Source organism: Streptomyces sp. NPDC059850 (assembly GCF_042731515.1).
GTDB lineage: Bacteria > Actinomycetota > Actinomycetes > Streptomycetales > Streptomycetaceae > Streptomyces.
In genome coordinates this window covers 111,829-153,315 of record NZ_JBHWJI010000022.1, presented here as the reverse complement: position 1 = coordinate 153,315, position 41,487 = coordinate 111,829, and the positions used below count along the sequence as shown (strand labels likewise).

General features: G+C 72.9%; 33 protein-coding genes and 1 rRNA gene. 26 read left to right on the top strand and 8 right to left on the bottom strand.

Annotation, left to right across the window (positions count from 1 at the left end; all coding sequences use genetic code 11):
- Positions 1-183 precede the first annotated feature (183 nt).
- The 3 genes from rrf (at position 184) to ACFV9T_RS20495 (ending at position 2,100) form a co-directional block, all read left to right on the top strand.
- Positions 184-300 (top strand): 5S ribosomal RNA (rrf, locus tag ACFV9T_RS20505).
- Between the two features lie 256 nt (positions 301-556).
- The gene (locus ACFV9T_RS20500) at positions 557-1,342 is read left to right on the top strand and encodes a hypothetical protein (protein WP_385442248.1); all 786 of its coding nucleotides are present in this window, start codon (positions 557-559) and stop codon (positions 1,340-1,342) included.
- The gene (locus ACFV9T_RS20495; RefSeq protein WP_385442247.1) at positions 1,324-2,100 is read left to right on the top strand and encodes a hypothetical protein; all 777 of its coding nucleotides are present in this window, start codon (positions 1,324-1,326) and stop codon (positions 2,098-2,100) included. Before ACFV9T_RS20500 ends, ACFV9T_RS20495 begins: the two co-directional genes overlap by 19 nt.
- Before the next feature lie 88 nt (positions 2,101-2,188).
- Here the strand turns inward: ACFV9T_RS20495 and ACFV9T_RS20490 are convergent, their stop codons facing one another.
- Positions 2,189-3,481, bottom strand: coding sequence for a DUF1015 domain-containing protein (locus ACFV9T_RS20490; RefSeq protein ID WP_385442245.1), 1,293 nt, complete (start codon positions 3,479-3,481; stop codon positions 2,189-2,191).
- A 78-nt stretch (positions 3,482-3,559) separates the two neighbouring features.
- Here ACFV9T_RS20490 and ACFV9T_RS20485 point away from each other — a divergent pair, with 78 nt between their 5' ends.
- From ACFV9T_RS20485 to ACFV9T_RS20470, 4 genes are all read left to right on the top strand, one after another.
- Complete coding sequence (locus ACFV9T_RS20485; RefSeq protein ID WP_385442244.1) at positions 3,560-4,591, top strand: HAD-IIA family hydrolase; 1,032 nt, start codon at positions 3,560-3,562, stop codon at positions 4,589-4,591.
- A gap of 165 nt (positions 4,592-4,756) precedes the next feature.
- Complete coding sequence (locus ACFV9T_RS20480) at positions 4,757-5,818, top strand: FecCD family ABC transporter permease (protein WP_385442242.1); 1,062 nt, start codon at positions 4,757-4,759, stop codon at positions 5,816-5,818.
- Positions 5,815-6,879 carry a FecCD family ABC transporter permease gene (locus ACFV9T_RS20475; protein WP_385442239.1) on the top strand — a complete coding sequence of 355 codons (1,065 nt, stop codon included), beginning with the start codon at positions 5,815-5,817 and terminating at the stop codon, positions 6,877-6,879. Before ACFV9T_RS20480 ends, ACFV9T_RS20475 begins: the two co-directional genes overlap by 4 nt.
- On the top strand, positions 6,876-7,847 hold the full coding sequence (locus ACFV9T_RS20470; RefSeq protein ID WP_385442237.1) for an ABC transporter ATP-binding protein: 972 nt from the start codon (positions 6,876-6,878) through the stop codon (positions 7,845-7,847). Before ACFV9T_RS20475 ends, ACFV9T_RS20470 begins: the two co-directional genes overlap by 4 nt.
- Positions 7,848-7,907: 60 nt before the next feature.
- Here the strand turns inward: ACFV9T_RS20470 and ACFV9T_RS20465 are convergent, their stop codons facing one another.
- The gene (locus ACFV9T_RS20465) at positions 7,908-8,255 is read right to left on the bottom strand and encodes a sterol-binding protein (RefSeq protein ID WP_385442235.1); all 348 of its coding nucleotides are present in this window, start codon (positions 8,253-8,255) and stop codon (positions 7,908-7,910) included.
- Between the two features lie 66 nt (positions 8,256-8,321).
- On the opposite strand from ACFV9T_RS20465, the gene ACFV9T_RS20460 reads away from it, so the two are divergent.
- The 6 genes from ACFV9T_RS20460 (at position 8,322) to ACFV9T_RS20435 (ending at position 15,861) form a co-directional block, all read left to right on the top strand.
- Positions 8,322-8,636, top strand: coding sequence for a hypothetical protein (locus tag ACFV9T_RS20460; protein WP_385442232.1), 315 nt, complete (start codon positions 8,322-8,324; stop codon positions 8,634-8,636).
- A gap of 72 nt (positions 8,637-8,708) precedes the next feature.
- On the top strand, positions 8,709-9,578 hold the full coding sequence (locus ACFV9T_RS20455) for a TlyA family RNA methyltransferase (protein ID WP_385442271.1): 870 nt from the start codon (positions 8,709-8,711) through the stop codon (positions 9,576-9,578).
- Positions 9,575-10,540, top strand: coding sequence for an NAD kinase (locus ACFV9T_RS20450; protein ID WP_385442230.1), 966 nt, complete (start codon positions 9,575-9,577; stop codon positions 10,538-10,540). The genes ACFV9T_RS20455 and ACFV9T_RS20450 overlap by 4 nt, the downstream gene beginning before the upstream one ends.
- Positions 10,541-10,706: 166 nt before the next feature.
- Positions 10,707-12,458, top strand: coding sequence for a DNA repair protein RecN (recN, locus tag ACFV9T_RS20445; RefSeq protein WP_385442228.1), 1,752 nt, complete (start codon positions 10,707-10,709; stop codon positions 12,456-12,458).
- Positions 12,459-13,383: 925 nt separating this feature from the next.
- The gene (locus tag ACFV9T_RS20440) at positions 13,384-14,517 is read left to right on the top strand and encodes a glycosyltransferase family 4 protein (RefSeq protein ID WP_385442269.1); all 1,134 of its coding nucleotides are present in this window, start codon (positions 13,384-13,386) and stop codon (positions 14,515-14,517) included.
- Between the two features lie 171 nt (positions 14,518-14,688).
- Entirely contained in the window at positions 14,689-15,861 is a 1,173-nt protein-coding gene (locus tag ACFV9T_RS20435; protein WP_385442225.1) for a glycoside hydrolase family 64 protein, read from the top strand.
- 6 nt (positions 15,862-15,867) lie between these two features.
- Here ACFV9T_RS20435 and ACFV9T_RS20430 read toward each other — a convergent pair whose 3' ends face one another.
- From ACFV9T_RS20430 to ACFV9T_RS20405, 6 genes are all read right to left on the bottom strand, one after another.
- Positions 15,868-17,565, bottom strand: coding sequence for a PucR family transcriptional regulator (locus ACFV9T_RS20430; protein ID WP_385442223.1), 1,698 nt, complete (start codon positions 17,563-17,565; stop codon positions 15,868-15,870).
- A 67-nt stretch (positions 17,566-17,632) separates the two neighbouring features.
- Entirely contained in the window at positions 17,633-17,896 is a 264-nt protein-coding gene (locus tag ACFV9T_RS20425) for a hypothetical protein (RefSeq protein WP_385442220.1), read from the bottom strand.
- Positions 17,893-22,614 carry a putative T7SS-secreted protein gene (locus ACFV9T_RS20420; RefSeq protein WP_385442218.1) on the bottom strand — a complete coding sequence of 1,574 codons (4,722 nt, stop codon included), beginning with the start codon at positions 22,612-22,614 and terminating at the stop codon, positions 17,893-17,895. Before ACFV9T_RS20420 ends, ACFV9T_RS20425 begins: the two co-directional genes overlap by 4 nt.
- On the bottom strand, positions 22,614-23,279 hold the full coding sequence (locus ACFV9T_RS20415; RefSeq protein ID WP_385442216.1) for a hypothetical protein: 666 nt from the start codon (positions 23,277-23,279) through the stop codon (positions 22,614-22,616). Before ACFV9T_RS20415 ends, ACFV9T_RS20420 begins: the two co-directional genes overlap by 1 nt.
- Positions 23,276-23,731: a hypothetical protein gene (locus tag ACFV9T_RS20410; protein WP_385442214.1), complete on the bottom strand. Its 456-nt coding sequence runs from the start codon at positions 23,729-23,731 to the stop codon at positions 23,276-23,278. The genes ACFV9T_RS20415 and ACFV9T_RS20410 overlap by 4 nt, the downstream gene beginning before the upstream one ends.
- 85 nt (positions 23,732-23,816) lie before the next feature.
- Positions 23,817-25,619 carry a glycoside hydrolase family 15 protein gene (locus tag ACFV9T_RS20405; protein WP_385442267.1) on the bottom strand — a complete coding sequence of 601 codons (1,803 nt, stop codon included), beginning with the start codon at positions 25,617-25,619 and terminating at the stop codon, positions 23,817-23,819.
- Between the two features lie 451 nt (positions 25,620-26,070).
- Here ACFV9T_RS20405 and ACFV9T_RS20400 point away from each other — a divergent pair, with 451 nt between their 5' ends.
- From ACFV9T_RS20400 to ACFV9T_RS20340, 13 genes are all read left to right on the top strand, one after another.
- Positions 26,071-27,726, top strand: coding sequence for a CTP synthase (locus ACFV9T_RS20400; RefSeq protein WP_385442211.1), 1,656 nt, complete (start codon positions 26,071-26,073; stop codon positions 27,724-27,726).
- Positions 27,727-27,814: 88 nt separating this feature from the next.
- Positions 27,815-28,441 carry an NUDIX domain-containing protein gene (locus tag ACFV9T_RS20395; RefSeq protein ID WP_385442209.1) on the top strand — a complete coding sequence of 209 codons (627 nt, stop codon included), beginning with the start codon at positions 27,815-27,817 and terminating at the stop codon, positions 28,439-28,441.
- A gap of 682 nt (positions 28,442-29,123) precedes the next feature.
- A complete protein-coding gene (locus tag ACFV9T_RS20390) occupies positions 29,124-31,145 on the top strand; it encodes a tetratricopeptide repeat protein (RefSeq protein ID WP_385442207.1) in 2,022 nt (673 codons plus the stop codon).
- 263 nt (positions 31,146-31,408) lie between these two features.
- A complete protein-coding gene (ald, locus tag ACFV9T_RS20385; RefSeq protein ID WP_385442206.1) occupies positions 31,409-32,524 on the top strand; it encodes an alanine dehydrogenase in 1,116 nt (371 codons plus the stop codon).
- 543 nt (positions 32,525-33,067) lie between these two features.
- Entirely contained in the window at positions 33,068-34,084 is a 1,017-nt protein-coding gene (locus ACFV9T_RS20380) for a ParA family protein (RefSeq protein ID WP_385442265.1), read from the top strand.
- Positions 34,069-34,686: a hypothetical protein gene (locus ACFV9T_RS20375; protein WP_385442203.1), complete on the top strand. Its 618-nt coding sequence runs from the start codon at positions 34,069-34,071 to the stop codon at positions 34,684-34,686. Before ACFV9T_RS20380 ends, ACFV9T_RS20375 begins: the two co-directional genes overlap by 16 nt.
- Positions 34,687-35,322: 636 nt before the next feature.
- Positions 35,323-36,576, top strand: a complete 1,254-nt coding sequence (locus ACFV9T_RS20370; RefSeq protein WP_385442263.1) for a segregation/condensation protein A — start codon at positions 35,323-35,325, stop codon at positions 36,574-36,576.
- On the top strand, positions 36,573-37,241 hold the full coding sequence (scpB, locus tag ACFV9T_RS20365; protein ID WP_385442201.1) for an SMC-Scp complex subunit ScpB: 669 nt from the start codon (positions 36,573-36,575) through the stop codon (positions 37,239-37,241). The genes ACFV9T_RS20370 and scpB overlap by 4 nt, the downstream gene beginning before the upstream one ends.
- On the top strand, positions 37,241-38,311 hold the full coding sequence (locus ACFV9T_RS20360; protein WP_385442199.1) for a pseudouridine synthase: 1,071 nt from the start codon (positions 37,241-37,243) through the stop codon (positions 38,309-38,311). The genes scpB and ACFV9T_RS20360 overlap by 1 nt, the downstream gene beginning before the upstream one ends.
- Positions 38,312-38,440: 129 nt before the next feature.
- On the top strand, positions 38,441-38,803 hold the full coding sequence (aroH, locus tag ACFV9T_RS20355) for a chorismate mutase (protein ID WP_385442198.1): 363 nt from the start codon (positions 38,441-38,443) through the stop codon (positions 38,801-38,803).
- Entirely contained in the window at positions 38,800-39,885 is a 1,086-nt protein-coding gene (locus ACFV9T_RS20350) for a prephenate dehydrogenase (protein ID WP_385442197.1), read from the top strand. The genes aroH and ACFV9T_RS20350 overlap by 4 nt, the downstream gene beginning before the upstream one ends.
- A 118-nt stretch (positions 39,886-40,003) precedes the next feature.
- The gene (gene cmk, locus ACFV9T_RS20345; RefSeq protein WP_385442195.1) at positions 40,004-40,708 is read left to right on the top strand and encodes a (d)CMP kinase; all 705 of its coding nucleotides are present in this window, start codon (positions 40,004-40,006) and stop codon (positions 40,706-40,708) included.
- Positions 40,705-41,394: a lysophospholipid acyltransferase family protein gene (locus ACFV9T_RS20340; RefSeq protein WP_385442194.1), complete on the top strand. Its 690-nt coding sequence runs from the start codon at positions 40,705-40,707 to the stop codon at positions 41,392-41,394. The genes cmk and ACFV9T_RS20340 overlap by 4 nt, the downstream gene beginning before the upstream one ends.
- The last annotated feature ends 93 nt before the right edge of the window (positions 41,395-41,487 follow it).

Genomic DNA, 41,487 nt, shown 5'->3' with positions numbered 1-41,487 from the left:
GGTTGATAGGCCAGATATGGAAGCCGGGTAACCGGTGGAGTTGACTGGTACTAATAGGCCGAGGGCTTGTCCTCAGTTGCTCGCGTCCACTGTGTGGTTCCCGGGTTGCGAACAGTCGCACCGGTGAATCAGTTCCACTTACTTAATTGAAAAGTGTGCTTGTTCGCTAGAACCCGATAGGGTTTCGGTGGCCATTGCGTTAGGGAAACGCCCGGTTACATTTCGAACCCGGAAGCTAAGCCTTTCAGCGCCGATGGTACTGCAGGGGGGACCCTGTGGGAGAGTAGGACGCCGCCGAACAATCTTTGGAGGACCCTTGGTCCCAGCGTTCATGCTGGGACCAAGGGTCCTTTTTATTTTGACCTGAAGACAGGAGTCACGTAGATGTCCACCAACTCTTCCGACGACCGGGGAGACCGCGAGCCGCGGCGCCGGGACGGCGGCGACCGGAGGGACTTCCGCGACTCCGGACCGCGCCGCGACCGTGACGGTGGCTCCCGTCCGCAGGGTGGTTCCCGTCCGCAGCAGGGTGGGTTCCGTCGTGACGATCGCCGGGATGACCGTCGTGACGACCGGCGCGACGACCGTGGTGGCTTCCGCCGCGATGACCGCCGCGATGACCGGCCCCGTGGGCCGCGCCGTGACGACGACCGTGGCGGACGTCCGGGGGGTGGGTTCGGCGGGCGCCGTGACGACCGTGGAGACCGGCCCCGTGGTGGCTCCGACCGCCGGGATGACCGCCCCCCGTTCCGCCGCGATGATCGGCGTGACGACCGTCGGGATGACCGGCGCGACGATCGTGGTGGGTTCCGTCGCGACGATCGGCGTGACGACCGTCGTGATGATCGCGGTGGGTTCCGCCGTGATGACCGTCGTGACGAGCGTCGCGATGACCGCCGGGATGACCGTGGTGGGTTCCGTCGCGATGACCGTCGTGAAGACCGGCGCGATGACCGTGGTGGATTCCGCCGGGACGACCGCCGGGACAGTGGTTCCCGTCCGCAGCAGGGTGGGTTCCGTCGCGATGACCGGCGCGATGATCGCCGGGATGACCGTGGTGGGTTCCGCCGTGATGACCGTCGTGACGACCGGCCCCGTGGGCCTCGTCGTGACGATGACCGTGGCGGTGGCTTCCGCGGTGGGCGCGACGACCGTGGGGCTCGGCGTCCGTACGGTGGCGGCCAGGGGCGGGGGCGCGACGACCGGTCCGGGGGCTACGGCCGTCGCGACCGCGACGAGCGCGGCGGCCGGGACCGCGACCGCGAGCCGATCAAGCGGCTGCCGATCCCCGAGGACGTCACCGGCGACGAGATCGACAAGGACGTGCGGCAGGAACTGTTGAGCCTGCCGAAGACCCTTGCCGAGGATGTCGCCAAGAACCTCGTCATGGTCGCCAAGCTGCTGGACGAGGAGCCGGAGCGGGCGTACCAGTACTCCCGCATCGCGTTGCGGCTCGCCTCCCGCGTCGCCGCCGTCCGTGAGGCGGCCGGGTTCGCGTCGTACGCCGTCGCGAAGTACTCGGAGGCGCTGGCGGAGTTCCGCGCCGCGCGCCGTATGACCGGCAACAACGACCTGTGGCCGGTCATGGCCGACTGCGAGCGCGGCATGGGCCGTCCTGAGCGGGCGCTGGCCATGGCCGGTGAGCCCGAGGTGCAGAAGCTGGACCGGGCCGGGCAGGTCGAGATGCGCCTGGTCGCGGCCGGTGCCCGGCGCGACATGGGCCAGGCCGACGCCGCCGTCGTCACCCTGCAGAGCCAGGAGCTGGCATCGAACTCCATCCAGCCGTGGACCGCGCGGCTGCGGTACGCCTACGCCGACGCGCTGCTCGCCGTCGACCGTGAGGACGAGGCGCGGGAGTGGTTCGCGAAGGCGCTGGAGGCGGACCAGGGCGGCACCACGGACGCCTCCGACCGGCTCGCGGAGCTGGACGGTGTCGAGTTCGTGGACGCGCTCGACGCTGATGAGGTCGCCGAGGAGGCCGAGGTCTCCGAAGAGGTCGCCGAGGTCGCTGAGGAGACCGCGGAAGCCGCAGAGGTCGCAGAGGTCGAAGAAGAGGTCGAGGAGACCGCAACCTCGGCCGAGGACAGAGACCGTAGCTGATGCCTGAGGGCGGAACCCCGGCCACCACCCCCGGCCGGGGCTCCGCCCTCTTCGTATGTCCGCGTATGTCTTCGTATCTCTGCGCGGCTCAGCCCAGGGTGAGGCTGCGCAGCACCAGCCCGGTGGCGGGCTTCGGGCCGAAGGACGTCGACTTGCGCGGCATGGCGACCCCCTGGCGCGCCAGCTCGTGGACGACCTCCTCGCACACCGGATGCATGAGCACCGCTGTGCCGCCGTGCCGCTCCGCCTGTTCGACGGCCGCTTCCGCGTTGTGGATGTAGCCGATGTGCTCGGCGCTGTCCGGGATCTGCCAGAGGTGGTCCAGGAGCAGCGCGTGCAGGACCGTCGCGTCCAGCGACCGCCAGGCTTCCGGCCGTCCCTCGGGGACCGTACGGGCCAGCAGCCCGGGGTCGGGCCGGTCGAGCAGGTGGAATCCGCCGTCGCCCGCGAGGAGGAACGCGTTCCGCCCGTCCGGTGCGGTGGCCGTCTCCGCGAGGGCGTCCAGGGCGCGGGGCAGCGGGCCGTCGACGGTCCGTACCCGGAAGGCGGTGCTGGCCGTGGCCAGCGCCTCGGCCACCGGGAGGTGGCGCAGCAGCCGGTGGATGGCCCGGACGCGGAGCGGGTAGCGGGCGGTGTCGACGAGGAGGACGAGGCCGAAGTCCCAGGGGCCTGGCTCGGGCCGTTCCTCGCGCAGCCGCAGATAGGTGGCCCAGCGGTGGTGGCCGTCGGCGATGAGCGCCTGGCGGTCGCGGAGATCGGCGGCGACCGCGACCAGGTCGGCCGGGTCGGTGACCCGCCACAGATGGTGGTCGAAGCCGTCTTCGGTGGTGGTGGAGAGCAACGGCTCCTGCTGGATGGCGCGTTCGATGACCCCGGCGGCGCCACCACCGGCGTCACCGCCGTTGCCGCGATAGGCGAGCAGCAGGGGTTCGAGGTTGGCCGCGGTGGCGCGCATCAGGTCGGCGCGGTCCTCCACGATGTGCGGCATGACCTCCTCGTGCGGGAGGACGATGCCCTCCTCGCGCGGGCTCAGCCGCAGGGCGCCGATCAGCCCGCGCTGGAGGATGTGGCTGTCGCGCTGTTCGTAGACGTACAGCGCAGGCTCGGGATCGGGCGCGAGGACGCCTTCGGCCTGCCAGCGGCGCAGTGTGTCAGCGGCCTGCCGGTGGCGGTCGGCGGGGGAGCCAGCCTGCGGGAGGATGAGCCGGACGATGTTGTACGGATCGGCCGTCTCGAGTTCGCGCAGACCATCGGGCCGTACGACCACGTCGTAGGGCGGTGAGGTGACGGCGGCGAGACTGCCGACCTGTTCCGCGACGTAGCGCAGCCCCCGGAAGGGGGTGAGCTGGAGACCTTGCCCGCCAGGCCCTGAAGTGCTCATTAGAGAATGTTATGCCCCGGTCGTCGATGAGCCATGATCGGGGGGAGAACGCATGGATCGCGAGGAGAGTGGCCCCCCATGAACCAGACCGTCCGCACCGCGCCCGAGGGCAGCGAGCAGCCGCTGAACGCGGCGTACGACACCGCGCTGCTGGACCTCGACGGGGTGGTGTACGCGGGTGGCGAGGCCATCGCGTACGCCGTGGAATCGCTCGGCACCGCGCGGGACGACGGGATGCGGCTGGCGTACGTGACGAACAACGCGCTGCGCACACCGCAGACCGTCGCCGAGCATCTGACCCGGCTCGGGGTGCCCGCCGGGGCCGAGGACGTGATCACCTCGGCGCAGGCCGTCGCCCGGCTGATCTCCGAGCAGCTGCCGCAGGGCTCGCGGGTGCTGGTGATCGGCGGCGAGGGGCTGCGGGTGGCGCTGCGCGAGCGCGGGCTGCTGCCGGTGGAGTCCGCCGAGGAGGACCCGGCGGCGGTGGTGCAGGGGTACGGCGGACCGGACATGCCGTGGGCGCGGCTGATGGAGGCGGGCTACGCGGTGGCGCGCGGGGTGCCGTGGTACGCGTCCAATACGGACCTGACGATTCCGAGTGGTCGCGGGATCGCGCCGGGCAACGGCGCGGGGGTGGAGGTCGTACGGATCGTGACCGGCCAGGACCCGCAGGTCGCGGGGAAGCCGCTGCCGCCGATGCACCGCGAGACGATCCTGCGGACCGGGGCCCGGCGGCCGCTGGTGGTGGGGGACCGGCTGGACACCGATATCGAGGGCGCGTACGCGGGCGGGGTCGACTCGCTCCTCGTACTGACCGGGGTGACGACCCCGGCGCAGCTGCTGGCGGCGGAGCCGAAGCACCGGCCCGCCTATGTGGACCGCGACCTGCGGGGGCTGCTGACGCCTCAGCCGGTGGTCGAACCGGTCGACGGGGGCTTCCAGTGCGGCGATTGGACGGCGTGGGCGGTCGACGGCGCACTGCTGCTGGAGGGGGACGGCGCCGAGTCGCTGGACGGGCTGCGGGCGTTGTGCGCCGCCGCGTGGGACGAGGCGGGGGAGGGTGTGAGCGGCGCGGACGCGGGGAAGGCATTGGCTCGGCTGGGGTTGTGAGCCCCCGGAGCCGCCCGCAGTCCCCCGGGGCGTTACGCGGCCGGGGCCTGGGGTGATGTGGCCGTAGACGGGGCGCGGGGCGGGGACCCGGCCGGGTGTCACAGGCGGGGCTTAGGGTAACCTAACCTAAGTCTTGATCGGCCGTGCTGTGAGGTGGAGTTCCGCGTGACCCTGGTCAGTCCGGCGAAAGCCGGACCCGAGACAGCGACCGATACGGCGGCCCCGCCACCCCGCCAGCAGAACGCGCGCCGAGCGGCCGGGCTCGTCGTCTCCCTCTGTGTGCTGCTGGCCGTCGCGGCCGCCAGCATCGCGATCGGCTCCAAGCCGATCGCGCTGGGGGACGTCTGGCACGGGCTGTTCCAGTACACCGGCAGCGACACCGATGTGGTGATCAAGGACGTACGGGTGCCGCGCACCCTTCTCGGGGTGCTCGTGGGCGTCGGCCTCGGGCTCGCTGGCGCGGTCATCCAGGCCCTCACTCGTAACCCGCTGGCCGACCCCGGGCTGCTGGGGCTGAACGCGGGCGCGTCCGCCGCCGTCGTCTCGGCGATCAGCTTCCTCGGCGTCACCTCCCTGACCGGCTATGTGTGGTTCGCCTTCCTCGGCACCGCCGTCGCCTCCGTGCTGGTGTACGCGCTCGGCGGCAGCCGGGGCGCCACCCCGGTGCGGCTCGCGCTCGCCGGTACGGCCGTGTACGCGGCGCTCTACGGCTACATCAACGCCGTACAGCTGCTGGACAGCGCGGCGCTCGACAAGATGCGCTTCTGGACGGTCGGTTCGCTGGCCTCCGCCAATATGACCGTGGTCCGGCAGGTGGCCCCGTTCCTCCTGGTCGGCGCGGTGCTGGCGCTGCTGCTCGGCCGTTCGCTGAACGCGGTGGCGCTCGGCGACGACACGGCCCGCGCGCTCGGCACCAACCTGGCTCGCACCCGGGCGATGTCCATGCTGGCCGTCACCCTGCTGTGCGGGGCCGCGACCGCCGCCTGCGGGCCGATCGCCTTCGTGGGGCTGATGGTTCCGCACCTGGTCCGGGCGCTCACCGGCCCCGATCTGCGCTGGACGCTGCCGTACGCCGCGCTGCTGTCGCCCGTCCTGCTGCTGGGTTCCGATGTGATCGGGCGGGTCGTCGCCCGGCCCGCCGAACTCCAGGTCGGCGTCGTCACCGCGCTCGTCGGCGGACCCGTCTTCCTCTACCTCGTACGCCGCCGAAGGATGACTCAACTGTGAACGCGAGCAAGCGCACCACGACGCCCAGGACGAGCGGAGTCACGCTGCGCACCGGCGGCCTGTCGCTGCGGCTGGACGTGCGCAGCGTGGTTGTGGGGCTGCTGCTGCTCGCCGTGGCGCTGGCGATGAGCGTGGTCCTGATCGGCACCGGCGACTTCCCCATGGCCCCCGGCGATGTGCTCAACTCCCTGGCCGGGAACGGCACCATGGCCCAGGACTTCATCGTCCACGACCTGCGGCTGCCGCGCGTCCTGGTCGGGCTGCTGGTCGGCGCGGCCCTCGGGCTGGCCGGGGCGGTCTTCCAGTCCATCTCCCGCAATCCGCTGGGCAGTCCGGATGTGATCGGCTTCGGGCAGGGCTCGGCGGCCGGGGCGCTCGCCGTGATCGTCCTCTTCCAGGGCAATCCGGCCGAGGTCGCCGTCGGCGCTATCTGCGGCGGACTGCTGACCGGGGTCGGGGTCTACGCGCTCGCCTGGCGGCGGGGCGTCCACGGCTACCGGCTGGTGCTGGTCGGCGTCGGCACCTCCGCGATGCTCGCCGCCGTCAACGGCTATCTGCTCACCAAGGCCGACCTCCCCGACGCCACCCGCGCGGTGGTGTGGCTGACCGGGTCGCTCAACGGCCGCGACTGGGCCCAGGTCTGGCCGCTGGCCTGCGTCTGCGCGGTCCTGCTGCCGGTGATCCTCGGGCAGTCGCGGGGGCTGCGGATGCTGGAGATGGGCGACGACAGCGCGTACGCCCTCGGGGTGCGGGTCGAGCGGACCCGGCTGGTGCTCATGTTCGCGGGCGTCCTGCTGACCGCCGCCGCCACGGCCGCCGCCGGGCCCGTCGCCTTCGTGGCGCTGGTCGCCCCGCAACTGGCCCGCAAGCTCACCCATTCGGCCGGACCCAATCTGCTCCCCTCGGCCTGGATGGGCGCGGCCCTGCTGGTCACCGCCGACTGGTCCGCGCAGCGGGCCTTCGGCGCCGACCAGCTGCCGGTGGGCGTGCTGACCGGGATGCTGGGCGGCGCCTATCTGCTGTGGCTGCTGGTGACCGAGCGCAAGGCGGGGCGGATATGACGGAACGCAAGGGCAGTAAGGGCAGCAAGGGCGACAGGGAAAAGGACACCGGGCAGACCGTGGCTTCCAGCACCAACACCAGCACGAGCAATACGACCACCGGCGCGACGACCGACCGGCAGCGGCTCACCGCCGAGGGGCTGACCCTCGCGTACGACCGGCGCACCGTCGCCGAGGGCCTGTCGGTCACCATCCCCGACCACTCGTTCACCGTGATCGTCGGCCCCAACGCCTGCGGCAAGTCCACCCTGCTGCGCGCCCTGTCCCGGATGCTCAAGCCGACGGCGGGGTCGGTGCTGCTGGACGGGGAGGCGATCGGTTCGCTGCCCGCCAAGAAGGTCGCCCGCACCCTCGGCCTGCTGCCGCAGTCCTCCATCGCCCCGGACGGGATCACCGTCGCCGACCTCGTCGCCCGTGGCCGCTACCCGCACCAGGGGCTGCTGCGGCAGTGGTCGGAGACGGACGAGCGGATCGTCCAGGAGTCGATGGCGGCGACCGGCGTGGCCGAGCTGGGGGACCGCTATGTCGACGAACTGTCCGGCGGGCAGCGCCAGCGGGTGTGGATCGCCATGGCCATCGCCCAGCAGACGCCGCTGCTGCTCCTGGACGAGCCCACGACCTACCTGGACATCCAGCACCAGATCGATGTCCTCGACCTGTGCGCCCAGCTCCACGAGGAGCAGGGCCGCACCCTCGTCGCGGTGCTGCACGACCTGAACCACGCCGCCCGCTACGCCACGCATCTGATCGCGATGCGGGGCGGGGAGATCGTCGCGGAGGGCGCGCCGGGGGACATCGTCACGGCGGAGCTGGTGGAGCGGGTCTTCGGGCTGCGCTGCCAGGTCATCGACGACCCGGAGACGGGGACTCCGCTGGTAATACCGGCCGCCCGCCAGTCCCGTAAGACTGTGGAGTCGGGCGCGGAGGCCTCGGCGGAGCCGCTGGCCGCCGCGGCGAGCGAGTCCTGAGCCCCGGGCCCTCGGGGAGAGGGGACACGCCGGGTTACGGGCCGGGGCGGTGGGTGAGTGCTAGAGCAGCTTCCGCAGCCGCAGCAGGTCGCGCAGCCCGGCCTCCAGTTTGACCCGGCCGGTGCCCCAGGCCCGGGCGAAGTGCAGCTCGCCGTCGACCAGGGCCACCAGATCGTCGCCGGACATCGCCAGCCGGATCTGCGCGCGCTCGGCGGGCGGGCCGGACGAGGTCGTCACGTCCTCGATGCGGCTGTCCACGAGACGGCCGAGGAAGGTCGTGTCGAGGTCGGTGATCCAGCAGCTCACGGAGCGATCGAGCGCGGCGGCGCTGCGGAGGTCCCCGTTCGCGCCCGCGAGGTTCTCCGCCAGTTTGTCGAGTGCGTCGCGGCACTGTTCCAAGGTGGCCATCGCCGACGACGGTACCGCAGGTCGTGCCCCGTCGGAGAACGTGCGCTTCGCGGTAGCGTCGGGGGCATGAGTGAGCCCACGCCGGGCGGACGGCCCGGGTCAGAGCCGGAAGCGGAGCCTGCCGACGCGACCCCCGGGCCGCCCGAAGCGCCCGCGGAGGCGCCGTCCGGGCCCGCCGGTCCGGCGCCGCTCGGGGTGGCCCGTACGCCCACCGGCGTACCCGACGTCGACGCGCGGCTCGACCGGCTGGCCGACGCGGACGACCTCCCGGTGAGCAGTCATCTGGAGGTGTACGAGGATGTGCACGGGGGCCTGCGCGACACGCTGACGGCACTCGACCGGCGGCCCGGACCTCCGGCCCCGCCCGCCCCCTCCTCGTAAGACCCCGCAAGCCTCCGTAAGACCGCGCAAGACCGCATACGGCCGACCCCAGGAGCTGAACCACCCGTGGCAGTGACCCGCCCACGACGCGTACGACTCGACGCGGAGCTGGTGCGCCGCAAGCTGGCCCGCTCGCGTGAGCACGCGAGCCAGCTGATCGCGGCGGGCCGGGTGACCGTCGGCGGGGCCACCGCGACCAAGGCCGCCACGCAGGTCGAGACCAGTGCGGCGGTCGTCGTGACCAAGGACGACGGCGATCCGGACTATGTCTCGCGCGGCGGCCACAAGCTCGCGGGCGCCCTGTACGCCTTCAGCGAGGAGTACCGCGAGGGGCCCGGCCGGACCACGGACCCGACCCCGGTCTCCGGCTCCGGAGCGCTGACCGTCGCCGGGCGGCGGGCGCTGGACGCGGGGGCGTCGACCGGCGGTTTCACCGATGTGCTGCTGCGCGCGGGCGCCGCCCATGTCGTCGCCGCGGACGTCGGTTATGGGCAACTTGCATGGTCTTTGCAAAGTGATGAACGCGTGACCGTTCTCGACCGTACGAACGTACGCGAGCTGACGCCGGAGCAGATGGGAGGCGAGCCCGTGGACCTTGTCGTCGGAGATCTCTCCTTCATTCCGCTCGGGCTGGTACTGCCCGCCCTGGTGCGCTGCACCGCGCCCGACGCCGACCTGGTGCTGATGGTCAAGCCCCAGTTCGAGGTCGGCAAGGAGCGGCTCGGCAGCGGCGGTGTCGTCCGCAGCGCCGAGCTGCGTGCCGAGGCGGTGCGGACGGTGGCTCATCAGGCGGCGGACCTGGGGCTTGGCGTGCTCGGCGTGACCGCCAGCCCGCTGCCGGGACCGTCGGGGAACGTCGAGTACTTTTTGTGGATGCGCGCCGGGGCGCCGGCACTGGACCCGGACGATGTTGACCGTGCAGTGGCGGAGGGGCCCAGTTGACCACTTCAGAAGCAGCGGCAAAGGCGGAGTCGGCGGCGGACGCAGCGTTCAAGCCGACATCGGAGTCGACCGCCGACCGCACCGTGTTCCTCCTCGCGCACACCGGCCGCCCGGCGGCCATCCGAAGCGCCGAACTCGTCGTCCAGGGGCTGGTGCGCAGCGGCATCGGCGTGCGGGTGCTCGCCGCCGAGGCGGCGGACCTGCCGCTGCCGCCCGAGGTCGAACTGGTCGACGCGGGCCGTGACGTGCTCGACGGCTGTGAACTGCTGGTCGTGCTCGGCGGGGACGGGACGCTGCTGCGCGGTGCCGAGTTCTCGCGCATCTCCGGTGTGCCGATGCTCGGCGTCAACCTGGGCCGGGTCGGCTTCCTGGCCGAGGCCGAGCGGGACGACCTGGACAAGGTCGTGGACCGGGTGGTGAGCCGCCAGTACGAGGTCGAGGAGCGCATGACCATCGATGTGCTCGTCCGTAACGACGGGCACATCGTGCACACCGACTGGGCACTGAACGAGGCGTCCGTGGAGAAGGCGGCGCGCGAGCGGCTGCTGGAGGTCGTCACCGAGGTCGACGGCCGCCCGGTCTCCCGCTTCGGCGGCGACGGCGTGGTGTGCGCGACGCCGACCGGCTCGACCGCGTACGCCTTCTCGGCCGGTGGCCCGGTGGTGTGGCCCGAGGTCGAGGCACTGCTGATGGTCCCGATCAGCGCGCACGCCCTGTTCGCGAAGCCGCTGGTGACGACGCCGGAGTCGGTGCTCGCGGTCGAGGTGCAGCCGCAGACCCCGCACGGGGTGCTGTGGTGCGACGGGCGCCGCACCGTGGAGCTGCCCGCCGGGGCGCGGGTGGAGGTGCGCAGGGGAGCGGTGCCGGTCCGGCTGGCCCGGCTGCACCACGCGTCGTTCACGGACCGGCTGGTGGCGAAGTTCGCGCTGCCGGTGGCGGGCTGGCGCGGGGCGCCGCACTGACCTTCGTTCGCCAGGGGGAGGGCCCGGGAAAACCCTTTCGAGGGGGTACGTCCCTCAGCCCTCCCCGGTGCGGAAGACGAGGTGGCGCGGCCACCGGGCGATCACCCGGAGCGACGGTGCGGCCGTCCCCGGGGGTGGCCGTCGCGAGGTGGCCGGTAAACCTCGTATGGTCTTGCACGTGCTGGAGGAGATGCGGATACGTGCCCTGGGTGTCATCGACGATGCCGTAGTCGAGCTGTCACCCGGCTTCACCGCGGTAACCGGCGAGACCGGCGCGGGCAAGACCATGGTCGTCACCAGTCTCGGGCTGCTGCTCGGCGGCCGCGCCGACGCCGCCCTGGTGCGGATCGGCGCCAAGGCGGCGGTCGTCGAGGGCCGGATCACGGTCGACGCCCGCTCGTCCGTCGCCGTACGGGCCGAGGAGGCGGGGGCCGAACTCGATGACGGGGCGCTGCTGATCAGCCGTACCCTCTCCGCCGAAGGCCGCTCCCGCGCCCATGTCGGCGGCCGGTCCGTGCCGGTGGGGCTGCTCGCGGAGCTGGCCGACGACCTGGTGGCCGTCCACGGGCAGACCGATCAGCAGGGCCTGATGCGGCCCGCCCGGCAGCGCCAGGCGCTGGACCGGTACGCGGGCGCCGCCGTCGCCGGGCCGCTGGAGAAGTACGCGGGCGCCTACCGGCGGCTGCGCGCCGTCGCCGCCGAGCTGGACGAGCTGACCACGCGGGCGCGCGAGCGGGAGCAGGAGGCCGATCTGCTCCGCTTCGGCCTGGAGGAGGTCGCCGCCGCCGAGCCGCGGGCCGGTGAGGACGACGAACTCGCCGCCGAGGCCGAGCGGCTGGGCCACGCCGAAGCCCTCGCGTCCGCCGCGGCCCTCGCGCACGCCGCCCTCGCGGGCAACCCGGAGGACTTGGAGGCCGTGGACGCCGCCACCCTCGTCGGCGGCGCGCACCGCGCCCTGGAGGCGGTCCGCTCCCACGACCCCGCCCTCGCCGGGCTCGCCGACCGCATCGGCGAGGTGGGCATCCTGCTGTCCGACGTGGCCGGTGAACTGGCCGGATATGCCGACGATCTGGACGCCGACCCGCTGCGGCTCTCCGCCGTCGAGGAGCGCCGCGCCGCGCTGGCCCAGCTGACCCGTAAGTACGGCGAGAGCATCAGCGATGTGCTGGCCTGGGCCGAACAGGGCGCCGTCCGGCTCGCCGAACTCGACGGCGACGACGACCGCATCAGCGAGCTGACCGCCGAACGCGACGCGCTCCGCGCCGACCTGGGCGGGCTCGCCCAGGCGCTCACCGACGCCCGTACGGAGGCCGCGGCGCGCTTCGCCGAGGCCGTCACCGAGGAACTGGCCTCCCTCGCGATGCCGCACGCCCGGGTGACGTTCGCGATCCGGCAGACCGAGGCCGTGGACGAGGCGGCCGGAGTCGAGGTCGGCGGGCGGGCCGTGACGTACGGTCCGCACGGCGCCGACGAGGTCGAGCTGCTCCTCGCCCCCCACCCCGGCGCGCCGCCCCGCCCCATCGCCAAGGGCGCCTCGGGCGGTGAGCTGTCCCGGGTGATGCTCGCGGTCGAGGTCGTCTTCGCGGGCTCCGACCCCGTACCGACGTACCTCTTCGACGAGGTGGACGCGGGCGTGGGCGGCAAGGCCGCGGTCGAGGTCGGGCGTCGGCTGGCCCGGCTCGCCCGCTCCGCCCAGGTGGTGGTCGTCACCCACCTGCCGCAGGTCGCCGCGTTCGCGGACCGGCACCTGGTGGTGGAGAAGACGAACGACGGGGCGGTGACGCGGAGTGGTGTGAAGGCGATGGAGGGGGAGGACCGGGTGCGGGAGCTGTCCCGGATGCTGGCGGGCCAGGACGATTCGGAGTTGGCCCGGGCCCATGCGGAGGAGTTGCTGGAGGCGGCGCGCGCGGGCCGCTGACCGGCGCTGCCTTTTCCCCACCCCGCCCCTTCCCGAACCGGGCGCTGCCCGGCCCCGCCGGGGCTGCGCCCCTGGCCCCCGCCGGTGGCGTTCCGCCCCGGGCCCCTGCCTGGGCTCTGCCCCGGGCCTTTGCCCACGGCCCCGCTGTTGCCCTGCCCCGGGGCCTGCGCTGGCTCGCTGGGGTCGGGGCCCCGGTGCTGTGTCGGTCCGGGTCCAGGCCGGGGTCCTTCCCCCACCCCGCCCCTTCCCGAACCGGGCGCTGCCCGGCCCCGCCGGGGCTGCGCCCCTGGGCCCCGAGTGGGCTCGGAGCTGGTCCGGGCTCGTGCGGGGGAGTGTTGGAGGCGGCGCGCGGGCTGCTGGCCGGGGTCCTTTTCCCCACCCCGCCCCTTCCCGAACCGGGCGCTGCCCGGCCCGCCGGGGCTGCGCCCCTGGCCCCCGCCGGGATTGGTTTCCCGGTCCCGCTGGGCTTGGCCCCCCTGGGCTCCTGCCCTGGCCCGCCGGGGTTTGGCCCCGCCGGGCTCGCCCCAGCGGCCGGTCCGGGTCCGGTTGTTGCCGGGGCCGCCCCGGGGCCCGGGGCGGCGCTTGCGGTCCTGATCTTGCCGGGGTTTGGCCCCCGGACCCGTGCCCACGGCCTCGCTGCCCCCCTGGCTTCTCCTCGGGCCCTGCGCTGGCTCGCTGGGGTCGGGGCCCGGTCCTGTGTCGGTCCGGGCCCAGGGGCCGGGGAGGGGTACCGGATGGGGGAGGGGCGGGGTGGGGAATGGGCGTGGGGTCACCCTTATGGGTGATGTTGCGGACGTACGGGCGAGCGGTGGGTGGGCGTGGCTTGGGGACGTTGCGGCGCGGGCGGTGCGAAGGCTGGCATTCTTGGCGCAGCAACCCGCACCTCCGTCACCGCCCCAGGAGCTCCGCCCGAGTGAGCAGTACCGTGAGCGACACCCCGGTCCCGCTGCACGGGCAGCCGTCGCTGCATGCCGTTCAGGTGCTGGGCGGCGGCAGTTCGGGCAGTGGGGTGCACGTGCGGTCGCTGTCGGCCGGGCTGGTGGCGCGTGGGCTGCGGGTGACCGTCTGCGGGCCCCGGAGCGCCGAGGAGGGGTACGGGTTCACGGAGGCGGGCGCCGGGTTCGCCCCGCTGGACGGCCGTACGGACGCGGGGAGCGTCGCGTCGCTCCGTACCGCCTGCGTCGGCGCGGGGCTGGTGCACGCGCACGGGCTGCGGCCCGGGCTGCTGGCCGCGCTCGCGCTGCGCGGCCGGGGCATTCCGCTCGTCGTCACCTGGCACACCAGGGCGGAGGCCGACGGGCCGCGGGCCCATCTCGTACGGCTGATGGAGCGGCGGGTGGCGCGGGCCGCGTCGGTCGTGCTGGGGGCGTCCTCGGACCTGGTGGCCTGGGCCCGTGACCGAGGGGCGCGCGACGCGCGGCTCGCGCCGGTCGCGGTGCCCGCCCCGCGCCCCGCCCCCGAGACGGACGACGGCGCCCGCCAGAAGGCGCGCGCGGACCTGGGCGCGGTGGATCGGGGGTTGCTGCTCGCGGTCGGCCGTCTGGACGCCGCTGCGGGCCATGGCGCGCTGCTGGACGCGGCGCGTGCCTGGCGGTCCCTGGACCCGCCGCCGCTGCTGGCGATCGCGGGGGAGGGGCCGGACCGTGCGCTGTTGCAGCGCCGGATCGATACGGAAGGGCTCCCGGTGCGGCTGCTCGGCCGCCGGGACGACGTACCGGGGCTGCTGGCCGTCGCCGATGTCGCGGTGCTGTCCAGCCGCTGGGAGGCGCGCTCGCTGCTGGCCCAGGAGGCGCTGCACGCGGGGGTGCCGCTGGTCGCCACGGCGGTGGGCGGGGTGCCCGAACTGGTGGGGGAGGCCGCCGAACTCGTCCCGTACGGCGACTCCGGCGCCCTGGCCGACGCGGTGATCCGGCTGCTGGCCGACCCCGGGCGCCGCGCGGAGTTGACCGCGGCGGGGCGGGCGCGGACGGCCGAGTGGCCGACGGAGGACGACACGGTGGCCCATGTCCTCAGCGTCTACGACGAATTGGTGCAGACCTTTCTGTGTGTAGGGGGTTGACGCCCCCGGGCGCTGATCGGCAGGGTTCTGCGCGGTGGACCGAGAGAGCGCTCTCCAATGGGGTGTCTCCCACGCCCCCACGCCGTGCGCGCACGCTCCACTTCATGAACCACTTCGTGCGCCACCACGTTGTGTCCCGGCAACCCCCACTACGCCGAGGAGTATTTTTTCATGATCAGTCGCAGGAAACTGCTGGGTGGAATCGCTGCCTCCGCCGCTGCCGCGGGAACCGGCCTGACTCTCGCGACCGGCCGCGCCGGAGCCGCGGAAGGCCCGGCGATCGCCGAAACGCTTCCCCTCACGGTCGTCAACAAGACCGGCCAGTACGGCAACGCGTCGGTATGGCTCTACATCGTCGGCAACGCCGACAACCAGCAGGTCCGCGTCACCCCCGACGGAAAGCTCGCCCCCATCGCGCTCTCCGACAACGGCGCGGACGGCTTCACCGACTACGCCATCCCGCTCTCGGGGAGCGGTGACACCAAGCTGACGCTGCCGCGCATGTCCGGCCGGATCTATGTCGCGCTGGGCGCCAAGCTCAAGTTCAAGGTGGTGGCGGACGGGGCGGGCAAGGCCGCGCTGCAGTACCCGGCGGGCTGGGTGTCCGGCGACCCGAACTACCAGGTCATGCACGACTGCGCGGAGTTCACCTTCAACGCCTCCGGCATGTTCTGCAACACCACCATGGTCGACATGTTCAGCGTCCCGCTCGCCATCCGCCTCACCGGCGCCAAGGACCAGACGACCGGCACCCTCAAGGACGGCGCCCGCGCCCGGATCTTCTCCGACCTCCGCGCGGTCGAGGCGTACAAGCCGCTGGTCATCGGGGACGATCTGCGGGTCATCGCACCCGGCCACGGCCTGGGCGCGGGGCTGTTCCCGCAGGACTACTTCGCGTCGTACATCGACCGGGTCTGGGACACCTACGGATCGAAGGACCTCAAGGTGACCACCAACGCGGGCACCTTCACCGGCCGGGTGAGCGGGGGCAAGTTCGCGTTCACCGGCCCGGCGGCGGTCTCCTTCGACAAGCCGTCCACCAAGGACGTGCTGTTCTGCGACGGCGCCCTGGCCGCGCCCAACGACGGTACGACCGGGCCGGTCGCGGCCATCCTCGGGGCGGGCTTCAACCGCACCACGCTGCACAGCGCCGCCGCCCAGCCGACCACCGACCCGGCCGCCTTCTACGGCGAGCAGGTCACCCACCACTACGCCAAGGCCATGCACGCGGCGACGGCGGACGGCAAGGCGTACGGCTTCGCCTTCGACGACGTGGCCGACTTCGCCTCGTACATCCAGGACACCGCCCCGAGCGGGATCACGCTCACCCTGACCCCGTTCTAGAACGCCTCATCGCACATGGCGTCTGGCCTGGAGGGCCACTCCCAGGGCGAGCACCGTCTGGGGGTCCTCCAGGTCCGTGCCGAGCAGCCGGGCGATCCGGGCCAGCCGGTCGTACAGCGTCTGGCGGTTGAGGTGCAGCGCGCGGGCCGTCTCCGCCTTGCGGCCCGCGTGCCGCAGATAGACCTCCAGCGTCGGCACCAACGGCGGGCGGGCGGTGCGGTCGTGGGCGAGCAGCGGGCCGATCACCCGGTCGACGAAGGCGGCCAGATCCCCGTGTTCCCGAAGTCGCCATAGCAACAGGTCGACATCGAGGCTGCGGACGTCGTACCAGTCCCGGTCCGCCAGCCCGTGCGCCGCGTACGCCGCCTCCGCCGCGTGCCGCAGCTCACCGCCGACCGCGTCCCATCCGGCCGCCAGCCCGGCGATCACCACCGGCGGACGCACCCCGGCGGGACGGTCGGGCCAGGCCCGCTCCACCCCCGCCCGCAGGGCCGCCGCGACGCGCGCCGCGACCGCACCCCGGTCCGCCGAGGTGCGCAGCCCGGCCAGCAGCGGCACCCGGCCCTCCGGCAGCCGTACGCCCAGCAGCACCGGAACGCCGACCGCCGCCAGCTCCTCCCGCAGCGCGTGGGCCAGCGTGGCCCAGCTCTCCGCGTCGCCGCCCGCCGTGACCGCGCGCCCGCTCCCGCTCAGCGGATGGGGGTCCTCCGCGAGCCGCATCACCATCGGCAGCAGCGGGCCGTCACCGGACGGCCGGAAGCCCAGCACCCGCGCCTGCGCGGGCGCGTCCGCCGCGTCCACGCGCCCCTCCGCGAGATCGGTGAGGAAGTCGCCCCGGCCGCGCGCCGCCAGCTCCTCGTCCTGGCGCGCCCGCAGCAGCACCACCGCCAGCAGATCCGCGGTCCGCTCGGCGGCGATGCGGTGCACCGGGGCGAGCGGCGCGACCACCGGCAGCACGGCCAGCCGGGCCCGTACCGCGCCCGGCCCCTGGCCGCCGCCCGGCACATCGGCCAGCACACTGCCCGCCGGAGGCTCGGGCGGCCCGGCCGTCTCGGGCCGCCGCCGGTCGGCGTGGCGGCCCCGCAGCCCCTCCCACGCCTGGAGCGGATCGGTCCCGCCGGGACGTACGCCCCCGGGCCCGGCCGCGTACAGCAGCCGCCCGTCGGGGGTCTCCAGGAACACCGGGTTCCCCGCGAACTCCGCGAAGTTCCGCAGCAGCTCCGGCACTCCGCCGCCGCGCAGCAGCACCTCGGTGCCCTGGCGGTGGACGACATCGGCCTGGCGCAGCAGGGCGTAGTGCTCGTTGACGATCTCGGTGTGGATCTCCTCGGTGACCGCCACGAACGGCACCTCGCGGTGCAGTTGCACCAGCGGCAGCCCGCACGAGCGCGCCGCGTCCACCACCGCCACCGGCAGCGTACGGAACCTCGGGCCCAGCTCCACCACCAGCGCCGCGATCCCGCGCTCGGCCAGCCGCCGGACGAAGGCGCGCTGCTCGGCGGCGCGGGGGCCGACGCCCAGGCCGGTGGTCAGCAGCAGCTCGCCGCCCTTGAGGAGCGCGGCGATGTTCGGCGCCTCCCCCGCGTGCACCCACCGCACCGGGCGGTCCAGCAGCTCGCCCCCGGTCACCACCTCGGGGAGGCCGCGGCGCAGGGCGGGCAGGTCCAGCGCCCGGCCCACGGTGATCGTTCCTTGTGTTTCCATCCGGTTCCGGCTGTCGGCCCTGCTCAGAGTCCTGCTCAGGGGTGTTGGGGATACGGTCGCGGGAGCCTCACTGACCGGCGGCGCCCCGCAGCCGCCGCGCGGTGTCGATGTCCCGCCGCAGCGCGCTGAGCCGGGGCGGTTCGCGGGTCGCGTCCAGGACGACGACGTGCAGCTCGTCCCCGACCTGGGCCGGTGCGACGCTCTCGTCCCACCAGGAGGGATGCTTCACCTGGTCGATGAAGCCGGGCACGCCGTCCACCTCGACCCTGGCTCCCACGGGGGCCACCGCGACCACCGTCACATCCAGCTCCTGGTGGTTGCGAAATGTCACGAAGGCCCTCCGAATATAGATACCCAACTGCGTCCCTGGGTCAGCTCATTGAATCTGTCGAGCTTCTCCACCGGGATCTCGAATTCCAGGCGCGCCGCCCCATTGGGGCCATTGAAGTCATGGACCTTGGCGTGCTCGCCGAACTCTTCCAGGAACGACGGATGCATGTCGTATTTGACCATGCCCTTCGCGAAGTTCACTCCCGTCGGTCCAGCATACTCCGCGGCGACTGCCTTTTCGCCGAAGTAGATCTTCCCGTCGGACATGATGCCGCCGCCGATGTCCACGCCGGGCTGGTGGTTGGCCGGATTCGGGCCGTGCGCCAGCTCGTATTCCGCGTGGGCCCCCTTCGGGGTGCGGTAAATCGGGATGTAATCCGGCGCCAGCCCCAAGTGGTCCGTCCAGGTATGGGGGTTGGCCACATAGGTGGACGGATTAGGAGCGGGGGCGAGACCGAGGGGATCCGGGGTGAGATAGCGGGCCGTTTCCGGATCGTAGTGGCGGAAGTAGTTGTAATGCAGGCCGGTTTCCGGGTCGGCGTACTGGCCCGGGAAACGGAGCGGGGTGTACGCGGTGCTTCCGGCGGACCAGGCGGTGGCGCCCCACAGGGTGGCGCGGGTGTGCCAGGCGACGTCGCCGTGCTCGTCGACCAGTTCGGTCGGGGTGCCGACCAGGTCGGTGACGATGGCGAAGAAGCGGGAGTCGATCTCTTCCTGGTCGTCGCCGAGGATGCGTTCGGTCTGCGCGACGGGCCGCAGATCCTGGTGGTCCCAGGTGAGGGTGACCGGGTGCGGCAGCCGGTGCGCCGTGGTGGTCTGCTCGCACAGCGTGGAGCCGTCCCAGGTGAAGTCGGTCCGCTCAAGGACCGTGGTGCCGTCGTCGGCGAGGCGGAGCTTGGCGGTGCGGCGGCCCAGCGGGTCGTAGAGGTACCGCCAGCGGGTGCCGTCCGGGGTGGTGACGGAGACGAGGCGGTCCTCGGCGTCCCAGACGTAAGCCCAGGTGTCGGGCTTGCGGGACAGCCGGGTCTTCTGGCGCAGGGTGATGCGGCCGAGCCGGTCGTGTTCGTAGCGGACGCTCCCCGCTCGGGTGATGCGGGTGCCCTCGTAGGCGCGCTCGCCGGTGGCCTCGTGGCCGGGGTGGCCCGCGGGCCAGGTGGCGGCGGTCTGGTTGCCCGCCTCGTCGTACGCGTACGTCTCGGTCCACCCGGCCGCGCGGACGGCGGTGACCCGGCCGCTCACGTCGAGATCGAGGTGGCGCGGCCCGTGCAGGGCGTCGTCCACCTCGGTGAGGTTGCCGTCGGCGCGGTAGGTGTAGCCGCGGTGCCGGACGCGGTCACCGGACGGGCCGGTGACGGTCTGCGCGGTGAGGCGGCCGACCGGGTCGAAGGCCTGGCTGAGGGTGAGGGCGCCGCTGATACGGCGGGTCAGCTCGCGGCCCGCGGCGTCATAGGTGAAGTCGAGGGCGCGGCCGGAGGCGGTCATTCCGGTGTGGTGCCCGGCGGCGTCGTAGCTCCAGGTGGTGGTGGCGCCGGTCGGCGTGGTGCGGCCGGTGCGCCGTCCCAGCTCGTCGTAGCGGTACGTCAGGGCGCGCCCGTCGACGGCTTCCGAGCGCAGCCGCCCATGGCGGTCGCGCAGCAGGGTGAGGGCGACGCCGTCGGGGCTGGTGGCCTGGGCGAGCTGGTCGGTGAGGTCGTAGGCGTAGGTGGTGATCCGGCCGTCCGCGTCCTTGCGGGTGATCTGGCCGAGCGCGTTGCGGTCGTACGCGGTGGTCTGCCCCAGCGCGTCGGTGCGGGAGGTGAGACGGCCTGCCGGGTCGTGGCGGTAGGCGAGCGTACGGTCGTCGAAGTCCGTCTCGGAGACCAGGCGCCCCGCCGCGTCGTAGGTGTAACTCCACGTCAGGCCCTGGGGGTTGGTGACCTGGGTGAGGCGCAGCTCGTCGTCGTGCTCGAACCGGTAGCGCGTGCCGTCCGGGGCGGTGCGGGTGGTGAGCAGGTCGAAGTCGGAGTACGCGAAGCGGGTGACGCCGCCGATCCGGTCGGTGTGGCTGGTGCAGTTGCCCTCGCCGTCCCAGGTCCAGGCCTCGGTCGCGCCGTCGGGGTGGACACGGCGGGCGAGCCTGCCCTCGACGGTCCACTCCAGCCGGGTGGTGGCGCCGGTCGGGTCGGTGACGGTGGCGGGGCGGCCGAAGGCGTCGCGCGCGTAGCGGGTCGTGGCGCCGAGCGGGTCGGTGACCTCGACGGGGAGGCCGGAGCGGTCGCAGCGGACGGTGGTCGTGTGGCCCAGCGGATCGGTGACCGCGATGAGCCGCCCCGCCTCGTCGTAGGCGAAGTGGGTGGTGCGGCCCGCCGGGTCGGTGGACGAGGTCCGGTTGCCGCGCTCGTCGTAGGCGTGGCGGACCGTGTTGCCGTCGGGCCCCTTCACCTGGACGGGAAGGTCGAGAGCGTTGTGGCGGACCGTCGTCTCGCGGCCGTCGGGGCGGGTGACGGACACCGCGTCGCCGTCGCCGTCGCGGTCCTCGTAGCGGTAGGCGGTGGTGTGGCCGAGCGGATCGGTCCGGGTGAGCAGGCGGTTGCGGCGGTCCCAGGAGTAGCGCGTGGTGTGGCCGAGGGGGTCGGTCTCGGCGACGACCTGGTGGGCCTCGTTGACGAGGAAGCGGCGGATGTGGCCCGCGCCGGTCGTGGTCTCGGTGACCCGGTGCCCGGTCGCCCGGTCGAACGTGTCGTACGTCAGGCGCAGCGCCATATGGCCCGCGCCGCCGCCCTCGGCGATACAGCGGTCCTGGTCGTCGTAGGCGTAGCGGTACGAGCGGTCGTTGGTGTCGGTCCAGGAGGTGACGCGGCCCCGGTCGTCGTAGCCGAACCGCAGGGCCCGGCCGGAGGAGTTGACCACCTCGGTGAGATGGCCCGTCTCGCCGTAGCCGTACCGTTTCACCTCCTGGTCGGTGCCGTCCGGTGCCGCGCCCGCCAGCTGGAGCGCCGTGATCCGGCCGCCATCGGTGGTGACCTTGAGGTGCTGGCCGCCGCTGGAGACGATCGCGGTGGGGGCGCCGTCCCGGTCGTACTCGAAGGTGAGCCAGTTGCCGTTGCGGTCGTCGATCTGCTCCAGGACCGCGAGCCCCTCGCCCCGGTCGGCGAAGTGCCGGACGCGGCCGGTGTCCGGGTCGGTCACGACGTAGCCGCCGTCCGTGCGGTCCAGCGGGCGGCGCGGGCCGTGGCTCGGCAGGACGGGGACGCCGGGGGCCGGGTGGGGGTAGTTGAGCAGCAGGCCGTCCTCGGTGACGAAGAGGACGCCCTCGGCGTCGATCTCCAGGCGCTGGTCGGCGGTGGAGGACCAGGAGGGGCCGAACCACCGGCCCAGCCGGTAGCCGGACTCGACGCGGCGGGTGAAGACCAGGGGCAGCGTGCCGGGCAGCGCGAGGTCGGTCTGCGGCAGGTACATCCGGCCCGTCGCCATGTCGATGGGGTCCGAGCCGTTGCTCTCCACCGCGTGCTGTTCGCGGGCGACCCGGTTCGGCCCGTGCGCGCCCGCCCCGCGTTCGGCGTCGCGCAGCGTGGAGCGCGCCGCGCTCTCGGCGCCCTCCTTGAGCCCGAGGCGCACTCCGCCCCGGGCGAGTCCGGCGCCTTTGGTGCCGATGAGTTCGGGGATGAGGCGGCCGATGAACTCGGAGGGGTCCTTCTTGAAGCCGTCGACGGCGGCGGTGACGATGCGTTCGGGGTGGGCGGCGGTGGAGACGAGGCCGGAGAGCGTCGTGGAGACGTTCTGCATGTACTCGGCGGGGTGGGTGAGGTTGTAGGGGTCGGTGGGGTTGAGGCCGCGGGCGAAGTTGACCAGCCCTGCGGTGCCTTTGAGGATGCCGCCTGCGACGTGGGTGAGTTCGACGTTCACGGCCTGGTAGCCGTCGACGATGTTGTCGCCCAGCCGGTCCAGCGGCGGGGGTTCGGCCGGGGCGTGGGCGAGGGCGGATTCGACCTTGCCCTGGGCGTCGGAGGCCGCGCTGTTGCGCTGCTTGCGGGCCTCGGCGAGCTTGCTGTGGGCGGAGGCGACGTCGGCCTTGCCGGGGTCGGTGAAGGGGGCGGGCTTCGGGCCCGGGTCCTCGTTCGCCTTGATCTTGGCGTTATACGCGTCGGCCTTGTCGTTGTACGCCTTCACGGCGTCTTCCGAGGCCTTGCGGCCCTTCTTGTACAGGTCGATGGCGTCCTGCGCCTGGCGCTGGGCCCAGGCGACGGTGTCGGCGTAGGAGTCCAGGGCGCCGCCCGCCGTCTCGCACGCCTCGGCCGCGTGGGCCCACTTGGTGGGGTGGACGCCGAAGGCCTGGCGGAAGCCCTCGCCGCCCTCGCCCTTCCACCCGGCCGAGTCGACTTTCCGCATGCCCTGGACGACCTTGTCGAAGGCGGTGTGGAAGTCCTTGAGGTGTTTCGCGCTCTCGCGGATCTTGCCGGGGTTGCCGTGGATGAGTTCATTGGCTTCCTCGGTCTCGCCGAGCTGCTGTTCGCCGGGGGTGGCGCCCAGGTCGGAGGCGACGTCGTCGCCCCAGTCCTCGACGGCGTCCGCCGCGCCTTCCAGGCCGACGTAGTCGAGTCCGTCGCCGACCTTGTCGGTGGCGTAGTCGATGCCCTCGCCGAGCTTCTTCTTGCCCTCGTCGATGAGGTCTTCACCGATGCTCAGGCCCTTGTTGACCCCGCTGGTGATGCCGTCGCCGATGTCTCCGAAGATGCCCATCAGCCCTCACCGCCCGGGTCCGCGGGCTGCTGTGCGGCGGCCTGGGCGCGGGCTTCGGGGGAGGGGCCGAAGGTGTTGTCGAGCATCTGGTCGTACTCGGTGTCGGACACGCCGAGCGCGCCGTGCAGGTTCTCCGGGTTCAGGCCGAGCGGTCCGACGGTGTGGGAGGTCATGACGTCCCGTCCGGCGTCTTTCCAGCCCTGTGCGCTGGTGGCCATGGCCTGGTCGAAGGACTCCTTGCTGTAGTCCGCGCCGCCGAAGGCGCCGGAGGTGGCGATGTCGCCCCAGCCCTGCTGGGTGACCTCCTCCTCGGAGGCGTACGGATTGCCGATCGCCGCGTTGGCGACGACCTTGAGGCTGCCCTCGGCGTACTTCTCCGTCTCGTAGTACGTGCCCGCGGCCATGCCGGTCTTCTGGGCCAGCGCGTTGCCCTCGTTGACCAGCGACCGCACCCCCCACTCCCAGCGCTCGCAGAACGACGTGAACTGACCCGTCAGCCCCTCGTGCCCCAACTCCAGACCGGACAGCGCCAGATCCCCGAAACCGCGCCCGGCCCCGGCCATGCCCACCATCCCGAGTTCCTTCAGCTCGCCCAGAGCCTCCGTCAGACCCTTGGCGATCAGAGCCAGTCCGTCGGTCTTGAGATCCCCGCCACCGCCGCTCATACGGCACCCCCCTCGTCCCCGTCCCGGTCGACGGCCACCGCGTCCGGAACGATCCCCTTCACCGGCGGGAAGACCATGCCGTCCACGCCGTCCGCGCAGTCCAGGGCGACCCCGCAGGGCACCCCGGCGGCCGGGACGGCGACATCGAGGAGGCGGGCGCCCAGGACCGTCCGGTACGTCCACTCGCGGCGGTAGGCGCCGCGGGCCTCGGCGTACCGGGCCAGCGCCCGCTCGTCGGAGAACGCGAGGATGAAGCGGATGCCGCCCCAGTCGGCGGTCAGCAGCCCCCGCTCCTTCTCGGGGCCGGGCTCGTCACCCAGCGGCACGAGCACGGCTGTCCGCCGGAACTCGCCCAGCAGCTCGGCGAACGCCCGTCTGCGCGCCGCCGCTTCAGGATCCTCGGACGCTCTGTTCAGCGGCGGCCTGTCCGCCCCGCCCCCGTAGTCAGACATACGGCCATCATCACGACTGCATCAAGCCAAAACAACGCCGTTGTCGTCACACCATCGTCACAACCCTTGCGGAAAGGGCGCCGCGTCAGCCGCCGTACGCGCCGGAGGCGGTCAGCCGCAGGGCGGTGTCGATCAGGGGGACGTGGCTGAACGCCTGCGGGAAGTTGCCCACCTGGCGCTGGAGCCGGGGGTCCCACTCCTCGGCCAGCAGGCCCAGGTCGTTGCGGAGCCCGAGCAGCTTCTCGAAGAGCCTGCGCGCCTCGTCCACCCGGCCGATCATCGCCAGGTCGTCGGCGAGCCAGAACGAGCAGGCGAGGAAGGCGCCTTCGTCGCCCTCCAGGCCGTCCACGCCCGCGTCCTCGCCCGCGGTCGGGTAGCGCATCACGAAGCCGTCGGAGGTCGACAGCTCGCGCTGGATCGCCTCGATGGTGCCGATGACCCGCTTGTCGTCCGGCGGCAGGAAGCCCATCTGCGGGATGAGCAGCAGCGAGGCGTCCAGCTCCTTGGAGCCGTAGGACTGGGTGAAGGTGTTGCGCTCGGCGTCGTAGCCCTTCTCGCACACATCGCGGTGGATCTCGTCGCGCAGATCGCGCCAGCGGTCCAACGGGCCGTCCACATCGCCCGATTCGATCAGTTTGACGGTGCGGTCGACGGCGACCCAGGCCATCACCTTGGAGTGCACGAAGTGGCGGCGCGGGCCGCGCACCTCCCAGATGCCCTCGTCCGGCTCGTCCCAGTGCTCCTCCAGGTAGCGGATCAGCTTGAGCTGGAGCACGCTCGCGTAGTCGTTGCGGGCGAGGCCCGTCATATGGGCGAGGTGCAGCGCCTCGGTGACCTCGCCGTAGACATCCAGCTGGAGCTGGCCCGCCGCGCCGTTGCCGACCCGGACCGGCTGGGAGTTCTCGTAGCCGGGCAGCCAGGTCAGCTCGGCCTCGGACAGCTCGCGCTCACCCGCGATGCCGTACATGATCTGCAGGTTCTCCGGGTCGCCCGCGACGGCGCGCAGCAGCCATTCGCGCCAGGCGCGCGCCTCCTCGCGGTAGCCGGTGCGCAGCAGGGAGGACAGGGTGATCGCCGCGTCCCGCAGCCAGGTGAAGCGGTAGTCCCAGTTCCGTACGCCGCCGATCTCCTCCGGCAGCGAGGTGGTGGGCGCGGCGACGATGCCGCCGGTGGGGGCGTAGGTGAGCGCCTTGAGGGTGATCAGCGAGCGGACGACCGCGTCCCGGTAGGGGCCGTGGTACGTGCAGTGCTCGACCCACTCCCGCCAGAACGCCTCGGTCGCCTCCAGCGCGGCCTCCGGCTCGGGCAGGGCGGGCGGCTCCTTGTGCGAGGGCTGCCAGCTGATCGTGAAGGCGATCCGGTCGCCGGGGGCCACCGTGAAGTCGGCGTAGGTGGTGAGGTCCTTGCCGAAGGTGTCGACCTCGGTGTCCAGCCACACCGAGTCGGGACCGGCGACGGCGACCGTCCGCGAGTCCACCTTGTGCACCCACGGCACGACCCAGCCGTACGAGAAACGCATCCGCAGGCTGGAGCGCATCGGCACCCGGCCGCTGACCCCCTCGACGATGCGCACCAGCTGCGGGGCGCCGTCCCGGGGCGGCATGAAGTCGATCACGCGGACCGTGCCGCGCGGGGTGTCCCACTCCGACTCCAGGGCGAGCGAGTCGCCCCGGTAGCGGCGGCGGTCGGCGACCGGCGGCTCGCTTCCGTTGGTGTGGGCGGGGCCCAGCCGCCAGAAGCCGTGCTCCTCGGTGCCGAGCAGACCGGCGAAGACGGCATGGGAGTCGAAGCGCGGCAGGCACAGCCAGTCGACCGTCCCGTCCTTACAGACGAGAGCGGCGGTCTGCATATCACCGATGAGTGCGTAGTCCTCGATACGCCCGGCCACGTGCTTCCCCAATCGAACGGCCGTACGCGCCCCGCGGGGGGTGCTCACGGTCTCCGGAAATATTGGACGAGCTCTTGTTCCGGAGGCGTGCTGGTGGTGCCGTGCCGGGGCTCGCGTAGCGTTTCGTCCGAGCAGGATACGACGGCGGACTGTGATCCGCTTGAGCCCGTCCATATCGTGGCTCGCGTCACGACCGCCGATCGGGTGGTGGGATCGATACGCGTCGTTGTCATGACAGCGTACGGTGCGGCAGAGGCGCGGCGGGCGGTGCCACGCGGACGGCCTCCACCGGCCGCCCCGGGGCACTGATACCCTGGTAGCCCGTGGAGCGGCGGGCACAAAACCCCCGAACCTCAGCGACGGCGCCCCCGAGAAATCGGGGCGGCGGCCGGACCGCACCCCCTCACGACGCGACCACGGGAGCCCCCTTTTGGCCATTGCCGCTAAGCCCATGACGACCAAGCACCTCTTCGTCACCGGGGGTGTCGCTTCTTCACTCGGCAAGGGCCTGACCGCCTCCAGCCTCGGTGCGCTCCTCAAGGCGCGGGGTCTGCGGGTCACCATGCAGAAGCTCGACCCGTACCTGAACGTCGACCCGGGCACGATGAACCCGTTCCAGCACGGTGAGGTGTTCGTCACCAACGACGGCGCCGAGACCGACCTGGACATCGGCCACTACGAGCGGTTCCTCGACGTCGACCTCGACGGCTCCGCCAACGTGACCACCGGCCAGGTCTACTCCAGCGTGATCGCCAAGGAGCGGCGCGGGGAGTACCTGGGCGACACCGTGCAGGTCATCCCGCACATCACCAACGAGATCAAGCACCGCATCCGGCGCATGGCCACCGATGACGTCGACGTCGTCATCACCGAGGTCGGCGGGACCGTCGGCGACATCGAGTCGCTGCCCTTCCTGGAGGCCGTCCGCCAGGTCCGCCACGAGGTCGGCCGGGACAACGTCTTCGTGACGCACATCTCCCTGCTGCCGTACATCGGCCCGTCCGGCGAGCTGAAGACCAAGCCGACCCAGCACTCGGTCGCCGCCCTGCGCAACATCGGTATCCAGCCGGACGCCATCGTGCTGCGCGCCGACCGCGAGGTCCCCACCTCCATCAAGCGCAAGATCTCGCTGATGTGTGACGTGGACGACGCGGCGGTGGTGGCCGCCATCGACGCCAAGTCGATCTACGACATCCCGAAGGTGCTGCACTCCGAGGGGCTGGACGCCTATGTCGTCCGCAAGCTGGACCTGCCCTTCCGTGATGTGGACTGGACCCAGTGGGACGACCTGCTGAAGCGGGTCCACCAGCCCGACCACGAGGTCACGGTCGCGCTCGTCGGCAAGTACATCGACCTGCCCGACGCCTATCTGTCCGTCACCGAGGCGCTGCGCGCGGGCGGGTTCGCCAACAACGCCCGAGTGAAGATCAAGTGGGTCACGTCCGACGACTGCAAGACGGCCGCCGGTGCCCGGCAGCAGCTGGCGGACTGCGACGCGGTCTGCATCCCCGGCGGCTTCGGCGACCGGGGCGTCATCGGCAAGGTCGGCGCGATCACCTACGCCCGCGAGAACAAGATCCCGCTGCTGGGGCTGTGTCTCGGCCTCCAGTGCATCGTCATCGAGGCCGCGCGGAACCTGGCGGGCATCTCGGGCGCCAACTCCACCGAGTTCGAACCGGCCGCCACCGATCCGGTGATCTCCACCATGGCCGAGCAGCTGGACATCGTCGCGGGCGAGGGCGACATGGGCGGCACCATGCGGCTGGGCATGTACCCGGCCAAGCTCGCCGAGGGCTCGATCGTCCGCGAGGTCTACGACGACCAGCCGTACGTCGAGGAGCGCCACCGCCACCGCTACGAGGTCAACAACTCGTACCGCGGTGAGCTGGAGAAGAAGGCCGGGCTGGTCTTCTCGGGCACCTCCCCCGACAACAAGCTGGTCGAGTACGTCGAGTTCCCGCGCGAGGTCCACCCGTACCTCGTCGGCACCCAGGCCCACCCGGAGCTGCGCTCCCGGCCGACCCGCCCGCACCCGCTCTTCGCGGGTCTGGTGAAGGCGGCAGTCGAGCGACTGACCGCTGGTGAGGGGCCGTCCGCCGGAGCCTGACCGATACGGTTGACGGGGGAAGCGGACGGCCTTGAGCGGCCCGCTTCCCCCGGCCACCCGCACGCGGAAAGGACGCTGAGGCAGCGCAATGGGCATCCAGGACACCCCCGAGGAGTGGCGGACCGTCGCCACCGCCACGCCGTTCACCGGCAACAAGACGAGCGTGCGCACCGACGAGGTCGTCATGCCCGACGGCTCCACGGTCACCCGCGACTACCAGGTCCACCCCGGCTCCGTCGCCGTCCTGGCCCTCGACGACGCGGGCCGCGTCATCGTGCTGCGCCAGTACCGCCACCCGGTCCGCCACCGCCTCTGGGAGATCCCGGCCGGTCTCCTCGACATCCCCGGCGAGAACCCCCTGCACGCCGCGCAGCGCGAGCTGTACGAGGAGGCGCACGTCAAGGCCGAGGACTGGCGGGTGCTGGTGGACGTCTACACCACGCCCGGCGGCTGCGACGAGGCCGTACGGGTCTTCCTCGCCCGGGAGATCTCGGCGGCGGACGGCGAGCGGTACGAGGTCTCCGAGGAGGAGGCCGACATGGAGCTGGCCCGGGTACCGCTGGACGAGCTGGTGCGGCTCGTACTCGCCGGTGCCCTGCACAACAACTGCCTCGCGGTGGGCGTCCTCGCCCTGCACGCCGCGCTGACGGGCGACGGCGCGGAGGCCTTGCGCCCGGCGGACGCTCCCTGGCCCGCCCGCCCCTTCGAGGCGTAGCCGCCGGGGCCGTCGCGGGGGCTCCGCGAGGTGGGCGGGTGCGCGGGCGCTGGGTGGGTGGTGCCGGTGCGGGGCCTCCGGGGCAGGGCCCTGGACCGTCTATTTACGGCGCCGCTGAGGCGGAGCGTGGGGTGAACGCGGGGCGATTGGCGCCACAAATACACGTGGTGTCCAGGACCCCACCCCTGCGACCCCGCCCCTCCCGCCGTCGGCGGCCGCCGGTCCTCGAACCTCAGCGGGCCTGCGCCCCGGGCACCTTCTGCCGTCGGCGGCCGCCGGTCCTCGAACCCCAGCGGGGCTGCGCCCCTGCACCTCCCGCCGCCGGTCCTCGAACGCCAGCGGGCCTGCGGTCCTGCGCCTCCTGCCGTCGGTGGCTACTTGTCGGTGGCATCGGCGGGCCCGGTTCGCTGGTCGTCGGGTCCCAGCCCCGGGCGCCCGTTACGCGGGGGCAGGTGACCCTGTTGGTCGGGGTTCAGGGGCGGAGCCCATGGTTCGGGAAGGGGCGGGGTGGGGGACGGCCCGCCGCAGGCGTAGCCATCCTCGGACCATCCGATGGGGTGATTTTCGGTCCGCGTCACCGGCCCGGAGTGCCCGGGAGCTGACGTGCAGTGAACTACGCTCGTACGAACCCTGACCGCAGCCGCGGCGGGCTCGTATGCGCAGGTGGACGGGAGTGGGGCCCGTGGCGGAGCAGGCGGTCGACACCGACGGGGAGCCCCTGGGCGAACCCGCGGACGGGGATGCGGACGGCGTGCCTCCGGCCCGTGGCGCAGCCGACGGCGGGGTGTGGAGCGGCGCGACGCGCGCGGTGCTGTTCGCGGCCGCCGCCACCGTGGGCCGGGGGTTCGCGGGCCGCCGCCGGGAGCTGCTGGCGCTGCGGGCCGACATCGACCGCGCCGGGCTGGACACGATCGCGGGCCGCAAGGCCGCCCGCAGCCGGGTGCTGCTCATCGCGGGGCGGCCCGGCTGGGGCCGTACCGCGCTGGCCGAGGAGCTGGCCCGGCGGCTGGCGGACGACTACCCCGACGGGGTGCTCCAGGCCCGGCTGATGACGTCGTCCGGGGACCCCGTCCCCACCGAGCGCACCGCCCGCGACCTGCTCGTACGGCTCGGCGTGACCGCCCCGCCCGGGGCGGACGAGGACGAGCTGGGCGAGATGCTCCGCGACGCGCTGGACGGCAAGCGGGTCCTGCTGCTGCTCGACGACGTGGCGGGCGCCGAGCAGGTGGACGCACTGTTGCCGGACGCACCCGACTGCCTGGTCATCGCGGTCTCGCGGGGCCCGCTGACCGGCGTACCGGACGTCCGCCCGTGCACCGTCGGCGGGCTGGACGTGAGCGCGGCGGTCGGGCTGCTCGCGCAGTCCGCCGGGCCCACCCGGATCACCGTCGACCCGGTGGCCGCGCAGACCCTGGTCGAGGAGTGCGCGGGTATGCCCGCCGCGCTCGTGCTCGTCGGCGGCTGGCTCGCCGCCCGGCCCAAGGCCTCCGTGGCCGACGTCATCGAGCGGCTGCGCGAACTGCCGCCGTCCGACGGGGACGTGGACCGCGGCGCCCGCCCGCTGGCCCGCGCCTTCCGGCTGGCGTACGGCTCGCTGCCCCCGGCCGCCGCCCGGATGCTGCGGCTGCTGGCGCTCGCGCCCGCCGGAAGCGCCGACGCGCACACCGCGTCCGCCCTGGCCGGATGCTCGGTGGCGGACGGCCAGGCGGCACTGGAGGGCTTCGCCGGGTACGGGATGCTGCGGCCGCGCGAGAACGGCCGGTACGAGCTGCCCGGCTGCCTCGACCCGCTGCTGCGCCGCCTGCTGGAGGCGACGGAGCGTCCGGCGGAGGTGGAGCTGGCCCGGGCCCGGATGCTGGAGCGCACCGTACGGCAGCTGTACGCGTGCAGGCTGGCCACCGAGCCGCCGGACTCCCCGGCCCGCAAGAAGCTGACGGCGCTGCCGGGGTCGCTGCGGTTTTCGTCGTCGGCGGAGGCGGGGGAGTGGCTGGAGAGCCGGTTGCCCACGCTGGTCGAGGCCGCCCGGGTGGCCGTCGAGGCCGGTGAGGTCGACACCCTCGCCCGGCGGCTGGTGGCCGCGCTCACCCACGCGCTGACCGCGCACCGGGGCGCCGAGGGCGCGGCGCCCGAACTGTACGGACTCCACCAGCTGGTGCTGGACGTGGCCCGGCGCCGCGACCTGCTGGTGGAACGGGCGGCGGCGCTGCTGAACCTGGGCGACCTGGACGCGGGCGCGGGCCGCGTCGACACCGCGCTCGCCCGCTACAAGGGCGCGCTGGAGGCGGCCCGCGCGGCGGACGATCCGTACACGACCGGGCGCGCCCTGGAATCCATCGGCGGGACGTACCAGGAGCTGGAGGACTGGAGCCGGGCCGCCGACTGGTACGGCCGCGCCCTGGAACTGCGGCTGAGCCGCCGCGACCTGGCCGCCGAGGCCCGGCTCTACGCCCGGCTGGGCACCGTACGCGGCTACGCGGGCCGCTGGGCCGAGGCGCTGCGCGACTGGCGGGCCGCCGCGGCCGCCTGCCGCCGGGCCGGGGACCTGGCGGGATACGCGCGGGCGCTGAGCGGCACGGCGAAGGCCCAGGAGAAGACGGGGCGGTCGAAGGAGGCGCTGCGCAGTTGGTCGGACGCGGCCGCGGCGGCGCGGCGGGCGGACGAGTGGGCCAGGTCTCAGCGGTCCCAGCGAGGTGAGAAGACATGACGCCGCGGGGCCACGAACCCCGGGATTGAGGGGAGATCGCCAGTCGACCTACGAAATCAGTGGTGGTCTCGCAAAAGATTGAAGCAATGCAAGGCTAGACAGCGCGACGTCCTTCATTACACTGGCTGTACCCGCGGTCGCCGCGGTTACCTCGGCATGCGGACATGTTCCGTTTTGCTGACCTATGGCCGGTTCCGGCCGGTCTATGGCCGGTTGTGGCCGGTCACACCCTTAGCCCCCACAGATCAAGGACCGTGATCGACGTGAAGGTCGGTATCCCCCGCGAGGTCAAGAACAACGAGTTCCGTGTGGCCATCACCCCCGCAGGCGTGCACGAGCTGGTACGAGGCGGCCACGAGGTCTTCGTGGAGCAGAGCGCCGGTCTGGGCTCCTCCATCACCGACGAGGAGTACATCGCCGCCGGAGCCGGCATCCTCGCCACCGCCGACGAGGTCTGGGCCACCGCCGACCTGCTGCTGAAGGTCAAGGAGCCGATCGCCGAGGAGTACCACCGGCTCCGCAAGGACCAGACGCTCTTCACCTACCTCCACCTCGCCGCCTCCCGCGCCTGCACCGACGCGCTGCTGGAGTCCGGCACCACCGCCATCGCGTACGAGACCGTCGAGGCCGCGAACCGCACGCTGCCGCTGCTCGCTCCGATGTCCGAGGTCGCGGGCCGGATCGCGCCGCAGGTGGGCGCGTACCACCTGATGCGGTCGGCCGGCGGCCGCGGCGCGCTGCCCGGCGGCGTGCCCGGCGTGGCCGCCGCCCGCGCGGTCGTCATCGGCGGTGGCGTCTCCGGCTGGAACGCCGCGCAGATCGCCATCGGCATGGGCTTCCACGTGACCCTGCTCGACAAGGACATCAACAAGCTGCGCGAGGCCGACCGGATCTTCGGCAACAAGGTGCAGACCATCGCCTCCAACGCCTACGAGCTGGAGAAGGCGGTCCTCGACGCCGACCTCGTCATCGGAGCGGTGCTCATCCCCGGTGCCAAGGCGCCCAAGCTGGTCACCAACGAGCTGGTGTCCCGCATGAAGCCGGGAAGTGTCCTTGTCGACATCGCGATCGACCAGGGCGGCTGCTTCGAGGACTCCCGCCCCACCACCCACGCCGAGCCGACCTTCACGGTCCACAACTCGGTCTTCTACTGCGTCGCCAACATGCCGGGCGCGGTGCCCAACACCTCCACCCACGCGCTCACCAACGCGACGCTCCCGTACATCGTCGAGCTGGCCAATCGCGGCTGGCGGGAGGCGATTCGCCGGGACGCCGCGCTGGCCAAGGGGCTCAACACCCATGAGGGAGAGGTCGTCTACGGGCCGGTCGCCGAGGCCCACGGGCTGCCCTCGGTCGAACTGGCCTCGCTGATCGGCTGAGGCCGCGAGACCGGTCAACTCCGGGCGACGGCGGGTCAACGCGCGCCGTCAACATCAGGTCAACACCGGGCATCCGGCCGGGTCTTGCCGAGGGGCGGGACCCGGCCGCCGGTCTGTCCGGTACGCCCCGGATCAGGCCCGACGGGGGCGTCGGCCAACTCGCCCTGAATGTAACTATCCAGACGCTTTGGGGGGTGGTGAAATCTCCGCGGCGCCGCCCATACGCCCTTGACATCGGGGTGTTCGATTGCCGACACATCGTGCCGTGTCCGGTGGATTGTGTTGCTGAGGACCGCCGACACGCCATAGAGTCGCCAACCGTCGGCATGGTGTCACGCTGACCTATAGAGAAATTTCCTGGTCACCAAGGAGGTAGGACGACTTGTGAATGAGTCGACATTTTCTCCCGGGGGTGGTCAACCAGGACCGGCTGCGCGGGGCCAGGGGCCCTCGGGGCTCGAGGCTGTCGGCTCCGTCGCTGTCCGTACCTTCGCAACCCACCAGAGCGTGACGAGCATGACGACAGCCCACCAGAGCCACAGCATGGACGGCCATCACGTGAACGCCATGGCCGGCGACCAGGGGGGCAACGAACCCGCCCGCTTCGCCGACTACGACGACCTGCCCGAAGGGCACTTCTACGACCCGGACGCGGAGTACGAGCCCGACCCCGAGTACGCGGCCACTCTCGCCCCCGACGCGGCCCGCCAGCGGCGCGAGCGCATCGGCCCCACCGGCCGTCCGCTCCCGTACTTCCCGATCCCGGGACCGCTGACCGACCACGGCCCCGCGAAGATCATCGCGATGTGCAACCAAAAGGGCGGCGTCGGCAAGACCACCTCCACCATCAACCTGGGCGCGGCGCTCGCCGAGTACGGCCGCCGGGTGCTGCTCGTCGACTTCGACCCGCAGGGCGCGCTGTCGGTCGGCCTCGGGGTCAACCCCATGGAGCTGGACCTCACCGTCTACAACCTGCTCATGGAGCGGGGCATGTCGGCCGACGAGGTGCTGCTGAAGACGGCCGTGCCCAATATGGACCTGCTACCCAGCAATATCGACTTGTCGGCCGCCGAGGTGCAGCTCGTCAGCGAGGTGGCCCGCGAGTCGACCCTGCAGCGGGCGCTCAAGCCGCTGATGGCGGACTACGACTACATCGTCATCGACTGCCAGCCCTCGCTCGGCCTGCTCACCGTCAACGCGCTCACCGCGGCGCACAAGGTGATCGTGCCGCTGGAGTGTGAGTTCTTCGCGCTGCGTGGTGTGGCGTTGCTCACGGAGACCATCGAGAAGGTCCAGGAGCGGCTCAACCCCGACCTGGAGCTCGACGGCATCCTCGCCACGATGTACGACTCGCGCACCGTGCACAGCCGTGAGGTCCTCGCCCGGGTGGTCGAGGCGTTCGACAACCACGTCTACCACACGGTCATCGGCCGTACGGTCCGCTTCCCGGAGACCACGGTCGCCGGTGAGCCGATCACCACGTACGCGTCCAACTCCGTCGGTGCCGCCGCCTATCGCCAGCTCGCCAGGGAGGTGCTCGCCCGGTGTCACGCCGAGTGAGTCTGCCGGGAGCCGACGAACTGTTCCGCACCACCGGGGGGATGGGGCTCCAGTCCTCCTCGCCCGCGTCCGGCCGCCGCCAGGCGAACGGCGAGGCACCGCGGGTGCCCGCCCCCGCCACCGAGTCCGACCCGGTCGGCGAGGCGGCGCCGGGCGGCGCACCGGCCGACGGCGGCGAGCGCGGCGAGCAGTCCGGCGCGGCGGAGCACACGGGCCGCGAGACCGCCCCCCAGGACGCGGTCGGCGGCCGCCCGGCGGCCGCCGGGGCCGGGACCGGGGCCCCGGCCGGGGAGCGGACCGCCAAGGGCCGCCAGGCGTCCGACGGTACGTCCCCGCCCGCCCAGGGCGGCCCCGCCCGCCGCCGCTCCCGCGCGGCCAACCGGCGCCCCAGCGGGCGCGAGCGCCACGACGAGAAGATCACGGTCTATGTCTCCGCCGAGGAGCTGATGGACCTCGAACACGCGCGGCTGGTGCTCCGGGGCGAACACGGACTCGCGGTCGACCGCGGCCGGATCGTCCGCGAAGCGGTCGCGGTCGTCCTCGCCGACCTGGAGTCGCGCGGCGACGCGAGCATTCTGGTGCGCCGCCTGCGCGGCCGCTGACGGGCCGGGCGATAACCTGCCCCGATCGCGGGCTGACCGCCCGGCCCCCTAGCACCCCGGACCGCGATGCCGACGAACGACCCGCAGGACCCGCCGTCCCGCCGCCGCCCCCTGGGCCGAGGCCCGGGCGCCGCCCCGGCCGCCGCGGCGCCGACCGGTGAGCCGGACCGGTCCGCCGGACCGGGCGACGAGCGCACACCACCCGAGGCCGCCGGTTCGCCCCTGTCCGCCCCAGCGGAAGACCGCAGCTCCGCCCCCACGGCGGCAGCGGCCGGACCCCGGCCCGCAGCGGGATCGCCGCCCGAGGCGGACACGGGAGCGCCGGGCCGTTCCGGCCCCCCAGGCTGTGCTGCCGGGGCCGCCGGGAGCGCCGCCCAGGCCGCTCCGGACGCGCGGGAGGCTGAGGCCCGTAACGACGCCGCCGCGCCGGTGCCAGTGGCTGAGCCGGACGCGCTGGCCCCGCCACCTGGAGTCGGGGCACGGGACGCCGGTGCGGCAGCGGACGAGGCGCGCGGCGCTGCGCCCCCGGGTGCCGAGGCCCCCGGCGCCGCTTCTGTTCCGCCGCCCGGCGGCGACGCGGACACAGCAGAAGCCCACGGCGCTCCGCCCGCGCGGGGCGACGCGGCACCCCAGCGTGTGCCGGGCCGTGGCGAGGACGCGCTGCCCGGCCCGGCCACGGACGAGGGCCGGGGCGCTGCGGTCCCGGGGACGCGGCAAGGCGAGGGCGCCGCGCACCAGCCGAGGACGGAGCCCGCGCCGGGCGACGGGTCCTCCGAGGGTCAGGTCCGCCCGCAGGCCGAGAGCGTGGGGGCGCCGCACGAAACCGGCCATGGGCCGTCCGAAGCGGGCCCGTCGGAGGGGTCCGCCGGGGAGTCCGAGCCCGCGCACGAGCGGGCGCAGGGCGAGGACGGGGCGGACGAGGGCGCTGCCCGGGGCCACGGAGCGCCGCCCGATGGCGGCGGGGCGGCCGAAGACGGCGAGACCGCCGGAAACCAGGCAGCCGCCGAAGATGGGGAAGCCGCCCGGGACGGCGAGGCGGCCGGAGACCAGGACGCCGCCGAGGATGGCGGCAACGTCTTCACCGTGCGGCTGGACAACTTCGAGGGGCCCTTCGACCTGCTCCTCCAGCTGATCTCCAAGCACAAGCTGGACGTCACCGAGGTCGCCCTCTCCAAGGTCACCGACGAGTTCATGGCGCACATCCGGGCCATGGGGCCGGACTGGGACCTCGACCAGACCACCGAGTTCCTCGTCGTCGCGGCGACCCTGCTGGACCTCAAGGCGGCCCGGCTGCTGCCCGCCGCCGAGGTGGAGGACGAGGCGGACCTCGCGCTGCTGGAGGCCCGGGACCTGCTGTTCGCCCGGCTGCTCCAGTACCGCGCGTACAAGGAGATCGCGGACATCTTCCACGACCGGCTCGTCGAAGAGTCCCGCCGCTACCCCCGCACGGTAGGCCTGGAGCCGCACCACGCCGAGCTGCTGCCCGACGTCGTCATCCGCGTCGGCCCGGAGGGGTTCGCGAAGCTGGCCGTCAAGGCGATGCAGGCCAAGCCCAAGCCGCAGGTGTACGTCGACCACATCCACGCGCCGCTGGTGAGCGTGCGGGAGCAGGCGGACGTGGTGGTGGGGCGGCTGCGGGAGCTGGGGGAAGCCAGTTTCGCGACGCTCACCGAGGACGCGCCGGACACGCTCACCGTCGTGGCCCGCTTCCTGGCCCTGCTGGAGCTGTACCGGGAGCGCGCGATCCTGCTCGACCAGCCGGAGGCGCTGGGCGCGCTCATGGTGCGCTGGACGGGCGCGGAGGACGGACAGCGGCCGCTGGTCACCGACGAGTTCGACCAGGAGGCCCGGCCAGCGGCCGATACCGAGAAGCAGGAGGTACGGACATGAGCGAGCCGGTCATCGAAGACGCGGCCGAGACCGAGCCCTCGGAGGTCGCGGCGCTCGACCTCAAGCCCGCGCTGGAAGCCGTCCTCATGGTCGTGGACGAACCCGCCACCGAGGAACACCTCGCCAAGGTGCTGGACCGCCCGCGCCGCGCGGTCGCGGACGCGCTGCGGGAGCTGGCGGACGAGTACGTGGCGCAGGGGCGCGGCTTCGAGCTGCGGCTGGTCGCGGGCGGTTGGCGCTACTACACCCGGCCCGCCTTCGCCGCGGCCGTCGAGGGCTTCGTCCTGGACGGCCAGCACGCCCGGCTCACCCAGGCCGCTTTGGAAACCCTCGCGGTGGTCGCGTACCGTCAGCCGGTCAGCCGTTCTCGCGTCTCCGCCGTCCGTGGCGTCAACTGCGATGGCGTGATGCGCACCCTCCTGCAGCGCGGACTGGTGGAGGAGGCGGGCACGGAACCCGAATCAGGTGCGATCCTGTACAGGACGACGAACTACTTCCTGGAGCGGATGGGCCTGCGCGGCCTGGACGAGCTTCCGGAGCTGGCACCGTTCCTCCCCGAGGTGGACGCGGTCGAGGGCGAGTCCCAGGAGGGCGTGCCGTCGTTCGACCCGGACGCTCCGGACACAGACGTACACGACAGCAGCCACTCTCAGACGGAAACTTGATGCGAAGCAGCGGCAGGAACAGCAGGGGCAGCGGTAGCGGCGGCGGCAGCGGTAGCGGCAGCGGCGGCGGCAAGAACTACCGGGGGGCCGGGAACGGGCGCGACGACAAGCCGAAGCGCACCGGTCGCCCACGCCCCGAGGAGCGCCGTCACGACGCGGGCGCCCCGAAGCAGAGCGGCCCCGGCCCCCGTGGCGGGGCGGCCAAGAGCGGCGCCCCCAAGGGCACCGGCGGCCGCCGTAAGCCGACCGCCCCGGCCCGTCCGCGCGAGTACGAGGCCCAGATAGAGGAGCGGAACCGGGCCCGCCACAACAAGCCGCAGACCAAGCTGCCCAAGACCTTCGGCGAGCAGGACGGCGAGCGGCTGCAGAAGGTCCTGGCCCGCGCGGGCATGGGCTCGCGCCGCGCCTGCGAGGACCTGATCGACCAGGCCCGGGTCGAGGTCAACGGCAAGATCGTCACCGAGCAGGGGCTGCGCGTCGACCCGGAGAAGGACGAGATCAAGGTCGACGGGCTGACCGTCGCGACCCAGTCGTACCTCTTCTTCGCGCTGAACAAGCCCGCCGGTGTGGTCTCCACCATGGAGGACCCGGACGGCCGCCAGTGCCTCGGTGACTACGTCACCAACCGCGAGACCCGGCTCTTCCACGTCGGCCGCCTCGACACCGAGACCGAGGGCATCATCCTGCTCACCAACCACGGCGAGCTGGCCCACCGCCTCACCCACCCCCGCTACGGCGTCCAGAAGTCCTACCTCGCCGCCATCCAGGGCCCCCTGCCGCGCGACCTCGGCAAGCAGCTCAAGAACGGCATCGAGCTGGAGGACGGCTACGCCCGCGCGGACCACTTCAAGGTGGTCCAGAACACCGGCAAGAACTACCTCGTCGAGGTCACCCTCCACGAGGGCCGCAAGCACATCGTCCGCCGCATGCTCTCCGAGGCGGGCTTCCCGGTCGACAAACTGGTCCGCACCTCCTTCGGCCCCATCGCCCTGGGCGACCAGAAGTCCGGCTGGCTCCGCCGCCTCACCAACACCGAGGTCGGCATGCTGATGCGCGAGGTGGACCTCTAAAGGCTCCGGTCGGGACGCGTGAGCGGGGGCTCGGTGGGGCTGGTTAGGCTGATGGGGGACATGTCCGCGCGTGGGACAGAGGCGTAGGACACGCGCGGCACAGGCACAGCACGCGCAGGGAGCACAGACGTGGCGGTACGAGCGGTCCGCGGGGCGGTTCAGCTGGAGCGGGATGAAGCGGGGCATATGCGGGAGCAGGTGTCCGAGCTGATGACCGCCATCCTGGAGCGCAACAGCCTGGTGCCGGACGACCTGATCAGCGTCTGGTTCACCGCCACGCCCGATCTGCACAGCGACTTCCCCGCGGTCGCCGCGCGCAAGCTCGGGATCACCGACGTACCGCTGATCTGTGCGCAGGAGCTGGACATCGCGGGGGCCATGCCGCGGGTCGTCCGGATACTCGCGCATGTCGAGACCGACCTCGCCAAGACCGACGTCGCCCATGTCTACCTGGGCGCCGCGGCGGCCCTCCGCAAGGACATCGCCCAGTGAGAACAGCCCTCGTCATCGGCACCGGACTGATCGGTACCTCCGCCGCGCTCACCCTCGCGGGCCGCGGTATCCACGTCCACCTCGCCGACCACGACGCGGACGCGGCGCGGACCGCGGCGGCGCTCGGTGCCGGGACGCAGGACGAGCCGGACGGGCCGGTGGACCTGGCGATCGTCGCCGTACCGCCCGCGTATGTGGCCCGGACGGTGGCCGATGTGCTGCGCCGGGGCGTGGCGCGGGCCGCTCTGGACGTGGCCAGCGTCAAGGGCGGGCCGCGCCGGGAGCTGGAGGAACTGGGCTGTGACCTGACCCGGTACATCGGTACGCATCCGATGGCCGGGCGGGAGCGCTCCGGGCCGCTGGCCGCGACGGCGGACCTGTTCGAGGGTCGGCCGTGGGTGCTCACGCCCGGCGCCGACACCGACACCGAAGTGCTCAATCTCGCACTCGAACTGGTCGCACTCTGTCGCGCCGTCCCCGTGGTGATGGACGCCGACGCGCACGACCGGGCCGTGGCGCTCGTCTCGCACACCCCGCACCTGCTCTCCAGCATGGTCGCGGCGCGGCTGCGGGACGCCGACGAGACCGCCGTGCGCCTCTGTGGCCAGGGCATCCGCGATGTGACCCGGATCGCGGCCTCCGACCCCGCGATGTGGATCGACATCCTGTCCGCCAACCCCGGCCCGGTCGCCGACGTGCTCGCCGCCGTCGCCGCCGACCTGGACGAGACGGTACGGGCGCTGCGCGCGCTCCAGTCGGCCGACGACGCCAAGCGCGGCGGGGGAGCGGCCGGGATCGAGGACGTGCTGCGCCGGGGCAACGCCGGGCGCGAGCGGGTGCCGGGCAAGCACGGCGCCGCCTCGGCCGTCTATGAGACCGTGACGGTGCTCATCGGCGACCAGCCGGGCGAGCTGGCCCGGATCTTCGCCGACGCGGGCCGGGCGGGCGTCAACATCGAGGACGTACGGATCGAGCACGCCACCGGACAGCAGGCGGGCCTGATCCAGTTGATGGTGGAGCCCGCCGCCGCCCCCGGTCTGACCAAGGCCCTCCGCGAGCGTGGCTGGTCCATCCGTCAGTGACAACCGGCGGTGACATCCGGCGGTGACCGGGCGCCCCGGATGAGCCAGTAACCTTGTCCGGGGCTCTCACCAAGCTCCGTTCAACCCAGCCCCGTGCATACGAAAGGTGTCTGTCACCGTGGAAACCGCCGCCCGGACCGCCCCGGCAGCAGTGATTGTCGCGATCGACGGCCCCGCAGGCACGGGCAAGTCCAGTACGTCCAAGGCCGTCGCGGCCAAGCTCGGCCTCGGCTACCTGGACACCGGCGCCCAGTACCGGGCGATCACCTGGTGGATGGTGAACAACGGCATCGACGTCGAGGACGCCGTCGCCGTGGCCGACGCCGCCCGCAAGCCGGTCATCGTCTCCGGCACCGACCCGGCCGCCCCCACGATCAGGGTCGACGGCACCGACGTCGCCGGGCCGATCCGCACCCAGGAGGTCACCTCCCGGGTCAGCGCGGTCAGCGCGGTCCCCGAGGTGCGCACGCTGATCACCGAGCTGCAGCGGACGATCGCCACCGAGGCGCCGCGCGGCATCGTGGTCGAGGGCCGGGACATCGGCACGACCGTGCTCCCGGACGCCGACCTCAAGATCTTCCTGACCGCCTCCGCCGAGGCCCGGGCAGCCCGCCGCAGCGGTGAGCTGAAGGGCAAGGACGGCTCCGACCTGGCCGCCACCCAGGCGGCGCTCGCCAAGCGGGACGCCGCCGACTCGGGCCGCAAGGCCTCGCCGCTGGCGAAGGCGGACGACGCGGTCGAGGTCGACACCACCGACCTCACCCTCGACCAGGTCATCGAGTGCGTGGTCACGCTGGTCGAGGAGAAGCGGGCCGCCGCATGACCGCCGCAGAGCGGGCCGCCGACCCGGAGCTGCCGAGCGCTGCCGGTGCCGCCGTGGGGCGCCGGATCGGCATCGGCCTGATGTACGGGCTGTGGCGGCCGCGGGTGCTGGGCGCCTGGCGGGTCCCGTCCGCCGGTCCGGTCATCCTGGCCGGGAACCACTCCCACAACGTCGACGGCCCGATGATCATCGGCACCTCGCCCCGGCCGTCGCACTTCCTGGTCAAGAAGGAGGCGTTCGTCGGTCCGCTGGACCCGTTCATGCGCTCCGTCGGCCAGGTGAAGGTGGACCGTACGAGCGCCGACCGCACCGCGATCACCCACGCGCTGGGCCTGCTGGAGCGCGGCGGGGTGCTGGGGATCTTCCCGGAGGGCAGCCGCGGCGAGGGCGACTTCGCGTCGCTGCGCTCGGGGCTCGCGTACTTCGCCGTACGCTCCGGCGCCCCGATCGTGCCGGTGGCCGTGCTCGGCACCGGCGAGCAGTGGCGCGCCGACGGACGGCCCAGGGCGCTGCCGAGGCTGCGCAGCCGGATCGACGTGGTCTTCGGCGACCCGTTCCAGGCGGGCGACGGCAGCGGCCGGCGGACCCGGGCGGCGCTGGACGAGGCGACCGTGCTCATCCAGAAGCGTCTGGGCGAGCACCTGGAGAGCGCCAGGCGGCTCACGGGCCGCCACAACGAGACATAGACCCGCGCGCCCCCCCGGGGGCGGGGCCCAGTTGGGCGACCAGGTCAACAACACATTAAAAACCCCATACACAGCCGCGGCGGCGGACACCCA

What these genes read in the sequence shown, in the direction of transcription:
- ACFV9T_RS20430 (WP_385442223.1), bottom strand. Translation starts at nt 17,565, where the DNA reads ATGGAAACACAAGGAACGATCACCGTGGGCCGGGCGCTGGACCTGCCC.
- ACFV9T_RS20340 (WP_385442194.1), top strand. Translation starts at nt 40,705, where the DNA reads ATGACCGCCGCAGAGCGGGCCGCCGACCCGGAGCTGCCGAGCGCTGCC.
- ACFV9T_RS20400 (WP_385442211.1), top strand. Translation starts at nt 26,071, where the DNA reads ATGACGACCAAGCACCTCTTCGTCACCGGGGGTGTCGCTTCTTCACTC.
- ACFV9T_RS20395 (WP_385442209.1), top strand. Translation starts at nt 27,815, where the DNA reads ATGGGCATCCAGGACACCCCCGAGGAGTGGCGGACCGTCGCCACCGCC.
- ACFV9T_RS20470 (WP_385442237.1), top strand. Translation starts at nt 6,876, where the DNA reads ATGACGGAACGCAAGGGCAGTAAGGGCAGCAAGGGCGACAGGGAAAAG.
- ACFV9T_RS20490 (WP_385442245.1), bottom strand. Translation starts at nt 3,481, where the DNA reads ATGAGCACTTCAGGGCCTGGCGGGCAAGGTCTCCAGCTCACCCCCTTC.
- recN (WP_385442228.1), top strand. Translation starts at nt 10,707, where the DNA reads ATGGTCTTGCACGTGCTGGAGGAGATGCGGATACGTGCCCTGGGTGTC.
- ACFV9T_RS20415 (WP_385442216.1), bottom strand. Translation starts at nt 23,279, where the DNA reads ATGAGCGGCGGTGGCGGGGATCTCAAGACCGACGGACTGGCTCTGATC.
- ACFV9T_RS20500 (WP_385442248.1), top strand. Translation starts at nt 557, where the DNA reads ATGACCGTCGTGACGACCGGCGCGACGACCGTGGTGGCTTCCGCCGCG.
- ACFV9T_RS20460 (WP_385442232.1), top strand. Translation starts at nt 8,322, where the DNA reads ATGAGTGAGCCCACGCCGGGCGGACGGCCCGGGTCAGAGCCGGAAGCG.
- ACFV9T_RS20410 (WP_385442214.1), bottom strand. Translation starts at nt 23,731, where the DNA reads ATGTCTGACTACGGGGGCGGGGCGGACAGGCCGCCGCTGAACAGAGCG.
- ACFV9T_RS20465 (WP_385442235.1), bottom strand. Translation starts at nt 8,255, where the DNA reads ATGGCCACCTTGGAACAGTGCCGCGACGCACTCGACAAACTGGCGGAG.
- ACFV9T_RS20485 (WP_385442244.1), top strand. Translation starts at nt 3,560, where the DNA reads ATGAACCAGACCGTCCGCACCGCGCCCGAGGGCAGCGAGCAGCCGCTG.
- ACFV9T_RS20435 (WP_385442225.1), top strand. Translation starts at nt 14,689, where the DNA reads ATGATCAGTCGCAGGAAACTGCTGGGTGGAATCGCTGCCTCCGCCGCT.
- ACFV9T_RS20360 (WP_385442199.1), top strand. Translation starts at nt 37,241, where the DNA reads ATGCGAAGCAGCGGCAGGAACAGCAGGGGCAGCGGTAGCGGCGGCGGC.
- ACFV9T_RS20420 (WP_385442218.1), bottom strand. Translation starts at nt 22,614, where the DNA reads ATGGGCATCTTCGGAGACATCGGCGACGGCATCACCAGCGGGGTCAAC.
- scpB (WP_385442201.1), top strand. Translation starts at nt 36,573, where the DNA reads ATGAGCGAGCCGGTCATCGAAGACGCGGCCGAGACCGAGCCCTCGGAG.
- ACFV9T_RS20380 (WP_385442265.1), top strand. Translation starts at nt 33,068, where the DNA reads ATGGACGGCCATCACGTGAACGCCATGGCCGGCGACCAGGGGGGCAAC.